This is a genomic window from Micromonospora sp. RV43, assembly GCF_001029515.1.
Lineage (GTDB): Bacteria > Actinomycetota > Actinomycetes > Mycobacteriales > Micromonosporaceae > Micromonospora > Micromonospora aurantiaca.
This window is the reverse complement of sequence record NZ_LEKG01000091.1, coordinates 1-54,833: the sequence shown is the minus strand read 5'-3', so window position 1 is coordinate 54,833 and position 54,833 is coordinate 1. Positions and strand designations below refer to the sequence as shown.

The 54,833-nt window shown below is 72.2% G+C and carries 53 protein-coding genes; 35 read left to right on the top strand and 18 right to left on the bottom strand.

What is annotated here, in order from left to right; all coding sequences use genetic code 11:
- Both ABD52_RS21660 and ABD52_RS21655 read left to right on the top strand, forming a co-directional pair.
- A partial coding sequence (locus ABD52_RS21660; RefSeq protein ID WP_047893017.1) for a M48 family metallopeptidase occupies positions 1 to 1,191 on the top strand: 1,191 nt, incomplete at its 5' end.
- Positions 1,188 to 2,312, top strand: coding sequence for a glycosyltransferase family 4 protein (locus ABD52_RS21655; RefSeq protein ID WP_047893011.1), 1,125 nt, complete (start codon positions 1,188 to 1,190; stop codon positions 2,310 to 2,312). The genes ABD52_RS21660 and ABD52_RS21655, both read left to right, overlap by 4 nt.
- Before the next feature lie 141 nt (positions 2,313 to 2,453).
- On the opposite strand, the gene ABD52_RS21650 is transcribed toward ABD52_RS21655, so the two are convergent.
- From ABD52_RS21650 to ABD52_RS21630, 5 genes are all read right to left on the bottom strand, one after another.
- The gene (locus ABD52_RS21650) at positions 2,454 to 4,130 is read right to left on the bottom strand and encodes a bifunctional diguanylate cyclase/phosphodiesterase (protein WP_225319615.1); all 1,677 of its coding nucleotides are present in this window, start codon (positions 4,128 to 4,130) and stop codon (positions 2,454 to 2,456) included.
- A gap of 76 nt (positions 4,131 to 4,206) precedes the next feature.
- On the bottom strand, positions 4,207 to 5,019 hold the full coding sequence (locus ABD52_RS21645) for an SAM-dependent methyltransferase (RefSeq protein WP_030273947.1): 813 nt from the start codon (positions 5,017 to 5,019) through the stop codon (positions 4,207 to 4,209).
- A 196-nt stretch (positions 5,020 to 5,215) separates the two neighbouring features.
- On the bottom strand, positions 5,216 to 5,884 hold the full coding sequence (locus ABD52_RS21640) for a response regulator transcription factor (protein ID WP_013287678.1): 669 nt from the start codon (positions 5,882 to 5,884) through the stop codon (positions 5,216 to 5,218).
- Between the two features lie 7 nt (positions 5,885 to 5,891).
- Entirely contained in the window at positions 5,892 to 7,586 is a 1,695-nt protein-coding gene (locus tag ABD52_RS21635) for a GAF domain-containing sensor histidine kinase (protein ID WP_013287677.1), read from the bottom strand.
- A gap of 14 nt (positions 7,587 to 7,600) precedes the next feature.
- Positions 7,601 to 9,403 (bottom strand): long-chain fatty acid--CoA ligase, encoded by a 1,803-nt coding sequence (locus ABD52_RS21630; RefSeq protein WP_013475734.1) that lies wholly within the window; start codon positions 9,401 to 9,403, stop codon positions 7,601 to 7,603.
- Positions 9,404 to 9,569: 166 nt separating this feature from the next.
- Between ABD52_RS21630 and ABD52_RS21625 the strand changes: the two genes are divergently transcribed.
- The 6 genes from ABD52_RS21625 (at position 9,570) to ABD52_RS21600 (ending at position 15,034) form a co-directional block, all read left to right on the top strand.
- Complete coding sequence (locus ABD52_RS21625) at positions 9,570 to 10,025, top strand: SRPBCC family protein (RefSeq protein ID WP_013287675.1); 456 nt, start codon at positions 9,570 to 9,572, stop codon at positions 10,023 to 10,025.
- A gap of 41 nt (positions 10,026 to 10,066) precedes the next feature.
- Positions 10,067 to 10,702: a hypothetical protein gene (locus ABD52_RS21620; RefSeq protein ID WP_013475735.1), complete on the top strand. Its 636-nt coding sequence runs from the start codon at positions 10,067 to 10,069 to the stop codon at positions 10,700 to 10,702.
- A 73-nt stretch (positions 10,703 to 10,775) separates the two neighbouring features.
- Positions 10,776 to 11,723, top strand: a complete 948-nt coding sequence (locus ABD52_RS21615) for an ROK family glucokinase (protein WP_013287673.1) — start codon at positions 10,776 to 10,778, stop codon at positions 11,721 to 11,723.
- 1 nt (position 11,724) lies between these two features.
- Positions 11,725 to 12,423: an endonuclease/exonuclease/phosphatase family protein gene (locus ABD52_RS21610; RefSeq protein ID WP_047893010.1), complete on the top strand. Its 699-nt coding sequence runs from the start codon at positions 11,725 to 11,727 to the stop codon at positions 12,421 to 12,423.
- Positions 12,424 to 12,803: 380 nt separating this feature from the next.
- The gene (locus ABD52_RS21605) at positions 12,804 to 14,210 is read left to right on the top strand and encodes an NAD(P)/FAD-dependent oxidoreductase (protein WP_013475736.1); all 1,407 of its coding nucleotides are present in this window, start codon (positions 12,804 to 12,806) and stop codon (positions 14,208 to 14,210) included.
- Positions 14,207 to 15,034: an alpha/beta hydrolase gene (locus ABD52_RS21600; protein ID WP_047893009.1), complete on the top strand. Its 828-nt coding sequence runs from the start codon at positions 14,207 to 14,209 to the stop codon at positions 15,032 to 15,034. Before ABD52_RS21605 ends, ABD52_RS21600 begins: the two co-directional genes overlap by 4 nt.
- A 15-nt stretch (positions 15,035 to 15,049) precedes the next feature.
- Here the strand turns inward: ABD52_RS21600 and ABD52_RS21595 are convergent, their stop codons facing one another.
- Complete coding sequence (locus ABD52_RS21595) at positions 15,050 to 16,468, bottom strand: trehalose-6-phosphate synthase (protein ID WP_047893016.1); 1,419 nt, start codon at positions 16,466 to 16,468, stop codon at positions 15,050 to 15,052.
- A gap of 170 nt (positions 16,469 to 16,638) precedes the next feature.
- Positions 16,639 to 17,478, bottom strand: coding sequence for a DUF308 domain-containing protein (locus ABD52_RS21590; RefSeq protein ID WP_013287668.1), 840 nt, complete (start codon positions 17,476 to 17,478; stop codon positions 16,639 to 16,641).
- 186 nt (positions 17,479 to 17,664) lie between these two features.
- On the opposite strand from ABD52_RS21590, the gene ABD52_RS21585 reads away from it, so the two are divergent.
- Positions 17,665 to 18,360 (top strand): 1-acyl-sn-glycerol-3-phosphate acyltransferase, encoded by a 696-nt coding sequence (locus tag ABD52_RS21585; protein WP_013475739.1) that lies wholly within the window; start codon positions 17,665 to 17,667, stop codon positions 18,358 to 18,360.
- 2 nt (positions 18,361 to 18,362) lie between these two features.
- Here the strand turns inward: ABD52_RS21585 and ABD52_RS21580 are convergent, their stop codons facing one another.
- A complete protein-coding gene (locus ABD52_RS21580) occupies positions 18,363 to 21,830 on the bottom strand; it encodes an adenylate/guanylate cyclase domain-containing protein (RefSeq protein WP_082171360.1) in 3,468 nt (1,155 codons plus the stop codon).
- A 321-nt stretch (positions 21,831 to 22,151) separates the two neighbouring features.
- Positions 22,152 to 22,844, bottom strand: coding sequence for a Crp/Fnr family transcriptional regulator (locus tag ABD52_RS21575; protein WP_013287664.1), 693 nt, complete (start codon positions 22,842 to 22,844; stop codon positions 22,152 to 22,154).
- Between the two features lie 247 nt (positions 22,845 to 23,091).
- Here ABD52_RS21575 and ABD52_RS21570 point away from each other — a divergent pair, with 247 nt between their 5' ends.
- The 4 genes from ABD52_RS21570 (at position 23,092) to proC (ending at position 26,265) form a co-directional block, all read left to right on the top strand.
- Positions 23,092 to 23,595, top strand: coding sequence for a polyadenylate-specific 3'-exoribonuclease AS (locus ABD52_RS21570; protein ID WP_013475742.1), 504 nt, complete (start codon positions 23,092 to 23,094; stop codon positions 23,593 to 23,595).
- Between the two features lie 58 nt (positions 23,596 to 23,653).
- Complete coding sequence (locus ABD52_RS21565; protein WP_013287662.1) at positions 23,654 to 24,157, top strand: pyridoxamine 5'-phosphate oxidase family protein; 504 nt, start codon at positions 23,654 to 23,656, stop codon at positions 24,155 to 24,157.
- 178 nt (positions 24,158 to 24,335) lie between these two features.
- Positions 24,336 to 25,364 carry a 6-phosphofructokinase gene (locus ABD52_RS21560; RefSeq protein WP_030273929.1) on the top strand — a complete coding sequence of 343 codons (1,029 nt, stop codon included), beginning with the start codon at positions 24,336 to 24,338 and terminating at the stop codon, positions 25,362 to 25,364.
- Positions 25,365 to 25,446: 82 nt separating this feature from the next.
- A complete protein-coding gene (proC, locus tag ABD52_RS21555; protein ID WP_013287660.1) occupies positions 25,447 to 26,265 on the top strand; it encodes a pyrroline-5-carboxylate reductase in 819 nt (272 codons plus the stop codon).
- 19 nt (positions 26,266 to 26,284) lie between these two features.
- On the opposite strand, the gene ABD52_RS21550 is transcribed toward proC, so the two are convergent.
- Positions 26,285 to 27,055: a YoaK family protein gene (locus tag ABD52_RS21550; protein ID WP_047893007.1), complete on the bottom strand. Its 771-nt coding sequence runs from the start codon at positions 27,053 to 27,055 to the stop codon at positions 26,285 to 26,287.
- 147 nt (positions 27,056 to 27,202) lie between these two features.
- Here ABD52_RS21550 and ABD52_RS21545 point away from each other — a divergent pair, with 147 nt between their 5' ends.
- Genes ABD52_RS21545 through ABD52_RS21495 form a run of 11 tightly spaced genes read left to right on the top strand, consistent with a single transcriptional unit; the run spans position 27,203 to position 37,469 of the window.
- A complete protein-coding gene (locus ABD52_RS21545) occupies positions 27,203 to 28,465 on the top strand; it encodes a sugar porter family MFS transporter (protein ID WP_235437521.1) in 1,263 nt (420 codons plus the stop codon).
- Positions 28,432 to 28,731, top strand: coding sequence for an urease subunit gamma (locus ABD52_RS21540; protein ID WP_047893006.1), 300 nt, complete (start codon positions 28,432 to 28,434; stop codon positions 28,729 to 28,731). Before ABD52_RS21545 ends, ABD52_RS21540 begins: the two co-directional genes overlap by 34 nt.
- Positions 28,732 to 28,774: 43 nt before the next feature.
- Positions 28,775 to 29,269, top strand: coding sequence for an urease subunit beta (locus ABD52_RS21535; protein ID WP_047893005.1), 495 nt, complete (start codon positions 28,775 to 28,777; stop codon positions 29,267 to 29,269).
- Positions 29,270 to 29,309: 40 nt separating this feature from the next.
- Entirely contained in the window at positions 29,310 to 31,028 is a 1,719-nt protein-coding gene (locus tag ABD52_RS21530; RefSeq protein WP_030273921.1) for an urease subunit alpha, read from the top strand.
- Positions 31,029 to 31,087: 59 nt separating this feature from the next.
- Positions 31,088 to 31,651, top strand: a complete 564-nt coding sequence (ureE, locus tag ABD52_RS39275; protein WP_047893004.1) for an urease accessory protein UreE — start codon at positions 31,088 to 31,090, stop codon at positions 31,649 to 31,651.
- Positions 31,652 to 31,669: 18 nt separating this feature from the next.
- Positions 31,670 to 32,347 carry an urease accessory protein UreF gene (locus tag ABD52_RS39270; RefSeq protein ID WP_223201363.1) on the top strand — a complete coding sequence of 226 codons (678 nt, stop codon included), beginning with the start codon at positions 31,670 to 31,672 and terminating at the stop codon, positions 32,345 to 32,347.
- Positions 32,348 to 32,376: 29 nt separating this feature from the next.
- On the top strand, positions 32,377 to 33,006 hold the full coding sequence (gene ureG / locus ABD52_RS21515; protein WP_013287653.1) for an urease accessory protein UreG: 630 nt from the start codon (positions 32,377 to 32,379) through the stop codon (positions 33,004 to 33,006).
- Entirely contained in the window at positions 33,003 to 33,920 is a 918-nt protein-coding gene (locus ABD52_RS21510) for an urease accessory protein UreD (RefSeq protein WP_047893003.1), read from the top strand. The genes ureG and ABD52_RS21510 overlap by 4 nt, the downstream gene beginning before the upstream one ends.
- Before the next feature lie 18 nt (positions 33,921 to 33,938).
- Positions 33,939 to 34,973, top strand: a complete 1,035-nt coding sequence (yut, locus tag ABD52_RS21505; RefSeq protein ID WP_047893002.1) for an urea transporter — start codon at positions 33,939 to 33,941, stop codon at positions 34,971 to 34,973.
- A gap of 13 nt (positions 34,974 to 34,986) precedes the next feature.
- The gene (locus tag ABD52_RS21500; protein ID WP_047893001.1) at positions 34,987 to 36,627 is read left to right on the top strand and encodes an ammonium transporter; all 1,641 of its coding nucleotides are present in this window, start codon (positions 34,987 to 34,989) and stop codon (positions 36,625 to 36,627) included.
- Positions 36,628 to 36,683: 56 nt separating this feature from the next.
- Positions 36,684 to 37,469 carry a maleylpyruvate isomerase family mycothiol-dependent enzyme gene (locus tag ABD52_RS21495; protein WP_047893000.1) on the top strand — a complete coding sequence of 262 codons (786 nt, stop codon included), beginning with the start codon at positions 36,684 to 36,686 and terminating at the stop codon, positions 37,467 to 37,469.
- A 14-nt stretch (positions 37,470 to 37,483) separates the two neighbouring features.
- On the opposite strand, the gene ABD52_RS21490 is transcribed toward ABD52_RS21495, so the two are convergent.
- Both ABD52_RS21490 and ABD52_RS21485 read right to left on the bottom strand, forming a co-directional pair.
- Positions 37,484 to 38,032: an isochorismatase family cysteine hydrolase gene (locus tag ABD52_RS21490; protein WP_047892999.1), complete on the bottom strand. Its 549-nt coding sequence runs from the start codon at positions 38,030 to 38,032 to the stop codon at positions 37,484 to 37,486.
- On the bottom strand, positions 38,029 to 39,192 hold the full coding sequence (locus ABD52_RS21485) for a DNA-binding transcriptional regulator (RefSeq protein ID WP_047892998.1): 1,164 nt from the start codon (positions 39,190 to 39,192) through the stop codon (positions 38,029 to 38,031). The genes ABD52_RS21490 and ABD52_RS21485 overlap by 4 nt, the downstream gene beginning before the upstream one ends.
- Before the next feature lie 228 nt (positions 39,193 to 39,420).
- Between ABD52_RS21485 and ABD52_RS21480 the strand changes: the two genes are divergently transcribed.
- From ABD52_RS21480 to ABD52_RS21470, 3 genes are read left to right on the top strand one after another with little or no spacing between them, the layout of a single operon-like run.
- On the top strand, positions 39,421 to 39,675 hold the full coding sequence (locus ABD52_RS21480; protein WP_047892997.1) for a hypothetical protein: 255 nt from the start codon (positions 39,421 to 39,423) through the stop codon (positions 39,673 to 39,675).
- Positions 39,666 to 40,028 (top strand): hypothetical protein, encoded by a 363-nt coding sequence (locus tag ABD52_RS21475; RefSeq protein ID WP_235437520.1) that lies wholly within the window; start codon positions 39,666 to 39,668, stop codon positions 40,026 to 40,028. Before ABD52_RS21480 ends, ABD52_RS21475 begins: the two co-directional genes overlap by 10 nt.
- Positions 40,025 to 41,098, top strand: coding sequence for an FAD-binding oxidoreductase (locus tag ABD52_RS21470; RefSeq protein WP_235437519.1), 1,074 nt, complete (start codon positions 40,025 to 40,027; stop codon positions 41,096 to 41,098). Before ABD52_RS21475 ends, ABD52_RS21470 begins: the two co-directional genes overlap by 4 nt.
- Positions 41,099 to 41,338: 240 nt before the next feature.
- Here ABD52_RS21470 and ABD52_RS21465 read toward each other — a convergent pair whose 3' ends face one another.
- Positions 41,339 to 41,992, bottom strand: coding sequence for an exonuclease domain-containing protein (locus tag ABD52_RS21465; RefSeq protein WP_082171358.1), 654 nt, complete (start codon positions 41,990 to 41,992; stop codon positions 41,339 to 41,341).
- A gap of 425 nt (positions 41,993 to 42,417) precedes the next feature.
- On the opposite strand from ABD52_RS21465, the gene ABD52_RS21460 reads away from it, so the two are divergent.
- Positions 42,418 to 42,768: a DUF2203 domain-containing protein gene (locus ABD52_RS21460; protein WP_036311517.1), complete on the top strand. Its 351-nt coding sequence runs from the start codon at positions 42,418 to 42,420 to the stop codon at positions 42,766 to 42,768.
- Between the two features lie 215 nt (positions 42,769 to 42,983).
- Entirely contained in the window at positions 42,984 to 43,787 is an 804-nt protein-coding gene (locus ABD52_RS21455) for an SGNH/GDSL hydrolase family protein (protein ID WP_013287645.1), read from the top strand.
- A 63-nt stretch (positions 43,788 to 43,850) separates the two neighbouring features.
- Here ABD52_RS21455 and ABD52_RS39845 read toward each other — a convergent pair whose 3' ends face one another.
- Positions 43,851 to 44,213 carry a hypothetical protein gene (locus ABD52_RS39845; protein WP_047892996.1) on the bottom strand — a complete coding sequence of 121 codons (363 nt, stop codon included), beginning with the start codon at positions 44,211 to 44,213 and terminating at the stop codon, positions 43,851 to 43,853.
- On the bottom strand, positions 44,194 to 45,771 hold the full coding sequence (locus ABD52_RS21445; RefSeq protein ID WP_047892995.1) for a hypothetical protein: 1,578 nt from the start codon (positions 45,769 to 45,771) through the stop codon (positions 44,194 to 44,196). Before ABD52_RS21445 ends, ABD52_RS39845 begins: the two co-directional genes overlap by 20 nt.
- 9 nt (positions 45,772 to 45,780) lie before the next feature.
- Here ABD52_RS21445 and ABD52_RS39260 point away from each other — a divergent pair, with 9 nt between their 5' ends.
- Together ABD52_RS39260 and ABD52_RS21440 are read left to right on the top strand one after the other, a co-directional pair.
- Positions 45,781 to 45,981, top strand: coding sequence for a hypothetical protein (locus ABD52_RS39260; RefSeq protein WP_151015767.1), 201 nt, complete (start codon positions 45,781 to 45,783; stop codon positions 45,979 to 45,981).
- A 324-nt stretch (positions 45,982 to 46,305) separates the two neighbouring features.
- A complete protein-coding gene (locus ABD52_RS21440) occupies positions 46,306 to 47,214 on the top strand; it encodes a hypothetical protein (RefSeq protein ID WP_047892994.1) in 909 nt (302 codons plus the stop codon).
- Between the two features lie 42 nt (positions 47,215 to 47,256).
- Here the strand turns inward: ABD52_RS21440 and ABD52_RS21435 are convergent, their stop codons facing one another.
- Positions 47,257 to 47,745 carry a glutathione peroxidase gene (locus ABD52_RS21435; protein ID WP_013287644.1) on the bottom strand — a complete coding sequence of 163 codons (489 nt, stop codon included), beginning with the start codon at positions 47,743 to 47,745 and terminating at the stop codon, positions 47,257 to 47,259.
- A gap of 143 nt (positions 47,746 to 47,888) precedes the next feature.
- Here ABD52_RS21435 and ABD52_RS21430 point away from each other — a divergent pair, with 143 nt between their 5' ends.
- The 4 genes from ABD52_RS21430 to ABD52_RS21415 all read left to right on the top strand — a co-directional run bounded on the left by ABD52_RS21430 (position 47,889) and on the right by ABD52_RS21415 (position 52,797).
- Positions 47,889 to 49,523, top strand: coding sequence for a glycosyl hydrolase family 18 protein (locus ABD52_RS21430; RefSeq protein ID WP_013287643.1), 1,635 nt, complete (start codon positions 47,889 to 47,891; stop codon positions 49,521 to 49,523).
- 173 nt (positions 49,524 to 49,696) lie between these two features.
- A complete protein-coding gene (locus ABD52_RS21425; protein WP_082171357.1) occupies positions 49,697 to 50,227 on the top strand; it encodes a hypothetical protein in 531 nt (176 codons plus the stop codon).
- Between the two features lie 57 nt (positions 50,228 to 50,284).
- A complete protein-coding gene (locus tag ABD52_RS21420) occupies positions 50,285 to 51,691 on the top strand; it encodes a class II 3-deoxy-7-phosphoheptulonate synthase (RefSeq protein ID WP_013475760.1) in 1,407 nt (468 codons plus the stop codon).
- Positions 51,692 to 51,777: 86 nt separating this feature from the next.
- A complete protein-coding gene (locus ABD52_RS21415) occupies positions 51,778 to 52,797 on the top strand; it encodes a low specificity L-threonine aldolase (RefSeq protein ID WP_030273907.1) in 1,020 nt (339 codons plus the stop codon).
- A 59-nt stretch (positions 52,798 to 52,856) separates the two neighbouring features.
- On the opposite strand, the gene ABD52_RS21410 is transcribed toward ABD52_RS21415, so the two are convergent.
- Together ABD52_RS21410 and ABD52_RS21405 are read right to left on the bottom strand one after the other, a co-directional pair.
- The gene (locus ABD52_RS21410) at positions 52,857 to 53,726 is read right to left on the bottom strand and encodes a deoxyribonuclease IV (RefSeq protein WP_200905221.1); all 870 of its coding nucleotides are present in this window, start codon (positions 53,724 to 53,726) and stop codon (positions 52,857 to 52,859) included.
- Positions 53,723 to 54,833, bottom strand: a 1,111-nt coding sequence (locus ABD52_RS21405; RefSeq protein ID WP_047892992.1) for a PASTA domain-containing protein, incomplete at its 5' end; no start/stop codon positions are given. The genes ABD52_RS21405 and ABD52_RS21410, both read right to left, overlap by 4 nt.

The window sequence follows — 54,833 nt, the reverse complement described above, 5'->3', positions numbered from 1 at the left end:
GACCCTGGGCGGCCTGGTGGTCGCGCTGCTCGTGGCGCCGACCAGCTCGCGGCACTGCGAGACCTCCCGGCCGAGCAGGTGACCCGGGGCCGGGCGTTCCACGGCGCGCTGCGCCCGGCGGCCTGGTCGGCGCTCGCAGTAGGGCTGGTGGTGGCGCTGCTGCTCGGGCTGACCCCGCTGGGCGGGCGCCTTGTCGAACTGGCCGGCCGGCCCTTCGGCGGGCACTGGATCGCGCAGGCCGTGCTCGGCGGGCTCGCCGTCATGTTCCTCGCCGACCTGCTCACGCTGCCGTTCGCGGCCTGGCGCCGGACCGTGCTGGTCCGCTACGGGCTGAGCACCCAGACCTGGGGCGGCTGGGCGGTCGACCTGCTCAAGTCGTACGCGGTCAGCGCGGTGATCGGCGCGCTGGTCCTGCTCGGCTTCTACACAGTGGTACGGCTCGCCCCGCGCTGGTGGTGGGCGTTCGGCGCGGCCGGCGCGGCGGTCCTGGTGGTGGTGCTGTCGTTCGTGCTGCCGGTGCTGGTAGAGCCGGTGTTCAACCGGTTCACCCCGATGGAGCCGGGCCCGCTGCGCAGCGAGCTGACCGCGATGGCCGCCCGGGACGGCGTACCGGTGCGCGACGTGCTCGTCGCCGACGCGTCCCGGCGCACCAGTGCGGTGAACGCGTACGTCTCCGGGCTCGGCCCGACCCGGCGGGTGGTCGTCTACGACACGCTGCTGCGCGAGGCGGAACCGGCCGAGGTGACAAGCGTGGTCGCCCACGAACTGGGGCACGCGAAGGACCGGGACGTGTGGACCGGCACGGTGCTCGGCGCGCTCGCCGCCGCCGCCGCGGTGGTGGCGCTCTACCTGATCGGCTCGTGGACGCCGCTGCTGCGGCTCGCCGGCGTCGACTCGATCGCCCAGCCGCGGGCGTTCCCGCTGCTGATCGTGCTGGTCACGGTCGCCGGCCTGCTCTCCACCCCGGTGCAGGCGCTCGTCTCCCGCCGGATCGAGGCCCGCGCCGACGCCCACGCGCTGGCGCTCACCGGCGACCCGGCGACGTTCGAGGCGATGCAGCGGCGACTGGCCGGGGTCAACCTGGCCGACCCCGATCCGCCGCGCTGGGAGCGCCTCTGGTCGGCGACCCACCCGTCCACCGTGGAGCGGATGGCCGCCGCCCGCGCCTACGCCAGGGAGTCCGGCCGATGAGCCGTAGCTTGCTGATCACCAACGACTTCCCGCCGCGCCCCGGCGGCATCCAGTCGTTCGTGCACAACCTCGCGGTACGCCAGCAGCCCGGCTCGGTGGTGGTGTACGCGTCGAGCTGGCGCGGGGCGGAGAAGTTCGACGCCGACCAGCCGTTCGAGGTGGTCCGGGAGCGGACCCGGGTGCTGCTGCCCACCCCGCTGATCGCCCGGCGGGCGGCGCGGCTGGCGCGCGCGTACGACTGCGACACCGTGTGGTTCGGCGCGGCGGCCCCGCTGGGGCTGCTCGCCGCGGGCCTGCGGCGGCGGGCCGGGATCCGCCGGGCGGTGGCGCTGACCCACGGCCACGAGGTCGGCTGGGCGGCGCTCCCAGGCGCCCGGTCGGCGTTGCGCCGGATCGGGCGGGGCGTGGACGTGACCACCTACCTCGGCGAGTACACCCGGGCGCGGCTGGCCCGCGTGCTGGACGGGCTCACCGAGCTGCGGCGGCTCGCGCCCGGCGTGGACGTGGACACCTACCACCCGGACGTCGACGGCGGGCGGGTCCGGTCACGGCTCGGGCTGGCCGACCGGCCGGTGGTGGTGTGCGTGTCGCGGCTGGTGCCCCGCAAGGGCCAGGACATGCTGATCCGCGCGCTGCCGGAGATCCGCCGCCGGGTGCCGGACGCCGCGCTGCTCGTGGTCGGCGGCGGCCCGTACCGGTCGACGCTGGAGAAGCTGGCCCGGCAGACCGGGCTGGAACGCGATGTGGTCTTCACCGGCTCGGTGCCCTCGGCCGAGCTGCCCGCCCACTACGCGGCCGGCGACGTCTACGCGATGCCGTGCCGTACTCGCAACCGCGGGCTGGACGTGGAGGGCCTCGGGATCGTCTACCTGGAGGCGAGCGCGACCGGGCTGCCGGTGGTGGCCGGTGACTCCGGCGGCGCGCCGGACGCTGTGCGCGAGGGGGAGACCGGGTACGTGGTCGGGGGCCGGGACGTGGCCCAGCTCGCCGACCGGGTGGCCACGCTGCTCGCCGACCGGGATCTGGCCCGGCAGTTCGGCGCCGCCGGGCGCGCCTGGGTGGAGCGGGAGTGGCGCTGGGAGACGCAGGCACAGCGGATGGCCGCCCTGCTGGCCGGCTGAGGGTAGGTCAGGCGAAGCGGACCACCACGATCGGGCCACGGAACCCCGCGCGGGCCGGGCCGGCAGGCCGCGTGCCGGCCGGATCAGGGCAACTGCGGGCCGGCCGGGTCAGGCGGCGGCCGGGTCAGGGCGACGGCCGCGTCAAGAGGCCGCGTCGACGTGGGCGGGCACCCGGCCCAGGTGCGGCGCGGCCGGGCCGGGACGGCCGAAGTGCCAGCCCTGCCCGGCGTCGCAGCCGATCGCGCGCAGCCGGTCGGCCTGGTCGGCCGTCTCCACGCCCTCGGCGGTGACTGTGAGGTCCAGCGCGTGCGCCAGCGACACGAGCGAGGCGAGGATCCGCTCGTCGGTGCCGCTGCCCGGCGCGCGCAGGCCGGTCACGAACTCGCCCGCCACCTTCAGCTCGTCGACCGGCAGGTCCCGCAGGTACGCGAGGTTGCAGTAGCCGGTGCCGAAGTCGTCGATGGCGACCCGGACCCCGAGGTCACCGAGCACCCGCAGGGCCCGCACCGGCTCGACCACTGTGCTCATCATGGTGCTCTCGGTGATCTCCAGTTGCAGCCGGTGCGGCGGCAGGCCGGTGCGCCCGAGCACACCGCGTACCTCGGTCACCAGGTCGGTGCGGTGCAACTGCCGGACGGCGAGGTTGACGCTGACGAACGGCGCGTCGCCCTCCGCGTCCGGCCAGGTGCCCGCCTCGCGGCACGCCTCGGCCAGCACCCAGCTGCCGAGCCGGACGATCAACCCGGTCTCCTCGGCCAGCGGGATGAAGCTGTCCGGCCGCAGCACACCCAGCTCCGGGTGACGCCAGCGCACAAGCGCCTCCATGCCGAGCACCCGCCCGTCGCGCAACGACGTCAGCGGCTGGTAGTCGAGGTAGAACTCGCCCCGGTCCAGCGCGGCGGGGATCGCCGCGGACAGCGCGTACCGGGCCAGGTCGCGGCGGTTGCGGTCGGCGTCGAACAGCGACCAGCGGGCCCCGCCGGCGGCCTTGGCCCAGTGCAGCGTGCTGTCGGCCGCGCGCATCAGGTCCATCGGCGAGGTGCCCGCGACCGGGCGTTCCACGATGCCGATGCTCGCGGAGACGGTCAGCTCGTGGCCGTCGACGAGCGCCGGTTCGCGTACCGCGGCGAGGGCCGCCTCGGCGACCTTCACCGCGTCGTCGGTGCCGGCGGTGCGTTCGACCAGGATCACGAACTCGTCGCCGCCGAGCCGGGCCACCAGGTGCTCGCCGAGCGCCCGGTGCAGGCGCTGCGCCACCGTCACCAGCAGCGAGTCGCCGATCTGGTGGCCGAGGGAGTCGTTGACGACCTTGAACCGGTCCAGGTCGAGGAAGCAGACACCGACCCGGTCGGCGCCCCGCCCCGGCGCGGTGATCGCGGCGGTCAGCCGTTCGGTGAACAGCGTGCGGTTCGGCAGGCCGGTGAGCGGGTCGTGGGTGGCCTGGTGCCGGAACCGGGCCTCGCTGTCGCGCAGCGCCCGTTCCGCCTGCGCACGGGCCATCATGGCGGCCCGGCGGATGGACTCCTGCTCGTCCAGCGTGCGGTCGCGCAGGGCGCGGGCGTACCCGGTGGCGACCGTGGCGAGCAGCCGGGCCATCCGGTCCTCGACGTCGTCGACGACCAGGTCGAGGTCGCGAACCAGGCGCAGCTGGATCACCTCGACGGTGCGGCCCAGCCCTTCCGCGGAGGCGATGTGCGCCTGCACCAGCTCCGCGCCGACCTGCTGGCCGATCCGCAGGTCGAACGGTTCGGCGCGCAGCGCCTGGGCCAGCCGGTCGGTGAGCCGTTGCAGCATCTCCTCCAGCTGCGACTGGGTCATCGGCAGGTAGCTGGTGCCGGACACCGCCTTGGCCCAGGCCCGGGCGAAGACGCCGGGCCTGCTGCGGGCCGCGTCGTCACCCACCGAGCCGCCCGACCCCGCCCATGAAGACGGCCCGCTCGGCGTTCTCCGCCTGGTCGGGGGAGTCCGGCCGCCACTGCGGCACCCACACCACGCCCGGGTCGACCAGCTCGAAGCCGTCGAACAGTGCGGTCATCTCGGCCCGGCTGCGGATCCAGAGCTGGCTGTCGGTACGCCGGTAGACCCGCTCCGCCTCGGCCCGTTCGCCGGTGCCGGCACGGCCGTCCTCGCTGGCCTGGGAGAGCACCAGGTGGCTGCCGGGCGCCAGCGCCCCGCGCAGCGTCCGCAGGATCTCCTCCGGGCGGTCGGCGTCCGGGATGAAGTGCAGCACCGCCACGACCATCACGGCGACCGGCCGGGTGAAGTCCAGCAGCCGGGTGACCTCCGGGTGAGCGAGGATCGCCTCCGGGTTGCGCAGGTCCTCCTGGAGCACCGCGGCGTGCTCGTTGCCGGCCAGGATCTCCTGGCTGTGCGCCACCGCCACCGGGTCCACGTCGACGTAGACCACGCGCGACTCCGGGTCGATCCGCTGCGCGATCTCGTGCACGTTGCCGACGGTCGGGATGCCGGAGCCGATGTCGAGGAACTGGCGGATGCCGGCCTGGGCGAGGTACTGCACCGCCCGGCGCAGGAACGCGCGGTTGGCCTGCGCCATCAGCGGCGCCTCCGGCACCGCCTCCACCATCGCGCGGGCGGCCGCCCGGTCGGCGGCGAAGTTGTGCGAGCCGCCGAGGTAGTAGTCGTACATGCGGGCGACGCTGGGGCGCTCGATGTCGATCGTCTCGGGTGCCCAGTCCGGCCGCTGCATGTCCTGCCCCTCGGGTGTCGGCGACACGCGGTCGTCACCGCCGCGCGGATCACCCGGGTATTCTGCCCCTCCGCCGTCGCGGTGCAAAGACCGCCGTCGCTACGCGTCCGGCTGCTCACCGTACGCGACCACACGTGGCCGGGAACGCCGAGAGGCCCGCGTCCGTGGTGGACGGGGCCTCTTCCGGCGGTACGCCTCAGAACTTCGGGGCGTCCGGGGCCTCCAGCAGCCCCAGCCGCAGCGCGGTCATCAGCGCCTGCGCCCGGTTGGCGGCACCCAGCTTCTCGTAGAGCTTGGAGATGTGGGTCTTGGCGGTCGACTCGCTGACGAACAGCTGCTTGGCGATGCCGGCCACGCTCATGCCGTCGGCGAGCAGCCGCAGCACCTGGCCCTCACGGGGGGACAGCTGCGGGCCGGACGGCGCCAGCCGGCGCTTCATCGCCTCGGCCAGGTCGGCGGCGGTGAACGCGCTGGGAGAGGAGGCGGCGTGCCGGGCGGCGGCCACCACCTCGTCGGCCGGGGCGGTCTTCGGCACGAACGCGCTCGCACCCGCCTCCAGGGCACCGAAGAGCTGGTCGTCACCGGCGTACATGGTGAGCACGACGATGCCCATGGACGCACTGGACTTCCGCAGGGCGCGGGTGGCCTCCAGGCCGCTGCCGTCGGGCAGGCGGAGGTCCATGATCACCACGTCGGGCTGGAGCGCGCCGGCCTGGCGCACGCCCTCCGCAGCGGTGGCCGCCTCGCCCACGACCTCGAACTGACGGTCGCGCTCGAACGCGTGACGCAGCCCCTTGCGGATGAGGTCGTGGTCGTCGACCAGGAGAACCTTGGTACGGGTGGCCGGTGTCGGACTGCTGGTCATCCTCGGGTTACTCCCCTTCTGCTGCTGCGGCGCTGCCGCGCACCTTATCGCGCCGGGGCGACGAACCGAGCACCACCGCCACAGTCGTCCCACTCGGCTGCCGCGGCCTGATCTCCAACCGGCCTCGGATACGTTCCGCCCTCTCGGCCATGATCGCAAGGCCATAGTGCCCGTCCGGGCGCTGGTCACCGATGCCGTGACCGTCATCCGACACTTCGATTCGGGTGTACGGGGGATCCACCTCGCACGTGACCCACAGGTTCGAGGCGCCGGCGTGCTTGCGCGCGTTCGTCACCGCCTCCTGCGCGATGCGCAGCAACTCGGCCTCGGTGGCGGCCGGCAGCCGGGCGGTGGACTCGTCCAGCGACAGGTGCACCCGCAGGCCGCCGGACGCGCCGACGGTGCGGGCGTACTCGGCGATGGCGGCGGCCAGGCCACCGTGCCGGTCCACCTCGCTGCGCAGCTCGAACAGGCTCAGCCGCAGCTCGGTGATCACCCGGGTGACCTCCTGGCGCAGCGTGCGCAGCGAGTCGGCGGTCTCCTCCGCGTCCTCGTGCACGGTGGCGAGCGCGTTGTCGATGCCGTACCCGACCATGACCAGCTCCTGGGCGACCCCGTCGTGGATCTCCCGGGCCAGCCGCTGCCGCTCCTCGTTGGTCGCCAGCGAGCGCACCTCGTCGAAGAGCAGCGCGGCTTCGAGCCGCAGCGCCGCCGGGCCGGTCAGCGCCGTCACCCGGGACACCACGGGCGGCGGGTACGCGGCGGCGGTGTCCGCCTCGATCACCACCAGGCCGACAGTGCGTACGCCCGCCACCAGCGGGACGATCAGCGCGGAAACCTCGCCGGAGCGCCGGGACCGGGCCTGCGAGCGGGCCGAGACGGTCGGCTGCTGGCTGGCCCAGGCGTCGGCGATGGCGGAGTCGGCGTCGAGCGTGGTCTCCCAGTCGACCCGGTCCGCGCCGATCTGCGCGAGCACCACGAGCCGGCCGCCGCCGCTGGCGGACAGCACCGCGCCCCGGTCGGTCTTGGCCACCACCCGCAGTTCCTCCAGCAGGTGCTCGGAGATGCCGCCCGGGTCGAGGGTGGCGCCGGGCAGCTGGCGGGCGACCGTACGGAGCTGGGTGAGCAGGCGGGTCGCCTCGGCGTACGGCTGGGGTTTGCCCTCGCCGCGCACCCGCATGACGCGCTGGAGCGTGCCGGCGGTGTAGAGGCCGAGCCCGGCGAGGATCAGCCACTGGGCGCAGACCGCGAGGTAGCCGACCTGGCCGAGCTGCGGCCCGCCGTCGACCTGCGTGAACGCGGCGCTGGCCAGCAGCGTCGCCGCCGCCACGGCGAGCAGCGCGGCGCCCTCGCGGAACCGGCGGCTCAGCGCGGTCACGGTGACCGGCACGGCGAGGTACGGCAGTACCGCCGAGGCGCCCACCCCGCCGGTCACGCCGGACAGATGGGTGTCGGCGGCGACCTGGCTGGCGGCCAGCCCGAGCACCACCACCTCGGCGAAGCGGCTGATCGGGGCGAGCAGCCGGTGTTGGGGGGCGAGCACGGCGGGCAGGCCGGCGACGCCCAGCAGCGCGATCCACCAGAGCTGGGTGGCGTCGCGGGTGGCGAACAGGGTCAGGGCGGCGACCAGCGCGAGGAGGACCGCGCGAGCCGCCGCCGCGAGGGGCTGCGTCGACGGCTGGCGGGATGTGGAGGCGGGCACGTGACGGATGGTAGTCAGCCCCGGTAGATCTCGGCGATCTCCGAGGCGTACGTCTTGTGCACGACCTGACGCTTGACCTTCAGCGACGGGGTCAGCTCGCCGGTGGTCTCGGTGAAGTCATGCGGCAGGATCCGGAACACCTTGATCGCCTCGGCCTTGGAGACCGCCTGGTTGGCCTGGTCGATCGCGGACTGCACCTCGGCGCGCAGCGCCGCGTCGTCGCGCAGCTCGGCCATGCTCGTGGTCTCCGGGCGCCCCTGCCCGGCCAGCCACTTCGGCAGCGCCTCCTCGTCGATGGTGACCAGCGCGGCGATGAACGGCTGCCGGTCGCCGACCACCACGCACTGGCTGATCAGCGGGTGCGCCCGCACCTGGTCCTCCAGCACCGCCGGGGCGACGTTCTTGCCGCCGGCGGTCACGATGATCTCCTTCTTGCGGCCGGTGATGCTCAGGTAGCCGTCGTCGTCCAGGTGCCCGAGGTCGCCGGTGCGGAACCAGCCGTCGGTGCTGATCGCCTCGGCGGTGGCCGCGTCGTTGTGCCAGTAGCCCTGGAAGACGATGTCGCCGGCGATCAGGACCTCGCCGTCGTCGTCGATCCGGATGGTCACGCCGGGCAGCGGGCGGCCGACGGTGCCGATCCGGGTGCCGGTGGGCAGGTTGGCGGCGGCGGCCGGCGAGGTCTCGGTGAGGCCGTACCCCTCGCAGATGGTCACCCCGACGCCGCGGAAGAAGTGCCCGAGCCGCGCGCCCAGCGGCGCGCCGCCGGAGATGGCGTCGCGGCACCGGCCGCCCATCGCCGCCCGCAGCTTGCGGTAGACCAGCTTGTCGAAGAGGGCGTGCTGCGCGCGCAGCCCGAGGCCGGGACCGCCCGGCAGCTCCTGGGCCTCGCTCCACGCGATGGCGACCTTCTCCGCGCGGTCGAAGATCTTGCCCTTCCCCTCGGACTCGGCCTTCTGCCGCGCGCCGTTGTAGACCTTCTCGAAGACCCGGGGTACGGAGAGCACGAACGTCGGCTTGAAGTCCTGCAGCTCGGCGACCAGGTTCTTGGTGTCCGCGCAGTGCGCCATGGTGGCCCGGGCGTGCACGACGCCGACCTGGATGAGCCGGGCGAAGGCGTGCGCGAGCGGCAGGAACAGCAGGGTGGAGGCGCCCTGGCGGAACAGGTTCGGCAGCACCGGCACCGCGTTGGCGATGTCGGAGTAGATGTTGCGGTGGGTCAGCACGCAGCCCTTGGGCCGGCCGGTGGTGCCGCTGGTGTAGATGATCGTGGCGACGTCGTCGGCCTTGAGCAGCGAGCGGCGGGTCTCCACCTCGGCCCGGTCCACCGACGCACCGGCGGCGACCAGGTCGTCGACGGCGCCCAGGTCGATCTGCCACACCTCGCGCAGCTCGGGCAGCCGGTCCCGGACGCCGGCGACCATGGTGGCGTGCGCGGTGCTCTCCACCACCACCGCCACGGCGCCGGAGTCGCCGAGGATCCAGGCGGCCTGCTCGGCGCTGGAGGTCTCGTAGATCGGCACGGTCACCGCGCCGGCCGCCCAGATCGCGTAGTCGAACAAGGTCCACTCGTAGCGGGTGCGGCTCATCAGGCCGACCCGGTCGCCGGGCGAGACGCCTGCGGCGATCAGGCCCTGCGCCACCGCCACCACCTCGTCGCGGAACTGGCGGCAGGTGACATCCTCGCGCGCGTCCGTTCCCGCGCCGGGGCGGACGAACTGCACGGTGTCCGGGGCGACCTCGGCGTTTTCCCAGACCGGGTCGGTCAGGTTGGCCGCGTCGCCGACGGTGACGATCGGCGGGACGGAGAACTCGCGCACCTGCACTCCCTCGTGCTCTACCGGCGGGGGCCGGCCTGGTCGGCTCTGTCGAAACCTACCCGCACACCCCGGGGGGTCTGCCAGGGAGGTTGCCCGCCCGGCTGGTGGGACGCCGTCCGGCGGGTGGAGCGGGACCGGGCGGGAGGCGGCCGGGTAGCCTCCCCACATGGCGGACTCCTCCACCCAGTCGATCATCGTCGGCGCGTCACCGGACCGGGTGGCGGCCGTCATCTGCGACTTCCCGAGTTATCCCGAGTGGGCCGAGGCGGTACGCCGGGCCGAGGTGATCGAGGAGTACGAGGACGGCTACGCCAGCCAGGTCCGGTTCACCCTCGACGCCGGCGTGATGGCCGACGAGTACGTGCTGGCCTACGAGTACGCCGAGGACATCTCCCGGATCGAGTGGCACCTGGTCGCCCCGTCGAAGATGCAGCGCTCCCAGCGCGGGTCGTACGACCTGGTGGGCAACCCGGACGGGACGACCACGGTGACGTACACCCTTGAGGTGGAGCTGTCCGTGGCGATGCTCGGCATGTTCCGCCGCAAGGCCGAGAAAATGATCATGGACGCGGCGTTGAAGCAGCTCAAGCGCCGGGTAGAAGCACCCGGTGCGGCGCAATGACCCGACCGTCGTCCCGGTAGTCACGCTGGAGGAGCCGAACCATGGGCACCACTGATCCGGGTTCGGCCCGGGAAGAGGCCGAGCGCCTCGTCGCCACACTGCTCGCCGGCGCGAAGATGGCCGCCGCCGCACCCGGCTCCGGCGCCTGGGGTCCGCTCGGTGGGATCCTCTCCGGTGTCCTCGGTCACACCCCGCCCGGCGCCGGCCCCGCTCCGGAGACGCCCGCGCCCGCCGGTTTCGCCACCGGCTCGCCGGAATGCTGTGTCTGCCCCGTCTGTCGCGGTATCGCCGCGTTGCGGGATCCAAGTCCCGAGTTCGCCGAGCGGCTTGCCACCGGCGCCGGGGACCTGGCGGCCGGGGTGGCCAGCCTGCTGCGCGCGTTCACCCCGGCCGAGCCGGAGCGAACCGCCGACGCCGGCACCGCCGCACCGGCCGGATCCGGGGACCACGTGTGGCGCGAGGCGACCCGTACCGGGCATGATTCTCAGCCGGCACCCGAGCAGGACGTGTGGTCCGCCGCCACCCGGGGGGAGGGCGCGGCCGATTCGGGTGCCACCGCCGACGCCGCCGGGCCGCCGGAGCCGGACACGAGCCGGACACCGGCCGGCCGTCCCGTGGTGCCCGCCTCGCGGGCGTCCGGAGAGGTGGGCGCGGACGCACCAGGCGACGGGGCCTGACCACCGGACATCCCGGGACCGTACGGCCGGTTCGGCCGGTCCCCGGGCAGCACAGCAGAGGGGAGTGGCAGCGGTGACGCTGACCATCGGAGTCGACGTCGGTGGCACGAAGGTGGCCGGCGGTGTCGTGGACGACGCCGGCACGGTACTCGTGCAGACGCGACGGGACACCCCCGCCGACGACGTGGCCAAGACCCGCGACGTCATCATCGAGGTGGTCACCGAACTGGCCGCCGGTCACGCCGTGGAGGCGGTCGGCATCGGCGCCGCGGGCTGGATCGACGCCTCCCGCTCCACAGTGCTGTTCGCCCCGAACCTGGCCTGGCGGGACGAGCCGCTGCGCACGTACGTCGGCGACGCCACCGGCCTGCCGGTGATCGTGGAGAACGACGGGAACGTGGCCGCCTGGGCGGAGTTCCGCTACGGCGCGGCCCGCGACGCCGACGACTCGATGGTCATGTTCACCATCGGCACCGGTGTCGGCGGCGGCATCGTGCTCGGCGGTGGCCTGGTCCGCGGCGCCAACGGCATCGCCGCCGAGCTGGGCCACATGCTCACCGTGCCGGACGGCCACCAGTGCGGCTGCGGCCGGCTGGGCTGCATCGAGCAGTACGCGAGCGGCAGCGCGCTGGTCCGCTTCGCCCGCGCCGCCGCCCGGCAGGAGCCGCACCGGGCGGCCGCGTTGCTGGAGCTGGCCGGGGGCGAGGCCGAGACGATCACCGGTCCGATGGTGACCGCCGCCGCGAAGGGCGGCGACCCGGTCTCCACCGAGGCGTTCGCCCAGGTCGGCCGCTGGCTCGGCACCAGCCTCGCCGACATGGCGCAGATCCTCGACCCGCAGGTGCTGGTGGTGGGCGGCGGCGTGATCGACGCCGGTGACCTGCTGCTCGGCCCGACCCGGCGGTCGTTCGCCGACGCGCTGGCCCAGCGCAGCCGCCTGCCCGTCGCCGAGGTGCGCCCGGCCGAGCTGGGCAACACCGCCGGTGTGATCGGCGCCGCCGACCTGGCCCGGCGGATCTGACATGACTGATGCGGGTGTGCCGCTGCGGGTCGTGTCGTACAACATCCACAGCCAGCGCGACGACACGGCCGCGCTGGCCGAGGTGGTCCGGACGGCAGCCCCGGACGTGGTGATCGTCCAGGAGGGACCGCGCCGGTTCCGGTGGCGGCAGAAGACCGCCGCGCTGGCCGAGTCGTTCGGCATGGTCGTGGCGGCCGGTGGCCTGCCGTCGCTGGGCAACGTGCTGCTGACCAGCCTGCGGCTGCGGGTCGTCGACACCAGCTGCCAGCGGTACCCGCTGACGCCGGGACGGCACATGCGCGGCGCCGCGTATGCGTACTGCCGGGTCGGCGGCGTCGACGTGCTGCTGGCCGGCTCGCACCTGTCCACCGACCCGGCCGAGCGGCCCGCCCAGGCGGCGGCGTTCAAGCGTGAGCTGGCCGCGTCCACGCTGCCCGTGGTGGCCGGCGCGGACATCAACGAGGGCCCGGACGGGCCGGCCTGGCAGACGCTCGCCGAGGGGCTCACCGACACGGCGCTCGCCGCCGACCGGGCCGACCGGCACACGTTCTCCTGCGCCGACCCGCGCCGCCGCATCGACGCGCTGTTCGTCGACCCCCGGATCACGGTGGTCGACTACGACGTGGTGGACACGCCGGCGGCCCGCCGGGCCAGCGACCACTTCCCGGTCCTGGTCGACCTGCTGCTGCCCACCGCCTGACCGGCACGGACCGCCGGGCCGTGACGCACGGTCAGGTGCCCGGCGGCCGGCAGGACCACCGCTCCGCCGCCTTTGCTCTGCCGCCATATGCGCACCAGCTACCCGCCGTGACCGGCGGGCCGTGTCCCGGCCGGACGGCCGCGAGACATCGGCGCAGCTCCCGGCGGTGCTGCGTCCGTGGCTGCAGAGCAAAGGGCCAAAGAGGGTACGCCTCCCGCGCCGCCGGTCCACTCACGCTCGGTGACCGGCTCTGCGGTGACGCTGAGTCAGGGGAGCCGGGCGGGCGCCGGGTGCCGGATCCGATGGCTGGACAACGGCGGGCATTCTCGGCAGGATTTCGCTCCGACCCGGCACGCGTGCCGCACAAAGGAGAATTCGCGGTGTCCTCCTCCACCGACCCCGGTCGCCCCGATCCGGACCGGACGGACGTCCCGGTCCGCGACGACCGCCCGGTCTCCGACCGGGGCGACACGGTCTGCGTGATCGGCGCCGGCGCCAGCGGCCTGACCGCCGTGAAGAACCTGCGCGAGGCCGGCTTCGGCGTGGACTGCTACGAGCGGGAGACCGGCGTCGGCGGCGCCTGGAACTGGCGGCACGACCGCAGCCCGGTGTACGCCAGCACCCACCTGATCTCGTCCCGGCCGTTCACCCAGTTCCCCGACTTCCCGATGCCCGACGACTGGCCGGACTACCCGCACCACAGCCAGCTGCTGTCCTACTTCGAGCGGTACGCCGACCACTTCGACCTGCGCCAGCACGTCTGGTTCGGCACCGAGGTGGTCCGCGTCGAGCCGGTCGAGGGGGACCGCTGGGACGTGACCACGCGCAGCACCGGCGGCTACGGCCCCGAGCGCACCTCCCGGTACGCCGCCGTGGTGCTCGCCAACGGCCACAACTGGTCGCCCAAGCTGCCCCGCTACGAGGGGCTGGAGGAGTTCCGCGGCGAGGTCATGCACGCCTCGTCCTACAAGGACCCGGCGCAGTTGCGCGGCAAGCGGGTGCTCGTGGTCGGCGCCGGCAACACCGGCTGCGACATAGCGGTGGAGGCGGCCCAGCAGGCGTCACACTGCTGGCACTCCACCCGCCGCGGCTACTGGTACGCCCCCAAGTACGTCCTCGGCCGCCCCGCCGACCAGGTGAACGACACGCTGCTGGCGCTGCGGGTGCCGTTGCGCGTACGGCAGTGGCTCTACCACTGGACGCTGCGGCTGACCGTCGGCGACCTGACCCGGTTCGGCATGCCCAAGCCCGACCACCGGGTCTACGAGACGCACCCGATCGCCAACAGCCAGCTCGTCTACTACGTCGGACACGGCGAAGTGACCCCGGTGCCGGACGTGGCCCGGTTCGACGACCGCGCGGTGGAGCTGACCGACGGCCGCCGGATCGACCCTGAACTGGTCGTCTTCGCCACCGGCTACCTGCCGCGCTTCGAGTTCCTCAAGGGCCGGGTGCTCGGCGACGAGGACGGCTCCGGACGGCCCCGGCTGTGGCTCAACGCGTTCACCGCCGGTCACCCCACGCTCGCGGTGGTCGGCCTGGTGCAGCCGGACTCCGGCATCTTCCCGATCTCGCACTGGCAGAGCGTGCTGTTCGCCCGGCTGCTCACGCTGCGCGCCACCCGGCCGGAGCGGGCCGCCGCGTTCGACCGCAAGGTCCGGGCCGGCCTGGGCGAGCGGTACTCGGCGAAGGTCAAGGACAGCACCCGGCACTGGTTCGAGGTCGGGCACGCCGACTACCTGCGCGCGCTCCAGCGGGCGCTGCACGAGCTGGAGGAGGGTAAATGACGGCGGCCGAGCGGGTGCGGGTGGTCCGGTCCTGGGAGTGGGCCCGCCCGGAGCGGCCCGCCCGCCGCGAGGTGCTCGCCGCCCTGCCGGAGCGGGAGGAGGCGAAGCCGCCGCTGCTGTTCGTGCCCGGGTTCGGGCACGGGGCGTGGGCGTTCGCCGAGCACTGGCTGGGGCACGCCGCCGGTCGCGGCTTCCCGGCGTACGCGCTGAGCCTGCGCGGGCACGGCGGCAGCGAGCCGGCGCCGGAGGCGACGCTGCGGTCGTACACCCATGACGTGACGCAGGTGGCGGCGAGCCTGCCGCGGCAGGCGGTGCTGGTGGGGCACGGCGCCGGCGCCCGGGTCGTGGCGCACGCGATGGCCCGCTACCCGGCGCGGGCCGCGGTGCTGGTGGCGCCGGTGCTCGGCGGCTGGGGCACGTTCGGGACGGCGTTGCGGCGCAACCCGGTCGGCACGGTGCCTGCGGTCTTCGGCGCCGGACTGCGACTCAACCGGCGGCAGTTGTTCAGCCGGGAGCTGCCGGACGCCGACGCGCGGCGGCACCTGGCCCGGCTGGGCCGGGCCGGGCGGCGGGCGCAGTGGCAGCTGCTGACCGGCCGGTCGCCGGAGCCTGCGGTGGGCCGCCCGCCGGTGCTGGTGCTCGGCAGCCCGGACGACCGGGTGCTGCCGGCCGCGGCGCTGACCAGGGCCGCCTGGCGGTACGCCTCGGCGCCGCTGCTGTTCCCCGGCATGGGGCACGACCTGATGCTCGACGCCCGCTGGCGCGAGCCGATCGACGCGATCCTGGACTGGCTGGACAAGGACCCGGCGCCCGCCCAGGGGTGAGCGCCGGGGCTCGGGTCACCGGGTGGCGGGGCGGCGGCCGACGAGCGTTCCGCTCTCCTCCAGCGCGCTGAGGTAGGACGCCGCCCAGGCGTGGATGTCGTTGTGGGCCAGGTGTTCGCGCATCGAGCGCATCCGGGCCGCGACGTCCTCCGGGCCGGCGCGCAGCGCGGCCAGCAGCCCCTGCTTCAGGCCGTCGAGGTCGTGCGGGTTGACCAGGTACGCCTGCTCCAGTTCGGAGGCGGCGCCGGCGAACTCGCTCAGCAGCAGCGCGCCGGTGCCGTCGACCCGGGCCGCCACGTACTCCTTCGCGACCAGATTCATGCCGTCGCGCAGCGGCGTCACCGCCATCACGTCCGCGACCCGGTAGAGCGCCACCAGCTCGGCGCGGTCGAACGGCTGGGTGAGGTAGTGGATCGCCGGCTCGCCGACCCGTCCGAACTCACCGTTGATCCGGCCGACCTGGTGCTCCACCCGGTCGCGGAGGATCTGGTACTGCGCCACCCGGTCGCGGCTGGGCACCGCCACCTGGACCAGCACCGTGTCGCGGACCTTGATGTCGCCGTTGGCGAGCAGCTCCCGGTACGCCTTGAGGCGTTGCTCGATGCCCTTCGTGTAGTCCATCCGGTCGACGCTGAGGATCACCTGCTCGGGCCGGCCGAGGTCCTGCCGCAGCCGGCGGGCCCGCTCGGCGACCTCGGGGCGGGCGGCGAGCGCGGACATCTCGGCGGTGTCGATGGCGACCGGGAAGGCACCGATGCGCACCACCCGGCCGTCCACACCGATCCGCCGGTCGGTGGCGGGCAGGCCGAGCACCTTGGCGGCGAGCTGGGCGAAGTTGTGCGCGGCCTGGGCCCGCTGGAAGCCGACCAGGTCGGCGCCGAGCATGCCGCGCAGCAGTTCGGCCCGGCGGGGCAGCTGCATGAACAGTTCCGGCGGCGGGAACGGCACGTGCAGGAAGAACCCGATCCGCAGGTCGGGGCGCAGCTCGCGGAGCAGACCCGGCACCAGCTGGAGGTGGTAGTCCTGCACCCAGACCAGACCGCCCGGCTCGGCCACCCGGGCCGCGGCCTCGGCGAACCGCTGGTTGACCCGCTGGTACGCCTCCCACCAGCGCCGGTGGTACTCCGGCTGCTCGACGGCGTCGTGGTAGAGCGGCCAGAGGGTGGCGTTGGCGAAGCCCTCGTAGTGGTCGCGGAAGTCCTCGGCGCTCAGCGGCACGGTGTGCATCCGGACGCCGTCCACGTCCGGCAGGTCGGGCGCGGGGCCGGTACCGCCGGCCCAGCCCACCCAGGTGGCGGGTGTGTGCCGCAGCAGCGGGTGCAGGGCGCTCACCAGGCCGCCGGGGCTGCGGCGCCACTCGAAGGCGCCGTCGGGCGCCACGCTGTCGTCGATGGGGAGGCGGTTGGCCACCACCACGAGGGGGCTCTGTCGCATCTCGGGCATTCCGCTCAGCAGGGGACCGGCAACCCGGAGGAGTCGCAAGCCGGACAGCCGGTGCGGGACGTGACGTTCGGCCTATTCCTACTGACTGTAAGTTACACGCTTGTTACGCCCCCGCCCAGGGCGGGCGGCGTCCCGCCATCCGGGCAGCGTCCGGTGCGCCGTCAGACGACCGCGCCGTCGTCCGGGTCGTGGTCGTCCCGGTCGCCCGGGCGCAGCCGCCAGATCAGCATGACGAAGCCGGCCAGGATGCCGGTGAAGCCGAGCAGCGTGACCACCGACGGGTCGACCAGCGACACCACGGTGGGGGACAGGAACAGCAGGAAGCCGAGCACGATGCAGGCCACGCCGAGCACGGCGTACTTGGAGAAGCGGGGCAGCGGGGGCGGCGGGGGCGGGGTGTAGTGCTCCTCGTCCGACGCCTCGTCGGGCAGGTTCGCGCCGAACGTGTCCAGGCCGTCGAGCAGCGAGGGCTCGTCGTGCCGGTCCCGGCTGAGCGAGACACCGGAGACGTCGGCGGCGTACGGCAGCCGGCGCACGTCGGTGGCGGTCGGGCCGGCGGGCTCCTCGGCCCGGCCGCCGGCGGCGGTGCCCGGCGCGGGCGGGTCGTCCACGTCCTCGGCGGCGGGCCAGGGGTGGCTGCCGGCGCTCGGCGCGGTGTGGAAACCGGCGACGATCTTCGCCCACTCGGCCTCGATGTCCGGCTCGTCGGCGCGCGGCGGGTCGCCCCCGCCCTCGTCGGCGAGCTGGGTCAGGTAGTCGCGGGCGGTGGTCAGGTGCGACCTGTCGACGTAGAGCCGGTCGACCGGGCGGGCCGGGACGGTGGTGGTGCGGGTCACCGGGTTCAGGTCGGCCGAGGGCTGGAGGTAGGCCGCGATGCCACCGGCGGCGAGCACGTCGAGCAGATGCTCGCCGACGCGTGGATCGACGTCGCCCGCGATCGCGTACTCGGCCGCGTCGAGCCCGTTGTCCCGTCGTCCCCGACGGGGCCCGCCCCCTGACACCGGACACCCCCTTCGCCGATCCCTGCCCGTGCCCTGAATCGTGACACGTCGGCACCCGGTTCCGGGAGTGCGTTGTGGCGTGCCGCTCGTCGTTCGTACCCTCTTCCCGGACTCCCGTGGGCGCCGCCGGCGCCTCCGGGGCCACGCGGCGACCCGTCCGCCGCCACCGACACGGGAAGGACGCCGGTGCTGTACTGGCTGCTGAAGTACGTCGTTCTCGGCCCACTGCTGAGGTTGATCTTCCGCCCGCAGGTCGAAGGGCTGGAGCACGTTCCGGAGACCGGGCCGGTGATCCTGGCCAGCAACCACCTCTCCTTCTCGGATTCGATCTTCACGCCGCTGATCGTCAAGCGAAAAGTCACATTCATCGCGAAAGCCGAATACTTCACCGGTAAGGGCCTCAAGGGCCGGCTCACCAAGATGTTCTTCGTCGGCTCCGGCACCATTCCGGTCGACCGCTCCGGCGGACGGGCCGCCCGGGCCGCCCTCGACACCCAGCTCTCCGTGCTGCGCGCCGGTGGCATCGCCGGCATCTACCCGGAGGGCACCCGGTCGCCCGACGGCCGGCTCTACCGGGGCAAGACCGGCGTGGCGCGGCTGGCGCTGGAGAGCGGCGCCCCGGTCGTCCCGATGGCCATGCTCAACTCCGACGCGATCCAGCCCACCGGCCAGATCGTCCCGAACCTGGGCCGGGTGCGGATCCGCTTCGGCCCGCCACTGGACTTCTCCCGCTACGCCGGGATGGCCGGCGACCGGTTCGTCGAGCGGGCGGTCACCGACGAGATCATGTACGAGCTGATGGAGCTGTCCGGCCGCGAGTACGTCGACACGTACGCCCAGAAGGCCAAGAGCGCCGCGGTGGGGCAGCCGGTCCCGGCCTGACCTCAGCCCGCCCCGGCGATCCGGAGCAGCCCGGTGGCGGCGTGCCGGCCGGCGAACGCGCGTACCCGGGCCAGCGTCGCCGCCGCGGCCGGCGGGTCCGCCTCGGTCAGCGGCCCGACCGCCAGCGCGGACGCGATCATCTGGTCGGTGACGTCGGTCATCTCCGCGTACCCCTCGGCGGCGGAGGTGAGCAGCCGGCCCGCCCGCGCGGCGTCCCCGTCGCCCCGGGCCAGCGCCGCCTCGGCCGACCGCCCGGCCTCCCGTGCCCAGCGGGTCACCCGTGGCGCGTGGGCCAGCAGGTCGCGCACCAGCACCGCGGCGTCGCCGCCGAGCAGCGCGGCGACGTGACCGATCGCCGGCACCCACTCGGCGAACGGGATCATCTTGGTCTGCCGCCAGTCCTCGTCCAGCTCGGTCAGCAGCGCCATCGTCTCGTCCCGGCGGCCCTGCACCGCGCGGCAGAGCGCGGCGTGCGCCAGCGTGGAGCGCAGCACGCGCTGGAAGCCGCTGCGCCGGGCCGCGACGAGCGCCTGGTCCACCAGGTCCTCGCCGGTGCCCGGCCCGGCCGGGTCGTCGCCGAGCGCCCGGATCCAGCCGGACACGGCCACGATGTGCAGGTCCCACTCGTCGGTCGGGCGCCGCGTCGACCCCTCGGCCATCCGCAGCGCCGACGTCCAGTCCCCGCTGTAGTACGAGCGGGCCCACTGGTCGCTGAAGCTCACCGTGAGGGCGTGCTCGCCGGCCAGGTCCAGCGAGCGCTGCTCGTCGACCAGCCGGGCCGAGCCGGTCAGGTCGCCCTCCTCCTGGAGCACCCAGGCCAGGTTGTGCACCGCGCGGCGGCGGCTGGTCAGCCGCTCCACCCGGCACTCCTCGGTCACGTCGGCCAGCTCGGCGTACGCCTCCTCGGCGCCGGCCTGGTAACGGACCACCGCCAGCGTGATGCGCGCGTTCGCCCGCGCCTCGCGCAGCTCCAGCCGCTCGGCCAGCTCGGCGGCGGTGCGCGCGGCCACGCACGCCGGCTCGGTCTCCGCGTCGAGCATGTGCGCCCGCGCCAGCTCCAGCAGCACGCCCACCTTGTCCTCGCTGTCCGGCAGCGTGGCGTGCAGCCCGATCGCCCGGTCCAGGCAGCGCATCAACTCCGAGCGGTCGGCCCGCGCGAAGGCCGCAGTGGCCAGCAGCCGCCACGCCTTCGCCGCACCGGGCCGGTCACCCGCGCCGGCCAGCCGGCCGGCCAGGGTGGTGAGCAGCGCCGTCCCGCCGCCGTCGAGGAAGCCGTCCCGGTCCCGGTAGAACGCCAGCTCGGCCTGGAACAGCTCGAGCGCCGGGTCCGGACCGCACTCCACGCTCAACGCGCGGTCCACCAGCGTGGCCGCGGTCTCCAGCGCGTGCAGGTCGTACGCCCGGCGTGCGGCCCGGTGCAGCGCGGACCGGGTCGCGGCGGCGTGCGGGGTCTGGTCCAGCCCGACCGTACGGGCGATCTCGTGCGCCGCCCACCTGTGGTTGGCCAGCACCTCGGCCAGGTCGTGCTGCCGGCCGTCGGCGAGCTGCTCCAGCCAGTCGGCGGTGCGCTGGTGCCGGGCGACCCGCTCGGCCCGGGGCAGCCGCTGATAGCAGACGTCCCGGACCAGCACGTGCCGGAACCGGTACTCCGCCTGTCCGGGCATTGTCGACACGGGCAGCTCGTAGACGAGGTCACGGCGCTGGAGGTGGTGCAGCGCGCGTTCGACCCACTCCGCCGGGCGGCCGAGCGCCAGCGCCACCGGCGCGGCCCAGAACTGCACGCCGACGACGGAGGCGGCCTGGAGCACCGCGCGGTCGGCCGGGTCGAGCAGGTCCAGCCGGTTGGCGATGACCGCCTGCACGGTACGCGGCATCCCGGCGCCCCCGGCCGGGTCGACGAGCGCCAGCCCGGCGGTCCGCTCGGCCAGCCCGCCGTCGAGCAGCATCCGCGCGTACTCCTGGGCGTAGAGCGGGTTGCCGTCGGCGAACTCGATCAGCGGCGCCCGTGCGTCCTGCGGCAGCGTGGCCTGGCCGAGCAGCAGCGAGTAGAGCGTGTCGATGTCCCCGTCGTGCATCGGCGGCACCGAGATGGACATCGCCCCGCTGATCGTGCCGGTCCAGGCCGGGTGCCGCTCGCGCAGTTCCGGCCGGGCGGTCGCGACGACCAGCAGCGGCACGTTGCGGGCCGCCGCGCCGAGCTGCTCGACGAAGGACAGCATCGCCTCGTCGGCCCAGTGCATGTCCTCGAAGACGAGCACCGTGGGGCCGGTCGCGGCCAGGGTGAGCAGGAAGCGCCGCCACGCCGCCTCGGTCTCGGCCGAGGTGAGCCGTTCGCCGGAGACGCCGACGAGCGGGCCCAGCGCCTCGGCCAGCCGTACCGCGTGCGGGTCGGCGAGGTGGCCCAGTCGCTCGCGCAGCCGGTCCCGGATGGTGGCCGGGTCGTCGGCGCCGGTCAGCCCGGCCCAGCTCCGGACGATGTCGGCCAGCGCCGCGTAGGTGACGTTCTCGCCGAACGGAGGGCACTGGCCGGTCAGCCAGGTGACCCGGGTGCCGGGCAGGCTGGCGGCGTGCCGGGCCAGCTCGCGCAGCAGCCGGCTCTTGCCCACCCCGGCCGGGCCGAAGACGGTGAGCAGCTGCGAGGTGCGCTCGGTCAGCGTGCGGTGCAACGCGCTGACCAGCAGGCCCCGCTCGTGGTCCCGGTCGACCATCGGGGTCAGCTCGGCGGTCTGCCCGTCGCGCCGGGGCCGCGCCCGTACGGCCAGCCAGATCCGGCTCACCGACGACCGGCCGCGCAACGTCACCGGTGGCTGGTCGTCGTACTCCATCTCGCGCCGGGTGGCCGCCCAGGTGCTCTCGTCGACCACCACGCCGCCGACCGGGGCGAGCCCCTGCAACCGGCTGGCGGTGTTCACCACGTCGCCGGTGACGAACGCCTGGCCGCCGTCGCGCGCCGCGGCCAGGTCGACCAGGGCCTCGCCGGTGGCGATGCCGACCCGGAACCCGAGCGGCGGATGCGGTCCGGCCGGCTGCCGGGCCAGGCTGCGTTGCAGCTCCAGCCCGGCGCGTACGCAGCGCAGCGCGTCGTTGTCGGTGGCCACCGGCGCGCCGAACAACGCCATGACCGCGTCGCCGATGTACTTCTCCACCACGCCGCCGTACTGGTGCACCAGCCGGCGCACCGTGGCGAAGTAGACCTGTTGCAGGCTGCGGGCCTGTTCCGGGTCGGCCCGCTCGGCGTATGTCGTGAAGTCGACGATGTCGATGAAGAGCACGCTGACCTGGCGGCGGTCCTCCTGCACAGTGACCGCGTGGTCGCGCAGCGGCTGACCGCAGTTGGTGCAGAAGTTGGCGCCGGTGTCGTTGGCGTGGCCGCAGCCTGGGCAGGCCGCGGCCAGCGGACGGCCGCACCCACCGCAGAAACGGTCGTCCGGCCCGGCGGTCCGGGCGCAGTGTCCACAGGTGAGGTCGATGTCCGGCTCCGTACGCGTGAGGTCCCCAGTGTCCCGCGCGGCCGCGCAGTCGGGTACCCGACGGGTCGGCGGGACGTCACGGCTGTTCGGCCGGGTCTAGTCTCCCCTAGCAGGAAGTCCCGTCGACAGGGAGATTGCCGTGCACGTCCGGCTGTCCGCCTCATGGACCGATCCACGGGGGACGGTGTGGGCCGTCGGTGACACGGTCGACGTGGACGCTGTCACCCTCGCCGAACTGGAGGAAAAAGGCATGGTGGAGCAGCCCGCGGGTAGCGGATCGACCGAGACCACGACCACCACGACGACCCCGCCGTCGTCGTGTCAGCGGTCGTTCATGCCGGCCCGGCGGCGCAGCGCCGCCACGTCGGTGACCACGATGCGGCGTCCCTCGGTCCGCAGCCAGCCCCGGCTGGCGAACGAGCCGATGGCCTGGTTGACGCTCTGCCGGGAACCGCCGGCCATCTCGGCGAGCTGGCTCTGGTTCAGCTCGATCGTGATCATCGGGGCCTGGCTCTCGCCGGCCAGCCGGACCAGCGTCTTCGCCACCCGGCCGGGCAGGTCGAGGAAGACGTGGTCGGCGTTCTGCTCGGTGAGCCGGCGGATCAGCTGGCCCAGCGAGCGCATCACCGCGTCCAGGATGCGCGGGTTGGAGTGCACCAGCTCCATGAACGCGGGCCGCGACAGCGCGAGCGCGGCGCAGTCCTCGATCGCCTCGGCCGACGCCGAGCGGGTGGAGGCGTCCAACAGGGACACCTCGCCGAGCACGTCCGGGGGTCGGATCACCGACAGCACCGCGCGCTCGCCGGTCGGGGCGGTGCGGAACACCGCCACCGCGCCGCGGCGCAGCACGATCAGCGACTCGCCGGGGTCGTTCTCGACGAAGAGCAGCTGGCCCTTGCGGTAGGTGCGCGGTACGGCCGCGGCGATGACACGCTGCCGCACCTCCGGCTCAAGCCCGGCGAACATCTCCACACCCGTGAGCGCGTCACCCGGCTCCGGCAGGCGAGACTCCACGGCTCAACCCCTCCCCGGTCAGAAGTCACGACTCGCACACCGGGTGAAGCTGTCAGTCCCGGTACGAGGCAGCTCAACCGGTTCGGCGCCCGACGGCGGTACACATCAGATCATGACGCTCTCGTCGCGTGCTGTACACCCCCGGAAACACTTCCGTGACCATGCCCGGCCGCCGACGGCACGCCCGCCGACCTCGGCGGACGCCCCGGCGACCGGCGCGTGCCGGTGATGGGCGAGGATGGGGGCGATGGTCTACCGCTATTTCTACGACTGCGAATTCATCGAGGACGGCCGCATCGTCGACCTGGTGTCGATCGGCGTCGTCGACGAGTACGGCCGCGAGTTCTACGCGGTCTCCACCGAGTTCGACGACTCCCGGGCGGTGCCCTGGGTGCGGCGCAACGTGCTGGACAAGCTCCCGTCGCCGGCCGACCGGGCTTGGCGCTCCCGCGCGCGCATCCGCGACGACCTGCACGAGTTCCTGCTGGAGCCGGTGCGGGACCGGCCGGGCGAGCAGCTGGAGCTGTGGGCCTGGTACGCCGCCTACGACCACGTCGTGCTGGCCCAGCTCTGGGGCGCGATGCCGGCGCTGCCGCGGGAGATCCCCCGCTTCACCAAGGAGCTGCGTCAGCTCTGGGACGACCTGGGGCGCCCCCGGCTGCCGGATGCCGAGGCCGACCGGCACGACGCGCTGGTCGACGCCCGGCACAACCTGGCGCGGTGGCGGGCGATGACGGCGCGGGAGGTTTGACCGGTTCCGCCCAGGGCACCGGAGCGGCATCTGCGCCGATCCGAGACAGGAGTGCCCCATGAGCAATGAGCCGACCAACGCCGCGGACGCCCGCCGCCGGGTCACCGAGCTGATCCGGGACGCCCGGATCTGCCTGCTCACCACCACCGGCGTGGACGGGCGTCTGGTCAGCCGTCCGATGGGGTTGCAGGAGGCGGACTTCGAGGGCGACCTGTGGTTCTTCGCGTACGCCGACTCGGCGAAGGTCCGGCAGATCCGGGTGAACCCGCAGGTGAACGTCGGTTTCTCCGACCAGCGTCACCACGCCTGGGTGTCGGTGGCCGGCACCGCCACCGAGGAGTGGGACGCCGGCCGGGCGAAGGAGCTGTGGAGCCCGCTGCTGAAGGCGTGGTTCCCGGACGGGCTGGACACGCCCGGGATCACCTTGATCAAGGTGCACGCCGGGTCGGCGGAGTACTGGGACTCGCCCGGCAGTACCGTGGTCAACCTGCTCGGCTTCGCCAAGGCGGCGGTGACCGGCAAGCCGCCGAAGGCGGGGGAGAACCACGAGGTCGGCTACTGACGGGTAGCCCGTCCGCCGTCCGGAACGGCCCGGGGTGCGGTGCCGTCGTACACCTGCGCCGACTACAGTGCGCAGTGACGGCCCGCCCCGGGCCGGCAACGGCGCCGATGGTCTGATCTGACACATATCCTGGGGCTTATCCGGGCTTCACCTGATGCTCCAGGAGGATGAGCAGATCATGCGTATCGGCGTGCTCACCGGCGGCGGCGACTGCCCAGGTCTCAACGCGGTGATTCGGGCGGTGGTCCGCAAGGGCGTCGCCACCTACGGTCACGAGTTCGTGGGCTTCCGCGACGGCTGGAAGGGCCCGCTCGAGGGCCTGACCAAGCCGCTCGGCATCGCCGAGGTGCGCGGCATCCTGCCCCGTGGCGGCACCATCCTCGGCTCGTCCCGCACCAACCCGTTCAAGATCGAGAACGGCGTGGAGCGGATCAAGGACAACCTCGCCGCCCAGGGCGTGGACGCGCTGATCGCGATCGGCGGCGAGGACACGCTCGGCGTCGCGACCAAGCTGCACGAGCTGGGCGTCAACGTCATCGGCGTGCCGAAGACGATCGACAACGACCTCGGTGCGACCGACTACACGTTCGGCTTCGACACCGCCGTCAACATCGCCATGGAGGCGATCGACCGGCTGCACACCACGGCGGAGAGCCACCACCGCACGCTCGTGGTCGAGGTCATGGGCCGGCACGCCGGCTGGATCGCCCTGCACGCCGGTCTCGCCGGTGGCGCCAACGTGATCCTGCTGCCGGAGCGGCAGTTCGACGTCGAGCAGGTCGCCGGCTACGTCGAGAAGCGCTTCCAGCACCAGTACGCCCCGATCGTGGTGGTCGCCGAGGGCGCCCAGCCGCTGGACGGCCAGATGGTGCTGCACAACCAGGAGCTGGACGCGTTCGGTCACGTCCGTCTCGGCGGCATCGGCCAGTGGCTGGCCGAGCAGCTGGAGGCGAAGACCGGCAAGGAGGCCCGCACCGTGGTGCTCGGCCACATCCAGCGCGGTGGCACGCCGACCGCGTTCGACCGGGTGCTGGCCACCCGGCTCGGCCTGCACGCGATCGACGCCGCGCACGAGGGCGACTGGGGCAAGATGGTCGCGATGCAGAGCACGGACATCGTCCGCGTCCCGCTCGCCGACGCCACCCGCGAGCTGAAGACCGTGCCGCTGGAGCGGTACGCCGAGGCCGAGGTCTTCTTCGGCAGCTGATCGACGGCGCACGGCGTGGCGGGCCGGCGACCCNTCGACGAGCGCCGGGGTGTTCCACGTGACCCGGGAAGGGGTACGGCTGATGGCACGCGAGGTGCACACGGTCGCGGTGATCGGCGCCGGCAAGATCGGTGAGCTGATGCTCTCCGGGCTGCTGCGTTCCGGCTGGCCGGTGGAGCGGCTGCTCGCCACCGCGCGGCGGCCGGCGCGGGCGCGGGAACTGGCCGACCGTTACGGCGTACGGGTGGTGGACAACCTCACCGCCGTGACCGAGGCCGAGGTGCTGGCCGTGTCGGTCAAGCCGCAGGACGCCGCCGCGCTACTGGACGAGATCGGCCCGAAGGTGCCGGCCGACAAGCTGGTCATCTCGCTCTGCGCCGGCCTGCCGACCGCCTTCTTCAACCGCCGGCTGCCCGAGGGCACCCCTGTGGTCCGGGTCATGACGAACACCCCGGCGCTCGTCGACGAGGCGATGAGCGCGATCTCGGCGGGCGCGTACGCCACCGGCGAGCACCTGGCCCTGGCCGAGGAGATGTTCTCCCCGCTCGGCGCCACCGTCCGGGTGCCCGAGTCGCAGCAGGACGCGGTCACCGCGCTGTCCGGCTCCGGCCCGGCCTACTTCTACCTCCTGGTCGAGGCGATGATCGACGCGGGCATCCTGCTCGGCCTGCCGCGCCAGGTGGCGCACGAGCTGATCGTGCAGACCGCGATCGGCTCGGCGGTGATGCTGCGCGATTCCGGCGAGCACCCGGTGAAGCTGCGCGAGGCGGTCACCTCGCCCGCGGGCACCACCATCTCGGCGATCCGCGAGCTGGAGAACCACGGCGTACGCGCGGCCATGCTGGCGGCGCTGGAGGCGGCCCGGGACCGGGCGCGGGAACTCGCCGCCCAGGCCGACTGACGCCCAGGCGGACTGACGCTCAGCCGGGCCGCGACGCCGGTCCTGGTTGCCGGTGCCGGCGCAGCAGCAGGATCAGTACGGCCAGCGCGAGCGTCCCCCACAGCGGCACCCAGCGGGGCCGGTGCTGGGCGAGTGTGCCGACCGCGCCGCCGACGCTGTAGCTGACCAGGGCGAGCAGTCCGAGCAGGGTGCCCCGCCGAGCCCGGCCCCGGCCGGCGGTGGGGCCGAGCAGCCAGCGGGCGGCCCGCTCACCGGTCTTCGTCGTGGTGTCCGACTGGTACGTGATCGGCGTCGCGATGCCCGCGGTCCGGCTCGCCAGGGTGGTGAGGCTGCCCATGGCTACCGCGCCCGCGGCGGCGAGCAGCACCCGGGACGCCGTGCCGTGCCGGCCGTACGCGAGCACCAGGTTGAGCACCGCCCAGACGATCATGGCGGCCTCGGTGACCGCGATGTCGACGAGCGGCGCCACCGTCGGCCGGGTTCGGCGGCGGAGCAGATTCACCAGCCCGGCGGCGGTGGCGAACGCGACGATCGAGGCCGCCGAGACCGGCCACGTGGGGTGCCCGCCGGCCGGTCCCATGCCGAGGAAGATGGCGTTGCCGGACTGGTTGGCGACGAACGCGCCGTACCGCAGGAACGCGAAGGCGTCCAGCGCGCCGGCGGTGACGACGGCGAGTACGAGCGCTGCGAGCGGGTGCCGGAACTCGCGGTAGGAGTCCGCGGGGCCGTACGGCGCCGACCGGTTCACCCTTCCCCCGTCCGTGTGCAGGAGCGACCACGGCAGCGTCATCGTTTCGCTGTCGGGCCGCTGCGGCGAACTACTATATGTCGCATATGTAGGTTTTCGGCCGTTTCGGTGGGCGGTCGCCGGCGGACGGGGTGACATGGCGGCGAGCGGACGCGCGGCCGGCCGCGCCGCCACAACCTCGTGACGATCGTGTCGATCGTCGTCCTGTCCGGCGCGTTCTTCGGCTACAACCAGGGCGTCATCAGCGGCGCGCTGCACGACATCCGGCACACGTTCGACGTGGACACCTTCGAGGTGGAGGTGGCGGCGAGCTGGGTGACGCTCGGCGCGCTGGCCGGCGCGCTCGCCGGTGGTCACCTCGCCGACCGGATCGGCCGGCGCGGCGCGCTGTGGGTCGCCGCCGGGGCGTACGTCGTCGGCACGATCGTGCAGGCCGCGGCGCCGACCATCGGCGCCCTGCTCGGCGCGCGGCTGCTGCTCGGCGTGGGCATCGGCGTGGCCTCGGTCGCCGGGCCGATGTTCGCGGCCGAGGCGGCGCCGGAACGGATCCGCGGCGGCCTGCTCGCGGTCTACCAGTTCTCGACCACCTTCGCGATCTTCATCGGCTACCTGGCGGACGAGCTGTTCACCGGCGGCGAGTCGTGGCGCTACCTGCTCGGCGCGGCGGTCGTGCTGGGCGTGGCGCTGATCCTGGTGACAGTGGTGGTGCCGGACTCGGCGGTCTGGTACCTCAAGCGGGGCGACCGGCGCCGCGCCCGGGAGTCGCTGTGCCGGACCGTTCCCGAGCAGCGGGTGGAGCAGCGCCTCGGCGAGATCGAGAAGAGTCTGCACGGCCGCACGGCGAGCTGGCGGGAGCTGCTGTCACCGCAGTGGCGGCGTCCCCTCGCGCTCGGCGTCGGGCTGGCGCTGTTCCAGCAGACGACAGGGATCAACGGCATCATCTACTACGCCGACTCGATCTTCTCGGCGGCCGGATTCCGTACCCCGGAGGCACAGCTCTCCGCGACCACCTGGGCGATCGGCGCGGTGGACGCGGCGTTCGCGCTCGTCGCGGTCGGCCTGCTCGACCGCGTCGGCCGTCGGCCGCTGCTGCTGGTCGGCCTGGCCGGGATGGCGGTCTCGCTCGCCGTGGTGAGCGTCAGCTTCCTGGGCGCGGGCACCGGGCACGGCGACGGCCGGATCACCACCTCGGGCCTGTTCCTGCTGGTCGGAGTGGTCTTCTTCGTCGCGTTCTACGCGGTGTCGATCGGGCCGGGCGCGTGGACCGTGATCAACGAGATCTATCCCGGTCCGATCCGCGGCCGGTGCGTGGCGATCGCGTCCGCGACCCACTGGGGCACCGGGTACTTGATCACGCAGTTCTTCCTGAGCCTGCTCGACGCGCTGGGCCGGTCGGGCGTGGACGAAGGGGTCGCGAAGTGCATCTCACGCCGAAGGAATTCGACAAGCTGACGATCCACTCGTTGGCGATGGTGGCAAACGCCCGCAAGGCGCGCGGGGTCAAGGTCAACCACCCCGAGGCGGTGGCGGTCATCTGCGCCGCGGCGCTCGAAGGCGCGCGCGAGGGCAAGACCGTCGAGGAGGTCATGAACGACGCGAGCCACGTGCTCACCGCCGACGTGATCCCCGGCGTGGCGGACATGATCCCGATGCTCCAGGTCGAGGCGGTCTTCACCGACGGGTCACGGCTGATCACCGTCCACTCACCCATCCAGTAGAGCAGCGACCGGAGGCCACGGTCTCCGGCAGAGCGGGGGCGACATGGCGAAGCAACACCCGGGACCGAACTCCAAGCACCTTCGGCCCATCGGCGGCTACAAGCTCAGCGACCAACCTCTGGAACTCAACGCCGGGCGGCCGGTGACCGAGGTGGTCGTGCACAACACCGGTGACCGGCCCATCCAGGTCGGCTCCCACTTCCACTTCTTCGAGGCCAACCGCTTCCTGGAGTTCGACCGTCCGTCGGCGTTCGGCAAGCGGTTGAACATCCCGGCCACGACCTCGATCCGGTTCGAGCCCGGCGACCGCAAGACCGTCCAGCTCGTCCCGTACGGCGGCTCCCAGCGGGTGTACGGCTTCAACGGCCTGGTCCAGGGCTGGACCGGCGACGGGCCGATCCCCGGCTACCGGCCGGACCGGGCCGAGGCGCTCCACCAGGCCCAGACGCGCGGCTTCAAGACCACGTCGCAGCAGCAGGACCAGGGCAAGGGCCAGAGCAAGGGTCAGGGCAAGGGCCAGGACAAGGGCGACAGGTAGCCGGCAATCCTTCGACGCGCCAGAGCTGGAGCGACAACGCATGAGTCAGATCTCACGGCAGGAATATGCCGGAATGTACGGCCCGACCACGGGCGACCAGATCCGTCTGGGTGACACCGACCTCTACATCGAGATCGAGAAGGACCTGCGGGTCCTCGGCGACGAGGTCATGTACGGCGGTGGCAAGACCCTGCGCGACGGCATGGGCAGTGCCAGCCAGGCCACGAGCGCCGAGGGCGTGGTGGACCTGGTGATCACCAACGTGACCGTCGTGGACGCGCTGCTCGGCGTGGTCAAGGCGGACGTGGGGATCAAGGACGGCAGGATCGCCGGGATCGGCAAGGCCGGCAACCCCAACATCATGGACGGGGTGACCCCGGGCCTGGTGACCGGTCCGGGCACCGACGCGATCTCCGGTGAGCACCTGATCCTGACCGCCGGCGGCATCGACGCGCACGTCCACCTGGTCACCCCGCAGCAGGTGTACGCCGCGCTCAGCAACGGCGTCACCACCCTCTGGGGCGGCGGCACCGGGCCCACCGACAGCACCAACGGCGTCACCATCACGCCCGGTCCCTGGAACATCCACAACATGATGCGGTCGTTCGAGAACCTGCCGATCAACATCGGCCTGCTGGGCAAGGGCAACAGCAGTGGCCGGGCGCCGCTCGTCGAGCAGATCATGGCCGGGGTGCCCAGCTTCAAGATCCACGAGGACTGGGGTGCGCCGCCCGCGGTGATCCGGTCCTGCCTGGCCGTCGCCGACGAGTACGACGTCCAGATCAGCATCCACACCGACACGCTCAACGAGAGCGGCTACATCGAGGACAGCATCGCCGCCTTCGAGGGCCGGACCATCCACACCTTCCACACCGAGGGTGCCGGCGGCGGGCACGCGCCGGACATCATCAAGGTCGCCGGCCAGATGAACGTGCTGCCCGCCTCGACCACGCCGACGGTGCCGTACGGCATCAACAGCCAGTCCGAGCTGTACGACATGATCATGGTCTGCCACAACTTCAACCCGAAGGTGCCCTCGGACGTCGCCTTCGTGGAGAGCCGGATCCGCACCGAGACCATCGCCGCCGAGGACGTGCTCCTCGACGAGGGCGTCATCTCGATGATGCAGAGCGACTCGCAGGCCATGGGCCGGGTGGGCGAGACCTGGCTGCGCACCGTCCAGCTCGCCGGGCAGATGAAGAACGTCCGCGGCAAGCTGGCCGAGGACTCCGACGCCAACGACAACTTCCGCGTCCTGCGCTACGTCGCCAAGATGACCATCAACCCGGCGATCACCCAGGGCGTCTCGCACGTCATCGGCTCGGTCAGCCCGGGCAAGCTCGCCGACCTGGTGCTCTGGGAGCCCGCGTTCTTCGGCACGAAGCCGAAGATGGTGCTCAAGGGCGGCATGATCGCCTGGTCGATCATGGGCGACCCGAACGCGTCGCTGCCCACCCCGCAGCCGGTCTACTACCGGCCCATGTTCGGCGCCACCGGCTCCCAGGTCGCCAAGAACTGCGTGACGTTCGTGTCCCGGGCCGCGCACGAGTCGGGGGTGGCCGAACAGCTGGGTCTGCAACGGCAGGTCATGCCGGTCTACGGCTGCCGCAACCTGACCAAGCGCGACATGGTGCGCAACGACCGTACGCCGAAGCTCGAAGTCGACCCGGAGACCTTCGCCGTGAAGATGGACGGCGTGCACGCGACAGTGCCGGCGGCCAAGAACCTCCCCCTCAGCCAGCTCTACTTCTTCAGCTGACCCGGCACGGCGCCCGCCCCCGGCCGGGCCGGTGGCGGGGTCGCGTGAAAGGAGAACACATGCTCGTCGAAACGGTACTCGGCAACGTGAACGAGCCGGCCTGGACCGAGCGGCTCCGGGAGGCCAAGGTCGACGACCTCGTCCTCGACCAGTGGGACGCCCAGAAGAGCCGGCTGCGCCGGACCACAAGCCTCGGCACCGAACTGGCGCTGTCCCTGGCCCGCGGCGTACGGCTGCGCGACGGCGACGTGCTGGCCTGGGACGACGCCACCGCGACCGCGGTGGTGGCCCGGATCGCGCTCGGCGAGGTGATGGTCGTGCACCTCGACACGCTGCACGGGGAGTCCCTGGACATGGTGATCCGCTCGGCCGTCGAACTGGGCCACGCGATCGGCAACCAGCACTGGCCGGCGGTGGTGAAGGGCACCAAGATGTACGTCCCGCTGACTGTGGACCGCAAGGTCATGAACTCGGTGATGCGGACCCACGCGTTCACCGGTCTCACCCACGAGTTCATCCCCGGCACCGAGATCATCGCGTACCTGGCCCCGCACGAGTCGCGGCGCCTGTTCGGCGGGGCCGACTCGACCCCGCACACACACCTGCCCGCCGACCTGAACTGAGGGGCCGGGGTGTCCACGGTGACCGAGGCACTGAAACTGCTCCAGTTCGGCGACTCGGTCTTCCCGGTCGGCGCCTTCTCCTTCTCCAACGGGCTGGAGACGGCGGTCGAGCAGGGCGCGGTGCACGACCGGACCACGTTGCAGGAGTTCGTGCGTACCGTCACGCGCGCCGCCGCCACCGGTGACGGGGTGGCGCTGCTCGTGGCGCACCGCGCCGCCCGCGCCGGTGACCTCGACCGGATCCGGGCGGCCGACGAGGCCGTACACCTGCGCAAGATCAACGAGGAGACGCGGACGATGACCGTCCGCATGGGGCGCAAGCTGGCCGAGGCCGCCGAACGGGTGGTGGGGGAGTCCCTGCTGCGCAAGCGCGTCGCGGAGAGCGGCGGCGGCGTCCCGGTCACCTACCCGGTCGCGCTCGGCGTGCTCTTCGCCGAACTCGGCGTGGGCGAGGCGGACGCGTTCGCCGCCCACCAGTACGGCGCGGCCTCCATGGTGCTCGGCGCGGCGGTCCGGCTCATGCGGGTGGACCACCTCGACACCCAGTCGATCCTCTTCGCGGTCAACGAGCGGGTCGGCGAGGACTACGAGGAGGTGCGCACCGCCGGGCTCGACGACATGCAGAGCTTCGCGCCGCACCTCGACGTGCTGGCCGGCGCGCACCAGCACGCACACGTACGGATGTTCATGAGCTGAGCGCTCACCCACCTGAAGGGCTTTCGGAAATGAAATCAGCGAGTCGGATCGGCGTCGGCGGCCCGGTGGGCAGCGGCAAGACGGCCATCATCGAGGCCGTCGTGCCCCGCCTGGTCGAACAGGGCCTGCGCATCCTGGTCATCACCAACGACGTGGTCACCACCGAGGACGCCAAGCACGTCCGCCGCGCCCTGACCGGCGTGCTGGTGGAGGAACGCATCGTCGGCGTGGAGACCGGCGCCTGCCCGCACACCGCCGTTCGCGAGGACCCCAGCATGAACCTCGCCGCGGTCGAGGACATGGAGGCGCGGTTCCCGGACAGCGACGTCGTGCTCATCGAAAGCGGCGGGGACAACCTCACGCTCACCTTCAGCCCCGCGCTGGTCGACTACTTCATCTACGTGATCGACGTGGCGGCCGGCGACAAGATCCCGCGCAAGAACGGCCCCGGTATCTCCAAGTCCGACATCCTCGTGATCAACAAGACCGACCTGGCCCCGTACGTCGACGCCGACCTGGACGTGATGGCCCGCGACGCCGAGCTGATGCGCGGCGGCAAGCCGTTCGTCTTCACCAACTGCAAGACCGGCGAGGGCATCGACGACCTGGTGGACCTGGTCCGCCGCAACGCGCTCTTCGACGCCGAAGTCCTCGCATGACCACTCTGGACTCCGTCCGGGAACTCGCGCCGTACCAGGATCAGCCGGCGCAGCTGCCGGCCGCCGCGAACGGCAAGGTGGGCATCCTCCGGCTGGGGTTCGAACGGCGCGAGGACCGGACCATCATGCGCGACGTCTTCCGGCAGTCCCCGCTGCTGGTGCAGCGGGCGCTGTACTGGGACGAGGAGATGCCGGGCCTGCCCTGCGTCATGATCCTCACCACCTCCGGCGGCGTGCTCCAGGGCGACCGGCTGCGGATGGACGTCGACCTGGGGCCGGGCGCGCAGGCGCACCTGGTCACCCAGGCCGCCACCAAGATCCAGGAGATGGACGCCAACTACGGCACCCAGGCCCAGAGCTTCACCCTGGCCGAGGACGCCTACCTGGAGTTCCTGCCCGAGCCGGTGATCCCGTTCCGGCGCAGCCGGTTCGTCTCCGACACCGTGGTCCGGCTGCCGGAGACCGCCACCATGCTGTACGCCGAGGTGCTCCAGCCCGGCCGCAAGTACTACCGCGACGGCGAGATCTTCGCGTACGACCTGTTCTCCACCACCCTGCGGGCGCAGCGGCCCGACGGGCGGCCGCTGTTCGTCGAGAAGTTCGTCATCACGCCCGGCCGGTTCCCGGTGTCGCGGATCGGGATGATGGACCGCTTCCACGTCTTCGGCAACGTCGTGCTGCTCACCGACCCGGACCGGGCGGCCCGGGTCTTCGAACGGACCGCGACGCCGGTGTGGGACGAGCAGACACCGCTGGCCACCGCGGTCAGCCGGCTGCCGAACGACGCCGGCCTGGTGTTCAAGGTGCTCGGTCAGGAGACCGAACCGGTCCGCGCCGCGGTACGCGCGTTCTGCACTGCCGCCCGCGAAGAGGTGACCGGCTGCACCTTCCCGCCGGTCTTCAGCTGGCGTTGAGGCGAGGAGGGCAGCGACATGGCCGACATCGGACGAGGCTGGCGCCACCTGGCCGACCGGAACCCGCTGGTCCGGTTCGTCGACTCCTGCCTGCGCGGCGCCGCGCAGGTGGTGCTCCAGAACAACCCGCTCAGCGGCCTGCTCATCCTGATCGCGCTCGCCTGGGGCGCGTTCGAGAACGGGACGCCCCGCGTGTTCGGCGGCGGCGTGCTCGGCCTGGTCGTGGGCACCGCGACCGCGCTGGCGCTACGGGTCGACATGTCCAGCTGGCGCAAGGGCCTGTTCGGCTTCAGCCCGCTGCTGACCGGGCTCGCGGTGCCCACGTTCCTCGACCAGCGCCCGCTGATGTGGCTCTACCTCGTGCTCGGCGCGATCGGCACGGTGGTGGTCACGCTCGCCCTCAACGCCGTCTTCAAACGCTGGAACCTGACCGCCTACACGTTCCCGTTCGTGCTCACGACCTGGTTCCTGCTGATGGCGGCGTACCAGTTCGACAGGTTCACAGTGCTCACCAAGCTGACGCCGAAGTTCCCCGGTGAGGGATCGCTGACCGGCGGCACGTTCGACTGGGGCCTCATCCCCGTCTTCTTCAAGGGCGTGTCCCAGGTCTACCTGATCGAGAGCTGGGTCACCGGCCTGCTCATCCTCGTCGCCCTGCTGATCAACTCCCGGTGGTCGGCGCTGTTCGCGGTGATCGGCGCCGTCGGCGCGACACTGCTGGCGCTCTGGTTCGGCGCCGACGGCGCGTCCCTGGACAAGGGGCTGTTCGCCTTCAACGCGGTGCTGACCGCGATCGTGGTGGGCGCTGTGGCGAACCGCCCCGGCGCGCTGGTGACCGTCTACACGCTGTTCGGCATCGCGCTGACGCTGTTCGTGCAGATGGCGCTGACCACCATGCTCACGCCGCTCGGCATCCCGGTGCTGACCGGGCCGTTCAACATCGCGACCTGGCTGTTGCTGCTGCCGGACCGGCACTTCGCGCCGGTACCGAACCACGAACGGGTGAAGGACACCGTGCTGCACACCGTCCGCGACTCCGTCAACCTGCGATAGAAGGAGGGAAACCGTGTCCGCTCCGAACGCGGGTGACACCGCCTGGGTGCTCGTCTGCGCCGGCCTCGTCCTGTTCATGACGCCGGGGCTCGCCGCGTTCTACGGCGGCATGGTCCGTACCCGCAACGTGCTGGCGATGCTGCAACAGAACATGATCGCGCTCGGCGTGGTCAGCCTGACCTGGATGCTCGTCGGCTACACGATCGCCTTCGGCGACGACGCCGGCAGCGGGCTGTTCGGCAACCTGGAACTGTTCGGGCTCACCGACCTGAAGGTGCCGCCCGCACCCAACCTGCACGTGGTCGACGGCCGGATCACCATCCCGACGCTGGCGTTCGTGCTGTTCCAGATGATGTTCGCGGTGATCACACCCGCGCTCGTCACCGGCGCCACCGCGGGCCGGTTGAAGTTCGGCGGCTGGGTGCTGTTCCTCGCGGTCTGGTCGATAGTGGTCTACGCGCCGATCGCGCACTGGCTCTGGCACCCCGGCGGGTGGCTGGCGAAGTTCGGCACCCAGGACTGGGCCGGCGGGCTGGTCGTGCACGCCAGCGCCGGCGCCGCCGTCCTCGCCGTCCTGCTCGTCGTCGGCCGACGCCGGGACTGGCCGCACACCGCCGCGCCGCCGAACTCGATCCCGCTGACCATCGTCGGTGCCGGCATCCTCTGGTTCGGCTGGTTCGGCTTCAACGGCGGCGACGGCCTCCAGGCCAACGGTCTCGCCGCCCAGGCCGTCCTCAACACGCACCTCGCCGCCGCCGCGGCGATGCTCGTCTGGCTGGCGCTGGAACGCGTCACCGACGGACACAGCACAGTCGTGGGCGCGGTCTCCGGCGCGGTGGCGGGCCTGGCGACGGTCACCCCGACCGCCGGGTACGTCAACGCGGCCTCGGCCGTCGCGATCGGCGCGCTGGCCGGCCTGGTCTGCCACTTCGCGCTGAAGCTGAAGTACCTGCTACGCCTCGACGACGCGCTCGACGTGCTCGCCGTGCACTTCGTCGGCGGCATGCTCGGCACGCTCCTGCTCGGCCTGTTCGGCAACCGCGGGATCAACCCGCTCGGCGCCGACGGGCTGTTCCTCGGCGGCGGAGGCGGCCTGCTGTGGCGCCAGCTCGTCGGCGTGGTGAGCGTGGTCGCGTTCTCCTTCGTCCTGACCTGGCTGATCGCCGCCGGGGTGCAGGCACTCATCGGCCTGCGTGTGCCGCCGGCCGACCAGGAACGCCTGGACCAGGCGCAGCAGGGCGCCGACGCGTACCACCTGGGCGGCGTGACCAGCCTGACCGCGCCGGGCGCTCCCCGGCGTCGTACCGCGGCGGCGCCGGCCGGCGCACCGGCCGTGCCACCCGGTCAGCGGGTACGGGTGGTCACCGCGCTGCTGGAACCGGACCCGGCCGCGAACAGCGCCGACCTGCGCGACGCGCTGCTGCGCGCGGGCGCGATCTCGGTCATCGTCAGCGACGCCGCCGTGGCGACGACGACGCCACAGGCGAGCCTGCTGCCGCGCGGCTACTGGCAGGACCAGCCGTTGTCGGCCCGGCTGCGCGTCACAGTGCTGGTGGGCGCGGACGGGGTGGGGGCGGTGCTGGACGAGCTGGACCGGATGGGGGCGCGCCGGAGCGACACGTTCGTGCAGGAGGCGGAACGGGTTCAGTCCTGACAACCTGGCTGCGAAAACCGCTGTCCGGCCGCCGGGCGCACTGGTAGAAAGCCGACGTGCACAAGACGTTGACGTTCTCCGATCATCTGCGGCTCATCGACGAACGGTCGACCGCCTTCCGTATCGCGGTCGCCGCGGCGCCCAGCCTCGACATGAAGGTTCCGACCCATCCGGAGCGGACCCTGTTCGATCTCGTCCAGCACGTGGGTACGGGCCGCCGCAAGACAGCCGCGATCGTCGCCGCGGGGCCTGCGGACGGGCCTCCGGAGAAGTCGGCCTGGGAGGACGGCAAGGGTGCGCCCCGGGAACGCGAGGCATTGCTTGCCTGGTGGACCGAGTCCGTCGAGCAGTTGACGAGGGCGCTGGGTGAGGCCGGCCCGGATCGCGGATGTTGGACGTGGTGGGATGACTCGCCGTCACCGCAAACCGCTGGCGCCTGGGCGCGGCGCCAGGTTCCCGAGATCGCGGTGCACACCTACGACGTCCAGCTCACGGTGGGCGCCCCGCAGCCGCTGTCGGAGGAGGTCGCCCTCGACGCTTTCGACGACTGCCAGTTCACCCTCTGCGCGACAACTGTCGCCTGGCCGCACCAGCCCGCCGTCGTCGACTACCACGCCGTCGAGGGCCGCTCCTGGCGCCTCCGGCTGTCTGCCGAGGGGGCGCAGGTCGCCCACCTCACGCCCGCTGCCGGCGAGGCCCCGGACACGGCCGACGTCTCCGCCCGGGGTACGGCCAGTGACCTGGTCCTGTTCTTCTACGGCCGCATACCGCTGGATTCTCTGCAGTTCGATGGTGACCGTCGCATCTTCGACCAGCTCGCGGCCTGGGACCCGTCCGTGTAACCGGTCCATCGCCATCACCGACCATCGAACAGCTCACTGACCGTCTTCGTGTCGATGAGCTGGCCGGCACCGACGAAACGCTGCGCCACCAGGAGGCCCGCCTCGTGTGCGGCCGGACCGCCGTGGCTGGCCGATGCATCGATGACCATCCATGGCGTCAGATCGCGCTCGAATGCGTCCACCGCTGATTTCAGCACGCAACTCTCGGTGGCCACGCCGCAGAACACCAGATCGGTCCAGCCCTCCCGAGCAGTCAGGTCCGTGCCCTCGCTCGTGAAGTACGAGTAGATGGGCTTGTCGAGAACGGCTCGTGCGCGAGCAGCGTGTCGGCGCAGTTCGGGCACAATCTCTGTCTCCGGCGCGTGCTGCATCTTCGACCAGTGGATCAGCCTCTCGAAGGGGCTGTCCGGATAGTTGTGGTAGCGCGTAAAGACGATCGGCCTGCCCGTGGCCTCCCACTGTTCGACCAGCTCCGCGACCTTCGGGATGACATGCCGGCTGCGGTCGTTGATGAAGCCGTTCTGCATGTCGATGACGATCAGGGCCGCCTGCTTGCCGCTCATACCCCGACTCTTCCAGCCGTCGTTTCTGCTTCGCGAAGCGCCGCCTGGGCCTGCGTCAGGCGCTCGGGTAGGCCGCTGGTCGTTACGGCTGCCTGACGCATCATGCAGTGTTGCGCGGTCTCCTGCACACGTGCGGTGGTGAGTCGGGAGTGGGCAGCTCTCAGGAACCGCCAGCCGAAACCCGGGGATATCACCGGGTCTCGGCCGTTCTCCACCACGCGCTGGACCTGCCGACAGTAGGCCCAGAGCATTTGCACTTCGATCTCAAGCGAGACCAGTTCGTCGGCTGTAAGGGCTCGCTCCGGCGAGATTGCGTGGTAGGCGAGACCGGACCAGGTTGCGAAGCCGACGGATACCCCGGCGATTCCGAACGGCACAGCTGCGGGCTCGTCGAATCCCTTGGTCAACAACGTCCGCTCGACGTGCTCGGGAACAGGCTGTGGTCGGGGTGCCGCATGACGGTTCACCAGCACTGACGGGAGACTCAACAAGCGGACGGCGTTGTTCAGTTCCTCGTGGCGGCACCCCATGTCCTGGGGAAGGTACATCGACATCACGTACTCCGGGACCACTTCTCGTCGGTCAAACTGATCCGACAGCAGCCGTTCGAGCTGCCGGGTCGCCCACGGTAGGTCGTCCCCGTAGCTGGCGTACCGCCAGGCGGCGAGTTCCGCCAGCCTTCTGAAGATGAGTTCCTGCTGAAGGTGCAGCACCACCACGCCGCAGGCGAAGACGTGCGCTGTGCACTGCCCGTCTGGATGCGGCACATCGGTCGTCGATACGTGCAGCCACTCGTGCGGGCGGGGCTTCACCCGCGGCAAAGTCGCCAATTCCCGTACCGCAGCCGCCCCGACGTGGGCCGGGATGAACTTGTGGGACTGGATGCGGTATCCGGAAGTCACCGAAGCAGCAGGGACGGGAGGCTCGTTGACCGTCGATTGGCAGAACCTTGCTACCGCCTCATCGCTGGCTCTGACCAGAGCGGTGTCGAGAGCGGCCTGCATCTCCGGTCGAGGCTGCACCGCCCCCCGGCCGGCCTCCCACTTCGAGACGGTGCGCTCGCTGACACCGAGGTGCTCGGCGAAGTCGCGGATGCTCATTCGCAGCGCGTGCCGCAGCATCCGGGTCTCCCGCCCGGTCCACTTCTGCACGGTCGTCATCGGCTCGCCTCCGAGTGCGTCGAGACCGGCCGCCAGCAGCTTAGCGGCTCGACTTCAGAGCTGGTACAGCGCAAGTGCAGAGCGTAGTCGTACCCCGTGAGCCGCAAGCTGGCGAGGGTGGACGCATGGCCCGGGGCGGGTGCTGGGCTCCGGTGGGGCGTCACCCGAGCGCGTCCGCCGTCCCCGCCCGCCCCGGTGCCGCTCCGACTCTCGACGGAAGGGCTTCTCATGGCGGCGGTGTTGGACGACTTCCCGGTGCTCACCCCGGTCAGCGACGAGGACGTGGCGCTGGCCGTACGCGCGGTGGCGGTGCATGTGCCGGAGCGGTGGCCGGCGGGTCCACTGTGCCGCAGTGAGCGGGTCCCGCATCCGTGCCGGCTGGCCCGCTGGGGCCGCAGCACGCTACGGGCGGCCGGGCTCACCGACGAACGCGTGGACGAGCTGGTCGCTGTCGGCGACCCGGGTGCCTGGCCGTGGGCGTGACCGGGCTCGGGGCGTACCCGGCGGAGAGCTGGCCCGGGTCGGCGGCGGTGCGCGAGGCGGTGGCCCGGTGGCTGCGGCTGGTGACGGCGGACGGCGAGCTGGCGCCGTACCTCGTCGGGGTTGATCAGGCCCGGCTCGCCGGACACCTGGCGCTCACTCTCACGGTGGCGCTCGGCGGACCGGCGGGCGACATCGCCCGGCCGGCGGCCGGGGCGTGGCGCGGCCTGGGCCTGACCGAGGCGCAGCACCGCCGCGTGGTCGATTACCTGGCCGGGGTGCTCTGGGCGCTCGACGTGCCGGCGGGCTCGGTGACAGTGGCCCGGCGGGCCTTCTCGGACGAGGCCGGCTCGTGACCGCCGCCCTGGTCGCGTCGTGGTCCGTCACCATGCGGTACGCCCGCGAGGCAGCCGACCACTTCTGGTGCGCGGTCGAGGACCGCTGCCCCGGGATGCTGCCGGAGCGGGAGGCGGTGGTGTTCCTCGCCGCGTTCGGCCGGCTGGTCAGCGGTGGCGACGACCCGGCCGGGCGGGCGGCACTGTTGACCGTCCTCGGCCGCGCCTGCCGCCGCTACCGGCTGGTGCCGCACCTACTCACCGTCGAGGCCGCGCTCGTCGCCACGGTGTCCCGGCAGGTGAGGTGGACACCGGAGATAGCGGCGGCCTGGGCAGGGGCCGCCCGGCGGGCCACGGCGGCGGTGAGCCGTGTGGTCGAGCAGGCCGACGACGGTCCGCCCTGGTGGCCGGCGCAGGTCGTCGACCACGACCGGGCGGCCGACGGTATCGCCGTGGTGACCGTGCGCCCCTGGCGCCGTCTGGCGTTTCGGCCCGGTCAGGCGCTGCCCGTCTGCACCGAGCGCCGGCCCGGCCGGTGGCGTTGGTACTCGCCGGCCAACGCTCCGCGTGCCGACGGCACCGTCGAACTCCACGTCCGTGCCGTCGCCGCCGTCTCCCGCACGCTCGTGCACCGGGTACGCCCCGGTGATCGGATCTGGCTCGGCCCGCCCCGGTCGACCGGCCTGACCCTCGATCCGGCGTCGAATGCGGACCTGCTGCTCGTCGCCGGGGGCACCGGGCTGGCGCCGCTGCGCGCCCTGGTCGAGCAGGTCGCCGCTGCGCCGGCCGGTCGCCGGGTCACCCTGGTCGTCGGCGCCCGCACCTTCGCCGACCTCTACGACCCGATCAGCCTGGACAAGCTCCAGAGCGGCTACGACTGGCTGACCGTCGTACCCGCGTTCTCGCACGATCCCGTGGCGGAGGCGGGAGAGCAGGGCGACGCGCTCACCGTCGCGCTCGACCACTGGCGGCCCGGTCAGGAGGTCTACCTGTGCGGGCCACCGTTGATGGTGGCCGGGTCGCGGCTGCGGCTGCTCGCCGGTGGGGTGCCGGCCGAGCGGATCCACCTGCCGGACGGGTTCGGCGTCTGATGGGCGTCTACCGCAGCCGCAACGCGCTGGCCGGCCCGCTCACCGCGGACCGGCTCAGCGCCATCGAACTGCCCCGCACATCACTGGGCCGGCGCGGCTACCGGACCGACGACGTCGATGCGCTGCTGCATCGGCTCGTCTACGAACTGGGGGAGCGGACCCGGCTGCTCGACGACGCCCGGGGCGAGAACGACCGCATCAAGCGGGCCCTACGCGCCTGGCAGGCCGAGGTGCGGGAGGCTAACGGCGTCGTCTGGTCTCCCGCGGCCATTCCAGACCCACCGTCTCGTCCCGGCCTTGGCGGTCGAAGTACGCCTGAAGATCCCGGCCCTGCTGTGCGTACCAGGTGACCTGCGCCCGGTGGAGGTCGTCGGGACGCATCCGGGCGATCCGCTGATGACGGGCGGCGATGGACACCGCCATCTCGACAGCCGCACGCGCGTCGCTGGCTGCCTCGTGAGCGGTCCCTGGGTCGATCTCGTAGTACCGGCACAGTGTGCCGAGCTTCCAGCCGTCGTACCAGCGAGGCTCGACCTCCTTGTGCAGGATCGACGGGTCGATGATGACGGCCTGATCCCAGTCCACGGGCGGAAGGTCGTGGCGGGCCAGCTCAGTGTGCAGTGCGGTGATGTCGTAGTGGGCGCAGAAAGCGACGATCGGCGTGTTGTCCGCGATCAGCTTCCCGATCGCGGTCCCCAGCTCGGCCAGTGCCTCGCGGGGCGGCCGGCCGGCATGGCGCACCATCGCGTCGGTGATGCCGTGGATGTCGGTGGCTCTCGCCGGGATCGGCATCCCCGGGTCGATGAGCCACGTCGCGGTCGTGCCACCCGGCGTGGGCCCCGATCGGGGGAGCCGTCCTGGTCGGTCGAGCCGATCTGGCCGGTACGCATCCATGGTGGAAAGGACTCCAGCGACCCGCCACGTTCGCTGCCTGCCCGGCTCCGGCCTCCACCGGTTCGTGGCACGTTCCGCAGCGTCCGGGGTACTTATTGATCACGGTGAGGCGTCTCCTGTACTCGTCGACGGGAGCGGGGATTCGTCGTGGTTGTGTGCCACGCCGCCACGCGTTTGACGATCTTGATCCGTTGGCGGGCGAGGTGCCATCGACGGCCGGGGGCACTTCTGACCCTTGTGGACAGTGGTAATCGGCCGGTTGACGAGTTGAGACGGCTTCGCGACAGTGGTCTGGATAGCAGCGAGTCGGTGCGCTGCATGGCCCGCGACGAGTGGCTCGTCTCGGCCGCGAACTTCGGCTGTCGGGTGGATCGGCGACACGCGGGGAAGCCGCAGCCCTGACGGTCGTGCCGCATACTGGCCCGGTGTTCACTCTCGCCCAGGCGCGTCACCTGGTGGCCACGTTGCGGCCGCGCGTCGACGAGCTGATCCGGCTGCGGGCCGACCTGGCCGAGTTGCGGGTCGACCTGGCCGACCACGGCGTCAGCGCGCTCGGCGGGCTCGCCGAGGTGAAGGCGCTGGAGGCGCGGCTGCACGCGGTGGTGGACGAGTTCCACCAGCATGAGATCGCGGTCAAGGGGATCGCCCCGGTGCTGCTCGACTTCCCCGGTGAGCGCGACGGCCGGGCGGTGCTCTGGTGCTGGCTAGAGGGCGACACCGACATCCGGTGGTATCACCGGGTCGAGTGCGGTTTCGCCGGCCGTCGTCCGGTCTGAGCGGGCCGCCGCCCGGTCTGAGTCGACCCGTCCGCGCCTGATATGCGTCGATCTGCCCCCACTGGCGGAATCCTTCAGCTCGCTCCGCGAAACCGGCAACGATTTGTAGGCGTAAGTCGCTATGCGCGCCCGACCGCAAATCGGTGATCTTCCATGCGGTGTGATCTTATTGATATCTATCTCTCACCACCACTTCACGCCTCCAGGAGTGCGACGTGCGGAGATCCCGTCTTGCCACCCTCGCCCTGACTCTGGCCGCCTCGGTCGGGGTCACCCTGTCTCTGGCCGCCCCCGCCCAGGCGGCCCCGTCCGACCGCTACGTCGCGCTCGGCGACTCGTACGCCTCCGGCGTCGGCGCCGACAGCTACACCTCCGAGAGCGGTAACTGTCTACGCAGCACGAACGCCTACCCGGCGCTCTACAACACCAACATCAAGCCCGCGTCGTACCGTTCGGTCGCCTGCTCCGGCGCCACCACGGCGGACGTCATCAACAGTCAGCTCTCCGCGCTCTCGTCGACCACCACGCTGGTCAGCGTCACTGTGGGCGGCAACGACGTCGGCTTCGCCAACATCATGAGCACCTGCGTGCTCCAGGGGGAGACCCAGTGCGTGGCGGCCGTGCAGTCCGCCATGAACGTGGCCCGTACCTCGATGCCGGGCCGGCTCGCCAACGTCTACAACGGCATCAAGAGCCGCTCGCCCTCGGCCCGCGTCGTGGTGGTTGGCTACCCGGTCTTCTACCAGCTCGGCACTCCCTGCGTCGGGCTCAGCGCGACGTCCCGGGCGAAGATCAACGAGGGCATCAACCTGCTCGACGACATCACCCGCACGGCCGCCGTCTCGGCCGGCTTCACCTTCGCCGACGTGCGCTCCATCTTCGTCGGCCACCAGCTGTGCAGCTACGGGACGAAGTGGCTGCACGCGCTTAACGTGCTGAGCCTGAGCAAGTCGTACCACCCGACGGCCGCCGGGCAGTCCGGCGGCTACTACCCGGTCTTCCGGGCCGCCGCCGGCTGACCCCGGTCCGCCCGGCTGTGCTTTGTCCTCGGTGAGGCCGGAGCACAGCCGGGCGCCGGACTGTCAGCGAAGGAACTGCGTGATCAACTGGCTCAGACCCCAGGTGCCCCCGGCGATGCCGCCGATGGCACTGAGGCGGTTGACCAGCCGGTCCACCTTGGCCATGATCCGCTTACGGTCCGGCTGGTCCTGCCGGATCAGGTCCGCGATGTCGTCGACCTCCTCCAGTGCCAGCTCCGGTTCGTTCAGCTGGGACCGGTTCTCCTCGATCAACCGCCGGGTCCTCCGCAACTCCTCCAGGATCGCCGGCAGCGAGGCATCACCGTTCTGGTTGATCTGATTCGCGGTGGCGTTCTGCCCGACCGCCACCGGCCCGATGGACGATCCATGGATGACCACCCCCCGGTTACCGTCCTCCTGCGTCATTGCTCTTCGCCTTTCGCTTGCCGCCGCCGTTGTCCAGCAGCGCCGTGGCTCCGGGGCCGGCGGCTGCGGGCCCGTGGTTGTCGCCGCGGATGAAGACGCCGTGGTTGTTGAAGACGTTCATCCGGGTCTCGTACTCGGAGGTGTCGATGCCCTGGTCGGCCAGGTAGCCGAGCACTGCCTCGCTGACCCGCCGCTCCATCAGCTTGCTGTACTTCTCCGCGTCCAGCCGTTGCAGATAGGTCACCGGCCGGCTGGCGGAGGCGAGCTGCCGGACCTCGGCCCGGGCGCCGAAGTCGTACCGGGGAAGCTGTTCGGTCTCCCGGTCCGCCCGGGTCATCCGGCGGTTGGCGCCGATGGCGCGGACGACGGTGCGCACCAGCCGCACCGGGGCGGTCAGGATGGCGGCGCCGAACAGTCGCAGGGCCTCGCAGAACGGCTCCCACCAGGTGCCGTCGCTCGCGACGTGCTGATCCAGGTCGAGGAACTTCTCCCGGATCGGCCCGAGGACCGTCGAGACGCTCTCCACGTAGAGCATGCCGCCCTCGACCGCAATGTGTGTGAAGGTCGAGACCACGACGTTCTGGTACTCGGCCGGCATGATGACGTCTCCGGCGTTCCCGGTCGCCTCACGGATGTCGGCGCCGACGCTCGCCCGCAGGAAGTGGCGAACGCTCGGCTGCGGCGCACGGATGATCGCCTCGACTGCCTGTGGCGAGGCATGCGAGAAGGGCTGCCGGCCTCCCGCGTCGATGAGGGGATAGTTCCGCCACTGCGCGCCCGAGGCCACAACCTGGTCCCGCAGCACGAGGCCGGTCATGCGTTCGTGCGCCGGCAACTCCACCGAGCCGAGCGCCGCCAGGCGTCGTTTGACGTGCCGGTTCAGCGCCACCGGGTCCACGGCGACAGGGCCAGTGACGGTCGGCCGGTGCCCGTCGGGCCCTCGGTCCCGCTTCAGCTCCATCGCCACCGACCAGGCGCGGACCACATGGCCACTGCCGAGGAACGGGTCGTAGCCTGAGTGGAGGACGACGTTGCCGTGCTGTGCGATCGCGACGGTCTTCATCCGGCGGAGGATCGCCGGGTTGGTCACCTCGGGCGGTTCGTGACGTGCGCCGGGTGCCAGGTCGCGAGTGAAGATCCGCAGGACGGTCGCGCGGGCGAGGGCGACGACGGCCAGGACGCTCAGGCCGAGCCCGATCAGCCACCAGAGCACGGGCCAGTACGACGTGGTGAGCTCCGACGGCGCCGACGTGTCCGGCGGAGTGCCGCTGGACAGGCCGAGCAGGACCAGCAGCGGTGGGCCGATCGTCCATACCAGCGCCGCTAGTGCGAGGCCGCCGAGCACGAGGTATGCCGTCGACCGGTCCGCCCGTTCGGCGGGCGGGCTGAGGAAGTTCGCCAGGAACGCGATGCCGGCCAGCAGGACCGTGGACCAGGTCGCAGCGAAGAATCCCAGCAGCAGGATCGCCGAGACGAGCGCGTTCTGGAGTAGCCAGAGATGCCGTGCGTGGTAGCAGTGACGCAGGATCGGCTCCAGGTCGTACCCGATGGTCGGCACGACGGCCCGATGGCCGTCGTCGATCAGTTCGGCGATTACTCCATCGGCGAATCGCTCACTGCGGTATGCCGCTCCGCACAAATAGCGGGTGGTCGGCGACATCGGAGCCTGTTGTCGTTCGCGCGGCGGATTATGCGTGAAGAATCGCGTCGTTTCTGTCGGGTTCCTGTCACCGTCGATCGTGCTCGTCATGTGATCACCAATCGATGACGATGTTCCGGGGTCAGCCACGTTATGAGTTCCCGCCCTCTGCGGGAAAGTGGCCGTAGGTACCGCTCGCCGGGTTCGACGGGCCGATCCGTTCGTACGGCCGGACGGAGTTGCGGTCGAACAGGACACAGTCGCGATTCGGTGTTGCGCGACGACAACCGTTTCCGATTCACTCGGGCGAATTCTTTCTCCCGAGGACGCGGGGAGCTGCCGATGTCTGTTCGAGAATGCGCGGAATGCGGTTCGGTCGTTCCGTCTGCCGCGTCGCTCTGCCCGGTCTGCGCCGCGCCTTTCGCCCCGTTGGAAAGCGGCAGGTCCAAACCGGTGGGCCGTGACGAGCCCACGACGTCCGAGAGCGACGTCACCGCGCCGGCCCGGAGCCCCGGCACCGTGCTGGGCTTTGGCCCCGAGCCGGTCGAGTTGCCGGTGCCCGTCGACGACGAGCGGGTCGCTGTGACCGGACCGGAGGTGGTGATCGAGCCGGACCGGGTCGCCGAGCTGGATCGCCTCACCGAGCCGGACGACGGCCACGGGTCGGACGGTCCCAGTACCGGGCCGGAACCGCGGCGGGCGTTCCTGCGCGCCATGCTGGTCGCCGCCGTCGTCAGCCTGGCGATCGCACTCGGGGCCGGTGGCGTCCTCTGGTTGGTGCGGGACGACGCCGACGTGCCGGGTGCCGACCCGTCGCCCGGGCAGACGCACAGGATTGAGGACGACCCGGGGGCAGGCACGGATGCGCCCTCGTCCGACCCGGCGAGCGCCGATCCGTGGGAGCTGACGCCATCCCCTTCGGAGTCACCGGCCGTGGTCGGCCTCGTGACGATCGAGGCGGGCGTGGTGGACGCGCGAGCGGCTGAGGTCGCCCGCACCTTCGACGCCTACTTCAGCGCCGTCAACAACCGAAACTATCCGGCGGCCGCGGCCATGTTCGATCCGGCCGGGGACGTCCTCGACCCGGACGACGGCGGGGCCGTGGAACGGTTCGGGCGTCAGCTCGTCACCACGTACGACTCCGACGTGGTGCTGCGCTCGCTGACCGACGTCGGCCAGGGAGTGGTCGCGGCCGTGGTGACCTTCCGGAGCACTCAGGACCCCGGCTACGGGCCGAAGAACCGCCCGCAGGAGACCTGCACGCTGTGGCAGGTCCGGTACGAGCTCTCAACCACCTCGTCCGGGACGTACCGGATCCTGCGGAGCAAGTCCGCGGTGCCGTCGCGGCCCTGCGCGGCGTAGCCGGGGCGGCAGCCGGCCCCGGCGCCGCCCCGGCTGCGCCCGTCAGGCCGGCAGGACCTTCTCGATCGCCGCGCGCAGCTCGGGATCCTCGGGTGTGACCTGCGGGCCGAACCGGGCGGCCACCGTGCCGTCCGGCGCGACGAGGAACTTCTCGAAGTTCCAGCGCACGTCGCCGGTGTGCCCCTCGGCGTCCGGCGTGGACACCAGCTCCGCGTAGAGCGGGTGCCGGTCCGGCCCGTTGACGTCGACCTTTTCCGTCAGCGGGAACGTCACGCCGTAGTTGACCTGGCAGAACTCCTCGATCTCGGCGGCGCTGCCCGGCTCCTGGCCGGCGAACTGGTTGCACGGCACCCCGAGCACCGTCAGCCCGCGTCCGGCGTACGTGTCGGCGAGTTCCTGAAGGCCCGCGTACTGCGGGGTGAGGCCGCAGCGGGAGGCCACATTGACCACGAGCAGGGCGCGGCCGCGGTAGCGGCCGAGGTCGGCCGGGCCGCCGGTGAGGGCGTCGATCTGGACGTCGAAAACGGTCATGGGACGAGGCTACGACCCCTCGCGCCCACCGTCCCGCGTCACCCGTGAAATCGATGCATCTACATCTTGACGAAGTGGTGACGGCGTGAGTAGCGTCTCAGCAATCAATTTGGAAAGTTTCCTAACTATTGGAGGGACGCCGTATGAAGAGATCGCTCCGCCGGGCCCTGTGGGCCACCGGCGCCGTGGTCGCGCTCGCGGTCGCCGCGGTGCCCATGACCACCGCGTCGGCCGCCGGCAGCGTCACCGCCACGTTCGCCAAGGTGCAGGACTGGGGGACCGGCCACGAGGGACGGGTGACAGTCACCAACGGCACCAGCTCCACCCTCAACGGCTGGCGCATCGAGTTCACGCTGCCCTCCGGCACCTCGATCAGCAGCTCCTGGGACGCCGACATCACCCGCAGCGGTGACCGCTACGTGGCGGTCAACAAGAGCTGGGCGTCGACGCTCGCCCCCGGCGCCAGCTTCAGCTGGGGCTACAACGGCACCGGCGCGTACAAGGCACCGGTGAGCTGCACGATCAACGGCGGCTCCTGCACCGGCGGCGGTACGCCGACGACCACCGCGCCGACCACGGCGCCGCCGACCACCACGCCACCCACCACCACGCCGCCGACGACCACCCCGCCGACCACGCAGCCGCCGACCACGCCGCCGCCCGGCGGCAAGAAGATCGTCGGCTACTTCGCCGAGTGGGGCGTCTACGCCCGCAACTACCACGTCAAGAACATCCACACGAGCGGCTCGGCGGCGAAGCTGACCCACATCCTGTACGCCTTCGGCAACACCACCGGCGGCCGGTGCAGCATCGGGGACAGCTACGCCGACTACGAGAAGGCGTACACCGCGGCGGACAGCGTCGACGGCGTCGCCGACACCTGGGACCAGCCGCTGCGCGGCAGCTTCAACCAGCTGCGCAAGCTGAAGAAGATGTACCCGAACCTGAAGGTGCTCTGGTCCTTCGGCGGCTGGACCTGGTCCGGCGGCTTCACCCAGGCCGCGCAGAACCCGGCCGCGTTCGCCGACTCCTGCTACTCCCTGGTCAAGGACCCGCGCTGGGCGGACGTCTTCGACGGCATCGACATCGACTGGGAGTACCCGAACGCCTGCGGCCTCCAGTGCGACAGCAGCGGCCCGAACGCGTTCAAGAACGTGATCTCGGCGCTGCGGAGCAAGTTCGGCTCCAGCTTCCTGGTCACCGCGGCGATCACCGCCGACGGCAGCAACGGCGGCAAGATCGACGCCACCGACTACGCCGGCGCCGCGAACAACCTCAACTGGCTGATGCCGATGACGTACGACTACTTCGGCGCCTTCAACGCCCAGGGGCCGACCGCGCCGCACTCGCCGCTCTACTCCTACGCGGGCATCCCGCAGCAGGGCTTCTGGTCGGACGCGGCGATCCAGAAGCTCAAGTCCAAGGGCGTACCGTCCAGCAAGCTGCTGCTCGGCGTCGGGTTCTACGGACGCGGCTGGACCGGTGTGACCCAGGCCGCACCCGGCGGCAGCGCCACCGGCGCGGCCCCGGGCACCTACGAGGCCGGCATCGAGGACTACAAGGTGCTCAAGAACAGCTGCCCGGCCACCGGCACCGTCGGCGGCACGGCGTACGCCAAGTGCGGCAGCAACTGGTGGAGCTACGACACCCCGTCGACCATCGGCGGGAAGATGAGCTACGCCAACAGCCAGGGCCTCGGTGGCGCGTTCTTCTGGGAGCTCTCCGGTGACACCAGCAACGGTGAGCTGATCGGCGCCATCAAGGGCGGTCTCGGCTGAGCCGAGGGCCGACGCACCACCCACCCGGCGGGGAGGGGCCGCACCGGCCCCTCCCCGCCCGCGTGCCGTCCTGGCCGAGCGCGCCGATCCGGGTCAGGATGGGGAGTCATCCGACCGATCTGGCCGGATGTGGCACACTCGCCGCTCGACGAGTCCACGCGACGGGAGGACAGATGGGTCGCAGCCACCGGGGCCGGTTCACCGGGCTCGCCCTCCTCGCGCTCCTGCCGGCGGCCCTGGCCGCCTGCGGCTCGGGCGGCCAGGGCGGCGACACCCCGCCCAGCGGGAAGGCGCCGGCCGAGGAGGCGGCGGCCAAGAGCCGGGAACGCGTGCAGGCGTACCTGGACGCGCTGACCGCCCGCGACGCCGCCGCCGGCCGCAGCCAGCTCTGCGCGCCCATGCACGCCGCCTTCGACTCCGCCGCCACTGGCCCGAACGGCGACTTCGCCGACCACTTCACCGTCCCCGAGGCGACGATCACCGAGGTCCGCTCCGGCCCGAACGGTCAGGAGGTCAGCGCCTCGATCACTGTTGCTGCCGGCTCGCGCAAGGCCGCCCGGTCGCTGCTGTTCACCGTCACCCGCAACGGCGCGGACTGGTGCATCTCCGGCGAGGCGCCCGGCGAGCGCGCGGTCGAGCCGACCGCCGACCCGGCGGGGCCGCCGCCGCCGGCGATGGCGCCCTCACCGGTGTCCTCCCAGTGACCGGAACCATCCCCCTCGGCGGTGAGTGATCGCGACGGTCGCCGTACGCTTTCCTTCATGCGCCATGAGTGGCATCAGCTGAGTCACCCCGCCGTGGGCAGCCCTGGTCTGCAGACCAGCCGCCCGACCGCCGACTCCGCCGAGGACGCGGCCCTCGGCCTCGACCGATGGCGGGAGCTGCCGCGCGCGCAGACCCCGCCCTGGGACGACCCGGCCCAGGTCGCCGAGGTCTGCCGGGTGCTGGACACGGTGCCCTCGGTGGTCGCGCCCTACGAGGTCGACCAGTTGCGGCAGCGGCTCGCGCTGGTCTGCGAGGGCAAGGCGTTCCTGCTCCAGGGCGGTGACTGCGCGGAGACCTTCGCCGACAACACCGAGAGTCACCTGCTCGCCAACGCCCGCACGCTGCTCCAGATGGCCATCGTGCTCACCTACGGCGCGTCGCTGCCGGTGGTCAAGGTCGCCCGGGTCGCCGGCCAGTACACCAAGCCCCGGTCCCTGCCGACCGACGCCCGGGGCCTGCCGGCCTACCGCGGCGACATGATCAATTCTCTGGAGGCCACGCCGGAGGCGCGGGTCGCCGACCCGCAGCGCATGATCCGGGCGTACGCGAACTCGGCCGCCGCGATGAACATGCTCCGGGCGTACCTGGCCGGTGGGCTGGCCGACCTGCACGCCGTGCACGACTGGAACAAGGACTTCGTCCGGCGGTCCCCGGCCGGCGAGCGCTACGACGCGATCGCCCGCGAGATCGACAGGGCGCTGGCCTTCATCCGCGCCTGCGGCATGACTGACGACGAGGCGCTGCGCACCGTCACGCTGCACTGCTCGCACGAGGCGCTGGCGCTGGAGTACGACAGGGCGCTGACCCGGATCTCCAACGGCAAGGCGTACGGGCTGTCCGGGCACTTCCTCTGGATCGGTGAGCGGACCCGGCAGATCGACGGGGCGCACATCGACTTCATCTCCCGCATCGCCAACCCGATCGGCGTCAAGCTCGGCCCGACGACCACGCCGGACGAGGCGATCGAGCTCTGCGAGAAGCTCAACCCGGACAACATCCCCGGCCGGCTCACGCTGATCAGCCGGATGGGCAACCACCGGGTCCGCGACGCGCTGCCGCCGATCGTCGCCAAGGTCACCGCCGCCGGGGCGAAGGTCGTCTGGCAGTGCGACCCGATGCACGGCAACACGCACGAGTCCTCGAACGGCTACAAGACCCGGCACTTCGACCGGATCGTCGACGAGGTGCTCGGCTACTTCGAGGTGCACCGGGGCCTGGACACCCACCCGGGCGGCCTGCACGTCGAGCTGACCGGCGAGGACGTCACCGAGTGCCTCGGCGGTGCCCAGGGCATCGAGGATCTCGACCTGCCCGACCGGTACGAGACCGCCTGCGACCCCCGGCTGAACACCCAGCAGTCGCTGGAGTTGGCGTTCCTGGTGGCGGAGATGCTCCGTGGCTGACGCGAGGAGTGAGCTTGCGAGCCCCGCAGTCGGCAGCCGGAGGAGGCACAGTGGCTGACGCGAGGAGTGAGCTTGCGAGCCCCGAACTGATCGATCTGCGGACGGACACCGTGACCCGGCCGACGCCGGGGATGCGGGAGGCGATGGCCGCAGCCGAGGTGGGCGACGACGTCTACGGCGAGGACCCGACGGTCACCGCGCTGGAGGCCGAGGTGGCCGCGCTGTTCGGCCACGAGGCGGCGCTGTTCGCCCCGAGCGGCTCGATGGCCAACCAGATCGCGCTCCAGCTGCACGTACCACCCGGCGACGAGCTGCTCTGCGACGCCGACGCGCACGTCGTCACGTACGAGGTCGGCGCCGCCGCCGCGTACGGCGGGATCTCCTCGCGGACCTGGCCCGCGGTGGGCGCGGAGCTGGACCCCGACGTGGTCGCCGGAATGATCCGGCCGGACGGCTACTTCGCGGTGCCCACGCGGGCGATCGCCGTGGAGCAGACCCACAACCGGGGCGGCGGTGGGGTGATCCCGCTGCCGACGCTGCGCCGGATGCGTGAGGTCGCCGACGAGCACGGGGTGGCCCTGCACTGCGACGGCGCGCGGATCTGGCACGCGCACGTGGCCGACGGGGTGCCGCTGGCCGAGTACGGCGTGCTGTTCGACACGCTCTCGGTGTGCCTCTCCAAGGGCCTCGGCGCGCCGGTCGGCTCGCTTGTGGTGGGCAGTGCCGAGAAGATCGCCCGGGCGCGGTTCCTGCGCAAGCGGATGGGCGGAGGCATGCGGCAGGTCGGCATCCTCGCCGCCGCCGGCCGGTACGCGCTGGCGCACCACGTCGAGCGGCTCGCCGACGACCACGTGAAGGCGGCCCGGCTGGCCGAGGCGGTCGCCCCGCACGGCGTGCTCGCGTCGGTGGTGCGGACCAACATCGTGCCGCTGGACCTGACCAAGCACCCGTTGGACGCGCACGCGCTGGCGACTGCCGCGCGGGCGGAGGGGTTGCTGATCTCGGTGCTCGGCCCGCGTACCGCCCGGCTGGTCACCCACCTGGACGTCACCGACGCGCAGATCGACCGCACCGCCACCATCCTGAACACCGCCCTGCGCGCCTGACCCGCGGGCCCCACCGCGCCCCGCGCTCCCCGCGAGGGGGGAGAGAGCGGGCGGACCCGTCAGGGGTGGAGGCGCTTCAGGGTGGCGATGTCGGCGGCGTGGCCGATGTGCTTCTCCGTGGGGGTCTCCACCAGCACGGGCACCCCGGCGGTCGCCGGGTGGCGCATCAGCTCGGCGAACGCCGGCTCGCCGATGGTGCCCTTGCCGATGTTCTCGTGCCGGTCCCGGGTGGAGCCGCACAGGTCCTTCGAGTCGTTCGCGTGCACCAGCCGCAGCCGGTCCGTGCCCACCGTGGCGACCAGCGTGTCGAGCGTGGCGGTCATGCCGCCCTCGGCGGCCAGGTCGTGACCGGCCGCCCAGGCGTGACAGGTGTCGAAGCAGACCCCGAGCATCGGGTGCCGGTCGACCGCGTCCAGGTAGGGGCCGAGGTGCTCGACCCGGGACGCCAGTGACCGGCCGCCCCCGGCGCTCGGCTCGACCAGCAGCATCGGCCCGCCGGTGGCGGCGATCTCGTCGAGCAGCGGGAGCAGCGCCGCGCGGACCTGCCGCAGGGCCGCATCGGCGTGACCGGCGTCGACAGCGCTGCCGGCGTGGAACACCACGCCCTCGGCACCGATCGCCCGGCCCCGCCGCAGCGCGTGCGCCAGCGTCTCCGCCGACCGGGTCACAGTCGCCGGGGTGGGGGAGCCGAGGTTGACCAGCAGCGAGGCGTGGATGAACACGGGCAGCCCGCGCTCGCCGCACCCGTCGCGGAACAACGCGTCCTGCGCCGGGTCGCCGGCCGGCAGCGCCCAGCCGCGCGAGTTCGAGACGTAGACCTGCACCACCTCGGACTCGGCCGCGTCCGCGTACGGCAGGGCCGCCCGGGCCAGACCGCCGGAGGTGGGGGTGTGCGACCCCACCCGCCGGCGTCCGTCACATCCGCTCACAGGCACGTCACAGTGATCGTCGTACCCGGCGGCACCGGCGTGTTCTCGACCGGGTTCTGGATCCGGACGATGCCGTTCGGGTTGAGCTGGACGTTGACCGGGAAGCCCTGGCTCTCCAGCGTCTGCTTGGCCTGCTGGCAGGGCATGTCGACCACCCGGGGGACGGCCACCTGCGGCGGGCCCTTGCTGATCTCCAGCTTGACCTGGGCGCCCTTCTCCACGCCGGTACCGTCGGCCGGACTCTGGCCGAGGATCTCGTCCTTCGGCTTGTCGGAGTCCTTGACGTTCTCCACCGGCTTCAGCCCGAGCTGCGCGAGGATGGTGCGCGCCTCGGTGAGGCTCTTGCCGACCAGGTTGGGCACCGTCACCGGCGCGCGACCCTTGCTGAGGATCACCGTCACCTTCGCCCCGGGCTTGACCACTGTGCCCACCTTCGGGTCGGTGGCCAGCACCACACCCGCGGGCAGCGTGTCGTCGTACCGGGAGGAGCCCTTGGCCACAACCAGGTTGGCGCCCTCCAGCTCGGCCTGGGCCAGCGCGTAGTCCTTGCCCACCACGTCCGGCACCGGCAGCCGCTCCGGACCGAGCGACAGGGTCAGCGTGATCGTGCCGCCCTTGACGATCCGCGCGGCCGAGCCGGGGGACTGCCCGAGCACCGTGTCCTTGGGGACGTTCTCGTCGTGGCGCGGAGTGGCGTACTTCAGCGTGAAGCCGCCGCGCTGGGCCTGCGCCTCCGCGTCGGCCTTGGTCAGGCTGACCATCTGCGGCGCCACCGTGTAGCGGCCCACACCGAACCACCAGCCACCCACCGCGGCGACCAGGCCGAGCACCACGACCGCCGCGGCGACGGCCAGCCGTCCGCGCGGCGAGCCCATGATCCGGGTACGCAGGGCGGCGAACCCGGTCCCCGGGCCGTCCTCCTCGACGGCGCGGCGCCGGTGCGGGCGCTGCGCGGCGCCGCTCTCGGGCAGCCGTGCCCACGCCGGGCGCTCGACCGGCTGGAGCGCGGCCACCACCTGGGTCGGCTGGCTCAGGACCGCCGTGTCGTCGCTGAGCTGCCGCAGCACAGTGGTGTGCGCGTGCGGGTTGCCCAACTCCTCGCGGGCC

What these genes read in the sequence shown, in the direction of transcription:
- ABD52_RS21655 (WP_047893011.1), top strand. Translation starts at nt 1,188, where the DNA reads ATGAGCCGTAGCTTGCTGATCACCAACGACTTCCCGCCGCGCCCCGGC.
- ABD52_RS21650 (WP_225319615.1), bottom strand. Translation starts at nt 4,130, where the DNA reads ATGACCCAGTCGCAGCTGGAGGAGATGCTGCAACGGCTCACCGACCGG.
- ABD52_RS21645 (WP_030273947.1), bottom strand. Translation starts at nt 5,019, where the DNA reads ATGCAGCGGCCGGACTGGGCACCCGAGACGATCGACATCGAGCGCCCC.
- ABD52_RS21640 (WP_013287678.1), bottom strand. Translation starts at nt 5,884, where the DNA reads ATGACCAGCAGTCCGACACCGGCCACCCGTACCAAGGTTCTCCTGGTC.
- ABD52_RS21625 (WP_013287675.1), top strand. Translation starts at nt 9,570, where the DNA reads ATGGCGGACTCCTCCACCCAGTCGATCATCGTCGGCGCGTCACCGGAC.
- ABD52_RS21620 (WP_013475735.1), top strand. Translation starts at nt 10,067, where the DNA reads ATGGGCACCACTGATCCGGGTTCGGCCCGGGAAGAGGCCGAGCGCCTC.
- ABD52_RS21610 (WP_047893010.1), top strand. Translation starts at nt 11,725, where the DNA reads ATGACTGATGCGGGTGTGCCGCTGCGGGTCGTGTCGTACAACATCCAC.
- ABD52_RS21600 (WP_047893009.1), top strand. Translation starts at nt 14,207, where the DNA reads ATGACGGCGGCCGAGCGGGTGCGGGTGGTCCGGTCCTGGGAGTGGGCC.
- ABD52_RS21595 (WP_047893016.1), bottom strand. Translation starts at nt 16,468, where the DNA reads ATGCGACAGAGCCCCCTCGTGGTGGTGGCCAACCGCCTCCCCATCGAC.
- ABD52_RS21570 (WP_013475742.1), top strand. Translation starts at nt 23,092, where the DNA reads ATGGTCTACCGCTATTTCTACGACTGCGAATTCATCGAGGACGGCCGC.
- ABD52_RS21565 (WP_013287662.1), top strand. Translation starts at nt 23,654, where the DNA reads ATGAGCAATGAGCCGACCAACGCCGCGGACGCCCGCCGCCGGGTCACC.
- ABD52_RS21560 (WP_030273929.1), top strand. Translation starts at nt 24,336, where the DNA reads ATGCGTATCGGCGTGCTCACCGGCGGCGGCGACTGCCCAGGTCTCAAC.
- proC (WP_013287660.1), top strand. Translation starts at nt 25,447, where the DNA reads ATGGCACGCGAGGTGCACACGGTCGCGGTGATCGGCGCCGGCAAGATC.
- ABD52_RS21550 (WP_047893007.1), bottom strand. Translation starts at nt 27,055, where the DNA reads ATGACGCTGCCGTGGTCGCTCCTGCACACGGACGGGGGAAGGGTGAAC.
- ABD52_RS21535 (WP_047893005.1), top strand. Translation starts at nt 28,775, where the DNA reads ATGGCGAAGCAACACCCGGGACCGAACTCCAAGCACCTTCGGCCCATC.
- ABD52_RS21530 (WP_030273921.1), top strand. Translation starts at nt 29,310, where the DNA reads ATGAGTCAGATCTCACGGCAGGAATATGCCGGAATGTACGGCCCGACC.
- ureE (WP_047893004.1), top strand. Translation starts at nt 31,088, where the DNA reads ATGCTCGTCGAAACGGTACTCGGCAACGTGAACGAGCCGGCCTGGACC.
- ureG (WP_013287653.1), top strand. Translation starts at nt 32,377, where the DNA reads ATGAAATCAGCGAGTCGGATCGGCGTCGGCGGCCCGGTGGGCAGCGGC.
- ABD52_RS21510 (WP_047893003.1), top strand. Translation starts at nt 33,003, where the DNA reads ATGACCACTCTGGACTCCGTCCGGGAACTCGCGCCGTACCAGGATCAG.
- yut (WP_047893002.1), top strand. Translation starts at nt 33,939, where the DNA reads ATGGCCGACATCGGACGAGGCTGGCGCCACCTGGCCGACCGGAACCCG.
- ABD52_RS21490 (WP_047892999.1), bottom strand. Translation starts at nt 38,032, where the DNA reads ATGAGCGGCAAGCAGGCGGCCCTGATCGTCATCGACATGCAGAACGGC.
- ABD52_RS21485 (WP_047892998.1), bottom strand. Translation starts at nt 39,192, where the DNA reads ATGACGACCGTGCAGAAGTGGACCGGGCGGGAGACCCGGATGCTGCGG.
- ABD52_RS21480 (WP_047892997.1), top strand. Translation starts at nt 39,421, where the DNA reads ATGGCGGCGGTGTTGGACGACTTCCCGGTGCTCACCCCGGTCAGCGAC.
- ABD52_RS21465 (WP_082171358.1), bottom strand. Translation starts at nt 41,992, where the DNA reads ATGGATGCGTACCGGCCAGATCGGCTCGACCGACCAGGACGGCTCCCC.
- ABD52_RS39845 (WP_047892996.1), bottom strand. Translation starts at nt 44,213, where the DNA reads ATGACGCAGGAGGACGGTAACCGGGGGGTGGTCATCCATGGATCGTCC.
- ABD52_RS39260 (WP_151015767.1), top strand. Translation starts at nt 45,781, where the DNA reads ATGGCCGTCGTCGATCAGTTCGGCGATTACTCCATCGGCGAATCGCTC.
- ABD52_RS21435 (WP_013287644.1), bottom strand. Translation starts at nt 47,745, where the DNA reads ATGACCGTTTTCGACGTCCAGATCGACGCCCTCACCGGCGGCCCGGCC.
- ABD52_RS21430 (WP_013287643.1), top strand. Translation starts at nt 47,889, where the DNA reads ATGAAGAGATCGCTCCGCCGGGCCCTGTGGGCCACCGGCGCCGTGGTC.
- ABD52_RS21425 (WP_082171357.1), top strand. Translation starts at nt 49,697, where the DNA reads ATGGGTCGCAGCCACCGGGGCCGGTTCACCGGGCTCGCCCTCCTCGCG.
- ABD52_RS21420 (WP_013475760.1), top strand. Translation starts at nt 50,285, where the DNA reads ATGCGCCATGAGTGGCATCAGCTGAGTCACCCCGCCGTGGGCAGCCCT.